The sequence below is a fragment of the Clostridium sp. MF28 genome, from assembly GCF_002969175.1.
GTDB lineage: Bacteria > Bacillota > Clostridia > Clostridiales > Clostridiaceae > Clostridium > Clostridium beijerinckii.
The window spans coordinates 3,488,053-3,545,723 of the sequence record NZ_CP014331.1 but is presented as its reverse complement, the minus strand read 5'-3'; the positions used below and the strand labels follow the sequence as shown (position 1 = coordinate 3,545,723).

General features: G+C 32.5%; 64 protein-coding genes, 3 tRNA genes, 2 rRNA genes, 1 pseudogene and 1 other annotated feature (2 of these 71 only partly in view). Of the genes and pseudogenes, 4 read left to right on the top strand and 66 right to left on the bottom strand.

Features of this window, described 5'->3' with window-relative positions:
* From map to radA, 49 genes and pseudogenes are all read right to left on the bottom strand, one after another.
* Positions 1–437 carry the 5' portion of a type I methionyl aminopeptidase gene (map, locus tag AXY43_RS15420; protein ID WP_023974816.1) on the bottom strand. 313 nt of this gene lie to the left of the window's left edge, so only the first 437 of its 750 coding nucleotides appear in the window; its start codon is at positions 435–437; the stop codon falls past the left edge of the window.
* The gene (locus tag AXY43_RS15415) at positions 437–1,087 is read right to left on the bottom strand and encodes an adenylate kinase (protein WP_011967527.1); all 651 of its coding nucleotides are present in this window, start codon (positions 1,085–1,087) and stop codon (positions 437–439) included. The genes map and AXY43_RS15415 overlap by 1 nt, the downstream gene beginning before the upstream one ends.
* Before the next feature lie 25 nt (positions 1,088–1,112).
* Positions 1,113–2,411 carry a preprotein translocase subunit SecY gene (secY, locus tag AXY43_RS15410; RefSeq protein WP_023974818.1) on the bottom strand — a complete coding sequence of 433 codons (1,299 nt, stop codon included), beginning with the start codon at positions 2,409–2,411 and terminating at the stop codon, positions 1,113–1,115.
* A gap of 1 nt (position 2,412) precedes the next feature.
* Positions 2,413–2,853, bottom strand: a complete 441-nt coding sequence (gene rplO / locus AXY43_RS15405) for a 50S ribosomal protein L15 (RefSeq protein ID WP_011967525.1) — start codon at positions 2,851–2,853, stop codon at positions 2,413–2,415.
* Positions 2,854–2,874: 21 nt separating this feature from the next.
* Complete coding sequence (gene rpmD / locus AXY43_RS15400; protein ID WP_011967524.1) at positions 2,875–3,054, bottom strand: 50S ribosomal protein L30; 180 nt, start codon at positions 3,052–3,054, stop codon at positions 2,875–2,877.
* Positions 3,055–3,066: 12 nt separating this feature from the next.
* Positions 3,067–3,564 (bottom strand): 30S ribosomal protein S5, encoded by a 498-nt coding sequence (gene rpsE, locus AXY43_RS15395; RefSeq protein ID WP_011967523.1) that lies wholly within the window; start codon positions 3,562–3,564, stop codon positions 3,067–3,069.
* Positions 3,565–3,584: 20 nt separating this feature from the next.
* A complete protein-coding gene (rplR, locus tag AXY43_RS15390) occupies positions 3,585–3,944 on the bottom strand; it encodes a 50S ribosomal protein L18 (RefSeq protein WP_011967522.1) in 360 nt (119 codons plus the stop codon).
* Between the two features lie 18 nt (positions 3,945–3,962).
* Entirely contained in the window at positions 3,963–4,505 is a 543-nt protein-coding gene (gene rplF / locus AXY43_RS15385; protein WP_011967521.1) for a 50S ribosomal protein L6, read from the bottom strand.
* Positions 4,506–4,573: 68 nt separating this feature from the next.
* Positions 4,574–4,972, bottom strand: coding sequence for a 30S ribosomal protein S8 (rpsH, locus tag AXY43_RS15380; protein WP_008426597.1), 399 nt, complete (start codon positions 4,970–4,972; stop codon positions 4,574–4,576).
* 32 nt (positions 4,973–5,004) lie between these two features.
* On the bottom strand, positions 5,005–5,190 hold the full coding sequence (locus AXY43_RS15375) for a type Z 30S ribosomal protein S14 (protein WP_009167825.1): 186 nt from the start codon (positions 5,188–5,190) through the stop codon (positions 5,005–5,007).
* Between the two features lie 16 nt (positions 5,191–5,206).
* Positions 5,207–5,746: a 50S ribosomal protein L5 gene (gene rplE / locus AXY43_RS15370; protein WP_023974819.1), complete on the bottom strand. Its 540-nt coding sequence runs from the start codon at positions 5,744–5,746 to the stop codon at positions 5,207–5,209.
* A 22-nt stretch (positions 5,747–5,768) separates the two neighbouring features.
* Entirely contained in the window at positions 5,769–6,083 is a 315-nt protein-coding gene (gene rplX / locus AXY43_RS15365; RefSeq protein ID WP_011967519.1) for a 50S ribosomal protein L24, read from the bottom strand.
* A 15-nt stretch (positions 6,084–6,098) separates the two neighbouring features.
* Positions 6,099–6,467 carry a 50S ribosomal protein L14 gene (rplN, locus tag AXY43_RS15360; protein ID WP_011967518.1) on the bottom strand — a complete coding sequence of 123 codons (369 nt, stop codon included), beginning with the start codon at positions 6,465–6,467 and terminating at the stop codon, positions 6,099–6,101.
* A gap of 28 nt (positions 6,468–6,495) precedes the next feature.
* Positions 6,496–6,750, bottom strand: coding sequence for a 30S ribosomal protein S17 (rpsQ, locus tag AXY43_RS15355; protein WP_011967517.1), 255 nt, complete (start codon positions 6,748–6,750; stop codon positions 6,496–6,498).
* A gap of 23 nt (positions 6,751–6,773) precedes the next feature.
* Positions 6,774–6,986 carry a 50S ribosomal protein L29 gene (rpmC, locus tag AXY43_RS15350; RefSeq protein WP_009167820.1) on the bottom strand — a complete coding sequence of 71 codons (213 nt, stop codon included), beginning with the start codon at positions 6,984–6,986 and terminating at the stop codon, positions 6,774–6,776.
* Positions 6,986–7,420 carry a 50S ribosomal protein L16 gene (gene rplP, locus AXY43_RS15345; protein WP_008426579.1) on the bottom strand — a complete coding sequence of 145 codons (435 nt, stop codon included), beginning with the start codon at positions 7,418–7,420 and terminating at the stop codon, positions 6,986–6,988. The genes rpmC and rplP overlap by 1 nt, the downstream gene beginning before the upstream one ends.
* A 17-nt stretch (positions 7,421–7,437) precedes the next feature.
* Positions 7,438–8,102: pseudogene (rpsC, locus tag AXY43_RS15340) on the bottom strand (30S ribosomal protein S3).
* A 24-nt stretch (positions 8,103–8,126) separates the two neighbouring features.
* On the bottom strand, positions 8,127–8,462 hold the full coding sequence (gene rplV, locus AXY43_RS15335; RefSeq protein WP_009167817.1) for a 50S ribosomal protein L22: 336 nt from the start codon (positions 8,460–8,462) through the stop codon (positions 8,127–8,129).
* 20 nt (positions 8,463–8,482) lie between these two features.
* Positions 8,483–8,755, bottom strand: a complete 273-nt coding sequence (gene rpsS / locus AXY43_RS15330; RefSeq protein WP_023974821.1) for a 30S ribosomal protein S19 — start codon at positions 8,753–8,755, stop codon at positions 8,483–8,485.
* Positions 8,756–8,820: 65 nt separating this feature from the next.
* Positions 8,821–9,654: a 50S ribosomal protein L2 gene (gene rplB, locus AXY43_RS15325; RefSeq protein WP_017209698.1), complete on the bottom strand. Its 834-nt coding sequence runs from the start codon at positions 9,652–9,654 to the stop codon at positions 8,821–8,823.
* Positions 9,655–9,718: 64 nt separating this feature from the next.
* Complete coding sequence (rplW, locus tag AXY43_RS15320; protein ID WP_011967513.1) at positions 9,719–10,015, bottom strand: 50S ribosomal protein L23; 297 nt, start codon at positions 10,013–10,015, stop codon at positions 9,719–9,721.
* Positions 10,015–10,635, bottom strand: a complete 621-nt coding sequence (gene rplD / locus AXY43_RS15315; RefSeq protein ID WP_011967512.1) for a 50S ribosomal protein L4 — start codon at positions 10,633–10,635, stop codon at positions 10,015–10,017. The genes rplW and rplD overlap by 1 nt, the downstream gene beginning before the upstream one ends.
* Before the next feature lie 26 nt (positions 10,636–10,661).
* Positions 10,662–11,291: a 50S ribosomal protein L3 gene (gene rplC / locus AXY43_RS15310; protein WP_011967511.1), complete on the bottom strand. Its 630-nt coding sequence runs from the start codon at positions 11,289–11,291 to the stop codon at positions 10,662–10,664.
* Between the two features lie 73 nt (positions 11,292–11,364).
* Entirely contained in the window at positions 11,365–11,673 is a 309-nt protein-coding gene (gene rpsJ, locus AXY43_RS15305) for a 30S ribosomal protein S10 (RefSeq protein WP_002582605.1), read from the bottom strand.
* A gap of 456 nt (positions 11,674–12,129) precedes the next feature.
* Complete coding sequence (gene tuf, locus AXY43_RS15300) at positions 12,130–13,323, bottom strand: elongation factor Tu (RefSeq protein WP_031276475.1); 1,194 nt, start codon at positions 13,321–13,323, stop codon at positions 12,130–12,132.
* Positions 13,324–13,510: 187 nt separating this feature from the next.
* On the bottom strand, positions 13,511–15,577 hold the full coding sequence (gene fusA / locus AXY43_RS15295) for an elongation factor G (protein WP_023976906.1): 2,067 nt from the start codon (positions 15,575–15,577) through the stop codon (positions 13,511–13,513).
* Positions 15,578–15,660: 83 nt separating this feature from the next.
* On the bottom strand, positions 15,661–16,131 hold the full coding sequence (gene rpsG, locus AXY43_RS15290) for a 30S ribosomal protein S7 (protein ID WP_017210137.1): 471 nt from the start codon (positions 16,129–16,131) through the stop codon (positions 15,661–15,663).
* Positions 16,132–16,282: 151 nt separating this feature from the next.
* The gene (gene rpsL / locus AXY43_RS15285) at positions 16,283–16,660 is read right to left on the bottom strand and encodes a 30S ribosomal protein S12 (RefSeq protein WP_011967508.1); all 378 of its coding nucleotides are present in this window, start codon (positions 16,658–16,660) and stop codon (positions 16,283–16,285) included.
* A 256-nt stretch (positions 16,661–16,916) separates the two neighbouring features.
* Positions 16,917–20,453, bottom strand: coding sequence for a DNA-directed RNA polymerase subunit beta' (rpoC, locus tag AXY43_RS15280; protein WP_023976907.1), 3,537 nt, complete (start codon positions 20,451–20,453; stop codon positions 16,917–16,919).
* Positions 20,454–20,474: 21 nt separating this feature from the next.
* Positions 20,475–24,185, bottom strand: coding sequence for a DNA-directed RNA polymerase subunit beta (gene rpoB / locus AXY43_RS15275; RefSeq protein WP_039772555.1), 3,711 nt, complete (start codon positions 24,183–24,185; stop codon positions 20,475–20,477).
* 324 nt (positions 24,186–24,509) lie between these two features.
* Positions 24,510–24,875 carry a 50S ribosomal protein L7/L12 gene (gene rplL / locus AXY43_RS15270; protein WP_011967505.1) on the bottom strand — a complete coding sequence of 122 codons (366 nt, stop codon included), beginning with the start codon at positions 24,873–24,875 and terminating at the stop codon, positions 24,510–24,512.
* Between the two features lie 50 nt (positions 24,876–24,925).
* Positions 24,926–25,429 carry a 50S ribosomal protein L10 gene (gene rplJ / locus AXY43_RS15265; RefSeq protein ID WP_023976909.1) on the bottom strand — a complete coding sequence of 168 codons (504 nt, stop codon included), beginning with the start codon at positions 25,427–25,429 and terminating at the stop codon, positions 24,926–24,928.
* Positions 25,430–25,464: 35 nt separating this feature from the next.
* Positions 25,465–25,590 (bottom strand) — a sequence feature (ribosomal protein L10 leader region).
* A 43-nt stretch (positions 25,591–25,633) separates the two neighbouring features.
* Positions 25,634–26,323, bottom strand: coding sequence for a 50S ribosomal protein L1 (rplA, locus tag AXY43_RS15260; RefSeq protein ID WP_023976910.1), 690 nt, complete (start codon positions 26,321–26,323; stop codon positions 25,634–25,636).
* Positions 26,324–26,377: 54 nt separating this feature from the next.
* Positions 26,378–26,803 (bottom strand): 50S ribosomal protein L11, encoded by a 426-nt coding sequence (gene rplK, locus AXY43_RS15255; protein WP_008419834.1) that lies wholly within the window; start codon positions 26,801–26,803, stop codon positions 26,378–26,380.
* 78 nt (positions 26,804–26,881) lie between these two features.
* Positions 26,882–27,403 (bottom strand): transcription termination/antitermination protein NusG, encoded by a 522-nt coding sequence (gene nusG, locus AXY43_RS15250; RefSeq protein WP_023976911.1) that lies wholly within the window; start codon positions 27,401–27,403, stop codon positions 26,882–26,884.
* A 37-nt stretch (positions 27,404–27,440) separates the two neighbouring features.
* Entirely contained in the window at positions 27,441–27,671 is a 231-nt protein-coding gene (secE, locus tag AXY43_RS15245; RefSeq protein WP_023976912.1) for a preprotein translocase subunit SecE, read from the bottom strand.
* Between the two features lie 48 nt (positions 27,672–27,719).
* Entirely contained in the window at positions 27,720–27,869 is a 150-nt protein-coding gene (gene rpmG / locus AXY43_RS15240; RefSeq protein ID WP_002583138.1) for a 50S ribosomal protein L33, read from the bottom strand.
* A gap of 177 nt (positions 27,870–28,046) precedes the next feature.
* The gene (gene tuf / locus AXY43_RS15235; RefSeq protein ID WP_031276475.1) at positions 28,047–29,240 is read right to left on the bottom strand and encodes an elongation factor Tu; all 1,194 of its coding nucleotides are present in this window, start codon (positions 29,238–29,240) and stop codon (positions 28,047–28,049) included.
* Positions 29,241–29,305: 65 nt separating this feature from the next.
* A tRNA-Thr gene (locus tag AXY43_RS15230) sits at positions 29,306–29,381 on the bottom strand.
* A gap of 76 nt (positions 29,382–29,457) precedes the next feature.
* Entirely contained in the window at positions 29,458–30,105 is a 648-nt protein-coding gene (gene sigH, locus AXY43_RS15225; protein ID WP_023976573.1) for an RNA polymerase sporulation sigma factor SigH, read from the bottom strand.
* Between the two features lie 59 nt (positions 30,106–30,164).
* Entirely contained in the window at positions 30,165–30,677 is a 513-nt protein-coding gene (locus tag AXY43_RS15220; RefSeq protein WP_011967497.1) for an NYN domain-containing protein, read from the bottom strand.
* Positions 30,678–30,690: 13 nt separating this feature from the next.
* On the bottom strand, positions 30,691–31,464 hold the full coding sequence (rlmB, locus tag AXY43_RS15215; RefSeq protein ID WP_236886761.1) for a 23S rRNA (guanosine(2251)-2'-O)-methyltransferase RlmB: 774 nt from the start codon (positions 31,462–31,464) through the stop codon (positions 30,691–30,693).
* A gap of 159 nt (positions 31,465–31,623) precedes the next feature.
* Positions 31,624–32,037, bottom strand: coding sequence for a Mini-ribonuclease 3 (locus AXY43_RS15210; protein ID WP_023976575.1), 414 nt, complete (start codon positions 32,035–32,037; stop codon positions 31,624–31,626).
* Between the two features lie 49 nt (positions 32,038–32,086).
* A complete protein-coding gene (cysS, locus tag AXY43_RS15205) occupies positions 32,087–33,487 on the bottom strand; it encodes a cysteine--tRNA ligase (RefSeq protein ID WP_087703323.1) in 1,401 nt (466 codons plus the stop codon).
* Positions 33,488–33,504: 17 nt separating this feature from the next.
* Positions 33,505–35,217 (bottom strand): proline--tRNA ligase, encoded by a 1,713-nt coding sequence (locus AXY43_RS15200; RefSeq protein ID WP_039772853.1) that lies wholly within the window; start codon positions 35,215–35,217, stop codon positions 33,505–33,507.
* A gap of 394 nt (positions 35,218–35,611) precedes the next feature.
* The gene (gene ispD / locus AXY43_RS15195; RefSeq protein ID WP_023976578.1) at positions 35,612–36,292 is read right to left on the bottom strand and encodes a 2-C-methyl-D-erythritol 4-phosphate cytidylyltransferase; all 681 of its coding nucleotides are present in this window, start codon (positions 36,290–36,292) and stop codon (positions 35,612–35,614) included.
* Positions 36,293–36,313: 21 nt separating this feature from the next.
* A complete protein-coding gene (locus tag AXY43_RS15190; RefSeq protein ID WP_011967491.1) occupies positions 36,314–37,414 on the bottom strand; it encodes a PIN/TRAM domain-containing protein in 1,101 nt (366 codons plus the stop codon).
* 242 nt (positions 37,415–37,656) lie between these two features.
* A complete protein-coding gene (disA, locus tag AXY43_RS15185) occupies positions 37,657–38,721 on the bottom strand; it encodes a DNA integrity scanning diadenylate cyclase DisA (RefSeq protein WP_011967490.1) in 1,065 nt (354 codons plus the stop codon).
* A 238-nt stretch (positions 38,722–38,959) separates the two neighbouring features.
* Positions 38,960–40,336, bottom strand: a complete 1,377-nt coding sequence (gene radA / locus AXY43_RS15180; protein ID WP_077869655.1) for a DNA repair protein RadA — start codon at positions 40,334–40,336, stop codon at positions 38,960–38,962.
* 484 nt (positions 40,337–40,820) lie between these two features.
* Between radA and AXY43_RS15175 the strand changes: the two genes are divergently transcribed.
* Positions 40,821–41,048, top strand: a complete 228-nt coding sequence (locus AXY43_RS15175; protein WP_011967488.1) for a glutaredoxin family protein — start codon at positions 40,821–40,823, stop codon at positions 41,046–41,048.
* Between the two features lie 75 nt (positions 41,049–41,123).
* Here AXY43_RS15175 and trxB read toward each other — a convergent pair whose 3' ends face one another.
* The 5 genes from trxB to AXY43_RS15150 form a co-directional block, all read right to left on the bottom strand.
* On the bottom strand, positions 41,124–42,059 hold the full coding sequence (gene trxB / locus AXY43_RS15170; RefSeq protein WP_023976581.1) for a thioredoxin-disulfide reductase: 936 nt from the start codon (positions 42,057–42,059) through the stop codon (positions 41,124–41,126).
* Positions 42,060–42,189: 130 nt separating this feature from the next.
* Positions 42,190–44,664: an ATP-dependent Clp protease ATP-binding subunit gene (locus AXY43_RS15165; protein WP_039769017.1), complete on the bottom strand. Its 2,475-nt coding sequence runs from the start codon at positions 44,662–44,664 to the stop codon at positions 42,190–42,192.
* Positions 44,665–44,689: 25 nt separating this feature from the next.
* Positions 44,690–45,703, bottom strand: coding sequence for a protein arginine kinase (locus AXY43_RS15160; protein ID WP_023976582.1), 1,014 nt, complete (start codon positions 45,701–45,703; stop codon positions 44,690–44,692).
* Positions 45,696–46,274 (bottom strand): UvrB/UvrC motif-containing protein, encoded by a 579-nt coding sequence (locus tag AXY43_RS15155; protein ID WP_011967484.1) that lies wholly within the window; start codon positions 46,272–46,274, stop codon positions 45,696–45,698. The genes AXY43_RS15160 and AXY43_RS15155 overlap by 8 nt, the downstream gene beginning before the upstream one ends.
* A gap of 14 nt (positions 46,275–46,288) precedes the next feature.
* Positions 46,289–46,744, bottom strand: coding sequence for a CtsR family transcriptional regulator (locus AXY43_RS15150; RefSeq protein WP_011967483.1), 456 nt, complete (start codon positions 46,742–46,744; stop codon positions 46,289–46,291).
* A 169-nt stretch (positions 46,745–46,913) separates the two neighbouring features.
* Between AXY43_RS15150 and AXY43_RS15145 the strand changes: the two genes are divergently transcribed.
* A complete protein-coding gene (locus AXY43_RS15145; protein WP_023976583.1) occupies positions 46,914–47,564 on the top strand; it encodes an MBL fold metallo-hydrolase in 651 nt (216 codons plus the stop codon).
* 65 nt (positions 47,565–47,629) lie between these two features.
* On the opposite strand, the gene AXY43_RS15140 is transcribed toward AXY43_RS15145, so the two are convergent.
* The 7 genes from AXY43_RS15140 to AXY43_RS15110 all read right to left on the bottom strand — a co-directional run bounded on the left by AXY43_RS15140 (position 47,630) and on the right by AXY43_RS15110 (position 51,278).
* The gene (locus AXY43_RS15140; RefSeq protein ID WP_008426524.1) at positions 47,630–47,800 is read right to left on the bottom strand and encodes a DUF362 domain-containing protein; all 171 of its coding nucleotides are present in this window, start codon (positions 47,798–47,800) and stop codon (positions 47,630–47,632) included.
* A gap of 122 nt (positions 47,801–47,922) precedes the next feature.
* Positions 47,923–48,126, bottom strand: coding sequence for a heavy-metal-associated domain-containing protein (locus AXY43_RS15135; RefSeq protein ID WP_011967481.1), 204 nt, complete (start codon positions 48,124–48,126; stop codon positions 47,923–47,925).
* An 11-nt stretch (positions 48,127–48,137) separates the two neighbouring features.
* On the bottom strand, positions 48,138–49,043 hold the full coding sequence (locus AXY43_RS15130) for a PSP1 domain-containing protein (protein WP_023976584.1): 906 nt from the start codon (positions 49,041–49,043) through the stop codon (positions 48,138–48,140).
* Positions 49,044–49,046: 3 nt separating this feature from the next.
* On the bottom strand, positions 49,047–49,979 hold the full coding sequence (locus AXY43_RS15125; RefSeq protein WP_023976585.1) for a DNA polymerase III subunit delta': 933 nt from the start codon (positions 49,977–49,979) through the stop codon (positions 49,047–49,049).
* A 19-nt stretch (positions 49,980–49,998) separates the two neighbouring features.
* Positions 49,999–50,331: a cyclic-di-AMP receptor gene (locus AXY43_RS15120; protein ID WP_011967478.1), complete on the bottom strand. Its 333-nt coding sequence runs from the start codon at positions 50,329–50,331 to the stop codon at positions 49,999–50,001.
* Between the two features lie 73 nt (positions 50,332–50,404).
* Positions 50,405–51,046, bottom strand: coding sequence for a dTMP kinase (gene tmk, locus AXY43_RS15115; protein ID WP_023976586.1), 642 nt, complete (start codon positions 51,044–51,046; stop codon positions 50,405–50,407).
* A 49-nt stretch (positions 51,047–51,095) separates the two neighbouring features.
* Positions 51,096–51,278: a sigma factor G inhibitor Gin gene (locus AXY43_RS15110; RefSeq protein WP_105411750.1), complete on the bottom strand. Its 183-nt coding sequence runs from the start codon at positions 51,276–51,278 to the stop codon at positions 51,096–51,098.
* A 406-nt stretch (positions 51,279–51,684) separates the two neighbouring features.
* Between AXY43_RS15110 and AXY43_RS15105 the strand changes: the two genes are divergently transcribed.
* Complete coding sequence (locus tag AXY43_RS15105; RefSeq protein WP_105411749.1) at positions 51,685–52,845, top strand: amidohydrolase; 1,161 nt, start codon at positions 51,685–51,687, stop codon at positions 52,843–52,845.
* Between the two features lie 277 nt (positions 52,846–53,122).
* Positions 53,123–54,070: a magnesium transporter CorA family protein gene (locus AXY43_RS15100; protein WP_039769009.1), complete on the top strand. Its 948-nt coding sequence runs from the start codon at positions 53,123–53,125 to the stop codon at positions 54,068–54,070.
* Positions 54,071–54,109: 39 nt separating this feature from the next.
* Here AXY43_RS15100 and AXY43_RS15095 read toward each other — a convergent pair whose 3' ends face one another.
* From AXY43_RS15095 to AXY43_RS15070, 5 genes are all read right to left on the bottom strand, one after another.
* The gene (locus tag AXY43_RS15095) at positions 54,110–55,507 is read right to left on the bottom strand and encodes a sugar porter family MFS transporter (RefSeq protein ID WP_105411748.1); all 1,398 of its coding nucleotides are present in this window, start codon (positions 55,505–55,507) and stop codon (positions 54,110–54,112) included.
* A 680-nt stretch (positions 55,508–56,187) separates the two neighbouring features.
* Positions 56,188–56,262, bottom strand: a tRNA-Cys gene (locus AXY43_RS15085).
* Positions 56,263–56,266: 4 nt separating this feature from the next.
* Positions 56,267–56,342: transfer RNA gene (locus AXY43_RS15080), tRNA-Phe, on the bottom strand.
* 5 nt (positions 56,343–56,347) lie between these two features.
* A 5S ribosomal RNA gene (rrf, locus tag AXY43_RS15075) occupies positions 56,348–56,464 on the bottom strand.
* Between the two features lie 71 nt (positions 56,465–56,535).
* Positions 56,536–57,671 (bottom strand): 23S ribosomal RNA (locus AXY43_RS15070); it runs 1,775 nt beyond the window's last position.

Below are 57,671 nucleotides of genomic sequence, written 5' to 3'. Positions count from 1 at the left end.
ATATCAGTTAATTTATTTCCTTGTTTTGCAAACTTTATACCTTGGAAAAAACTTTCTCTTGTTATATCAATTAATCTTTGAGCTTCTACTGAAACTTCCCCTACAGAGAAAGTTCTTGCAGCATCTCCATGGAATCCATCAAAAAACGCCCCACAGTCAATACTAACTATATCGCCTTCTTTAAGAACATATTCTCCTGGGAATCCATGTATTACTTGCTCATTTACTGAAATACATAGTGACGAAGGAAAACCATATAAGCCTTTAAATGAAGGTTTTGCTCCATGCTTAGTTATAAATTCTTCTGCTATTCTATCCAAATTTGCAGTTGTTACTCCGGGTTTTACCTCTTTTTCAAGCAATAGCAATGTTTCTCCTACTATTCTACCTGCTTTTCTCATTATGGCTATTTCATCATGATTCTTTACAGTAATCATTATTTGTTGTTCCCTAACAATTCACATATTCCTCTGAAAACTTCATTAATAGCTTTTGTGCCATCCACTTCTGAAAGCAAGCCTTTTTCACCGTAAAATTCAATTAGCGGTTGTGTTTCCTTTTGATATACATCAAGTCTTTCCTTTACAGTCTCAACTGTATCATCTTTTCTCTGTATAACTTCACTTCCACACAAATCACATTTTCCTTCATTTGTTGGAGGATTAAATTTAACATGATAACTTGCTCCGCATGATGGACATACTCTTCTACCAGTCATTCTTTCTAGAATAAATTCATTAGGTACCTTTATAAGCAATGCGGTATCTAATTGTTCATTCTTATCTACAAGAAAGTTGTTAAGAGCATCAGCTTGAGCCACAGTTCTAGGAAAACCATCTAATAAATATCCGACCTTACAATCGTCCTGTTGCAGTCTATCCTTAACCATATTAATTGTTACTTCATCAGGAACTAATTGTCCGTTATCAATATAACCCTTTGCTTCTATTCCTAAGGGAGTGTTTTCAGAAATATTCTTTCTGAAAATATCACCTGTAGAAATATGTGGTATTGAATATTTATTGCTAATTGATTTAGCCTGTGTTCCCTTTCCAGCTCCAGGAGGACCTAGTAATACTATCTTCACTGGCTTCATCTCCATTTATTCTAATCTATTTAAGAAATCCTTTATAGTGCCTAACTACCATTTGTGATTCTACTTTTCTAGTAAAATCTAACGCAACATTTATAACAATTAATAATCCAGTTCCTGAAAAAGCTATATTTTGAAATTGTGTATAGTTTTGTATTATAACTGGAGTTACAGCCAATACCGCTGCTAATATACCTCCAATAAAAGATAGTCTGTTTAAAACTCTTTCAAAATATGTTGTGGTTTCTTCACCTGGCCTTACTCCAGGCACAAATCCTGCCGATTTATGCAAATTCTCAGACATTTCATCTGGTTTAAATGTAATCTGAGTATAAAACCAATTAAAGAATATTGTCAGTACTGCATATAGTACCATATACATCCAACTCTTTTGATTAAAGACAGATGTAGGATTATTTAATACCCACTTTGCCCACTCTTTTTGACTTTCACCTACTCCACCAAATAATGTGGCAATAGTTTTTGGAAAATCCATTACGGACATAGAAAATATAATAGCAAGAACCGCTGATCCAATTATACTTAATGGTATATGTGTTGATTGTGATTTAACCATATTACTATTGCCTGATGCAAATTTACCAGCATACTGCACAGGTATCCTTCTTTCTGATAAAGAAAAATATAGTATAGTCGCAAGTAGAAATACGGTAAATACTCCAAATAGTACAATTTCCACAATACTTGCACTTCCTGCTTGCTGAAGTGTCATCATTGAAGCAATTGTTGCTGGAACTCTCGAAATTATATTAACGAATATTAGTATTGAAGTACCATTTCCAATGCCCTTAACTGTAAGTTGATCACCTAACCACATACAAAATGTTGTTCCAACCACTAGTGCAAAAACAACAATAGTCTTTTGGATTGCAGTTAATCCAACTGTAGCTCCACTACTTGAAATTGTTGCAAAAATTCCATAAGCTAAGATAAAAGCTATTCCAAGAGATACATAACGTGTTGCATTTTGTATCTTTTTTCTGCCAGTATCTCCTTCTTTTGATAGTTGCTCCAATTGTGGGATAGCAACAGTTAATAATTGAATTATTATTGATGCATTAATGTATGGCATAACTCCTAATGCTAATATACTGGATCTGCTAAAAGCTCCTCCAGAAAGCATATCATAAAATCCTAATAGTCCACCAGACTGAGATAGATTTTTTAAAAAATCAGAGTTAATTCCAGGAAGAGGAATATGACTTCCCATCCTGAAAACTGCAACTAATAATACTGTCCATAAAATCTTTTTTCTAAGTTCAGGAACTTTGAATGCATTGCTTAAAGTTTGAAGCACTTTACATCACCTCAACTTTTCCCCCAGCTGCTTCAATCTTTTCTATAGCAGACTTAGAGAACTTACATCCTTTAACCGTTAAGCTTTTTTCTAATGTTCCGTTTCCAAGAATCTTTACTCCATCCAAAACTTTACTTACAACTCTTCTTTCAAGTAGTAATTCTGGAGTAACTTCAGTACCATTTTCAAAGATATTTAATCTGTCAAGATTTATGCTAACAATCTTCTTTGCAAAAATGTTTGTAAAACCTCTCTTAGGAAGTCTTCTATATAAAGGCATTTGACCGCCTTCAAAACCAGGTCTTACGCCACCACCTGATCTTGCATTTTGACCCTTTTCACCTTTACCAGCATTTCTTCCTAATCCAGAACCAGTACCTCTACCAATTCTTTTAGGTGCTTTCTTGCTACCTGCTGCTGGTTTTAATTCGTGAAGTTTCATATTCAGTGCACCTCCTTGTTTTTATACTTCTTCTACTTTTAATAGATATTCAATCTTTTTTATCATACCTTGAACTTGAGGTGTTGCCTCAGGTTCTACTGTTTTTCTTATCTTTGTTAGTCCAAGAGCATTTGCAGTAGCGATATGGTCTTTTTTTCTACCTATTAAGCTCTTAACTAATGTAATTCTTAATTTAGCCATTGCAATATCTCCTTAACCTAATATTTCTTCAACAGATTTGCCTCTTAATTTAGCTATATCTTCTACTGTTCTTAAGCTAGCTAATCCGTTTATTGTTGCATTTACCATGTTATTAGGATTATTTGAACCTAATGATTTAGCTCTAACATCCTTTAATCCTGCTAATTCAAGTACTGCTCTTGCTGGACCTCCAGCAATAACTCCTGTACCTTCTTTAGCTGGCATAATTAGAACATTTGCAGTTCCGAACTTACCATTAACTTGGTGAGGAATTGTTGTTCCTACCATTGCAACGCTTACTAAGTTCTTCTTAGCATCTTCTATTCCTTTTTTTATTGCTTCTGGGATTTCGATTGACTTACCCATTCCAACGCCAACGTGTCCGTTCTCGTCTCCGACAACAACTAGAGCGCTGAATCTGAAGTTTCTACCACCCTTAACAACCTTAGTAACTCTGTTTATGAAAACAACCTTTTCTTTAAGGTCTAGTGTACTAGGATCGATTCTCATTTATTTCCCTCCTTGTTTAATTAGAATTTCAAGCCAGCTTCTCTAGCTGCTTGTGCTAATTCTTGAATTCTTCCGTGATATATGTATCCGCCTCTATCAAATACCACTACGTCAATTCCTTTTTCTATAGCTTTTTTAGCTACTAATTCACCTACAAGTTTAGCACCTTCTTTGTTTCCGCCTTTTGCAGCAAAATCTTTTTCTAAACTTGAAGCAGCTACTAATGTAACACCATTTATATCATCAATAACTTGTGCATATATATTCTTTTCACTCTTAAATACTGAAAGTCTTGGTCTTTCCGCAGTTCCAAAAACTTTTTTACGAACTCTAAGGTGACGTTTTTCTCTGCTCGCCTTTTTGTCTACCTTTTTGAACATAAAACTCACTCCTTTCTATTATTTCTTACCAGTCTTACCTTCTTTACGTCTGATCACTTCATTTTCATACTTAATACCTTTACCCTTATATGGTTCTGGTACTCTCCATTTTCTTATATCCGCTGCAGCAAATCCAACTTTTTCTTTGTCGATTCCACTAACTATTACTCTAGTTGCAGCTGGAGTTTCAAATGTGATTCCGTCAATAGGTTCAATTTCAACTGGATGTGAATATCCAAGGTTCATTACAAGCTTTTTACCTTGTAATTGAGCTCTATAACCAACACCAACTAAATCTAAAGTTTTTTGGTAACCTTGTTTTACTCCAATTACCATATTATTAATTAATGCTCTTGTTAAACCGTGAAGAGCTCTGTGATCTTTTTGTTCACTATGTCTAGTAACAATTACTTCATTGTTTTCAACAGCTATGCTAATATCTTTATGCATAGTTTTAACTAATTCACCTTTTGGTCCCTTAACTGTAACTAAATTGTCTGGTGTTACAGTAACAGTTACATCAGCAGGAATAGCTATTGGTAATCTACCTACTCTTGACATAATTGCACCTCCTGTATTATTTTAAAATTGCATTTTACAATTTTATCTAGTTTAATTTATCTGAGATATTACCAAACGTAGCAGATTACTTCTCCACCTAATCCGTTCTTTCTAGCTTCTCTATCTACCATTATTCCATTTGAAGTTGAAACAACAGCGATACCTAATCCATTAAGAACTTTTGGTACCTCGTCTTTCTTACAATAAACTCTTAATCCTGGTTTAGAAATTCTCTTAATACCAGTTATAACTCTTTCTTTATTAGCTCCATACTTAAGAGATAATCTTAACATTGGAACAACTCCATCGTTATATTCATTTATTTCTTTTATATAACCCTCTTGTAATAATATATTTGCAATTTCCTTCTTTACGTTTGAAGAAGGTACTTCTACCACTTCATGTCTTACAGCATTAGCATTTCTTACACGAGTTAATAAATCTGCTATAGGATCTGTCATAACCATTTAATGTGCCTCCTTTCGTTACATCGTATATCTTACCAACTTGCTTTTCTACAACCTGGAATTTCGCCCTTATAAGCAAGTTCTCTAAAACAAATACGGCATACTCCATATTTTTTTAATACAGCATGTGGTCTTCCACATATTCTACATCTTGTATAAGCTCTTGTCTTGTATTTAGGAGTTTTGCTCCACTTTTCAATAATAGCCTTACGTGCCAATGTGTTTCCCTCCTTATTATTGAGCGAATGGCATTCCAAGGAATCTTAATAATTCCCTAGCTTCTTCGTCAGTGTTAGCTGAAGTAACGAAGATTATATCCATTCCTCTAACTTTATCTATCTTATCATATTCTATTTCTGGGAATATTAATTGTTCTTTAATTCCTAATGAATAATTTCCTCTACCATCAAAAGCTTTGCTAGAAACCCCTCTGAAATCTCTAACTCTTGGTAGTGCGATGCTCATTAGTTTATCAGCAAACTCAAACATGTTAGCTTTTCTTAGAGTAACTTTGCATCCTAATGGCATGTTTTCTCTAATTTTAAAGTTAGCTACAGACTTTTTAGCTCTTGTTAATACAGGCTTTTGACCTGCTATTAAAGTCAAATCATTAACTGCTGATTCTAGCACTTTTTGATTTTCCTTAGCTTCTCCAACTCCCATATTGATTACTATCTTCTCTAGCTTTGGTACTTCCATTATGTTTTTATATCCGAACTTTTCAATCATAGCTGGAACTACTTCTTTTTGATATTTTTCTTGAAGTCTTGTCATATTAGTTACCTCCTTTCAAAATCTAGAATGTTTCTCCGCATTTTTTACATACTCTAACCTTAGTACCATCATCTAAAACTTTGTTACTAATTCTAGTCGCATTCTTACATTTGTTACAATATAACATAACTTTTGAGCTGTTGATCGCTGCTTCTTTTTCAATTATAGCGCTTTCAACTTGACCCTTATTAGCTTTTTGATGTTTTTTAACTATATTAACTCCTTGAACAAGAACTTTTCCTGTCTTTGGATACGCTTTTAACACTTCACCAGTTTTGCCTTTATCTTTTCCAGATATAACAATAACTGTATCATTCTTTCTTACATGTATCTTCAAGTTGGCCACCTCCTCTTATAGAACTTCTGGTGCTAATGATAAAATTTTAGTGAATTCTTTATCTCTTAGCTCCCTAGCAACAGGTCCAAAGATACGAGTTCCTCTTGGTTGCTTATCATCTTTGATTATAACTGCTGCGTTTTCATCAAATTTAATATATGAACCATCAGCTCTTCTTACACCTTTTACTGATCTAACTACAACTGCCTTTACAACATCACCTTTTTTAACAACTCCACCTGGTGTTGCACTTTTAACGCTAGCAACTATAACATCGCCGATATTACCAAACTTTCTTTTAGATCCACCTAATACTCTGATACACATAATTTCTTTTGCACCTGAATTATCTGCAACCTTTAATAAGGTTTGTTGTTGTATCATTAAATTACCCTCCTTTCAGTTTTAAAGCTTATTTAGCCTTTTCAACTATTTCAACAAGTCTCCATCTCTTATCTTTAGATAAAGGTCTAGTTTCCATTATTGATACTCTATCATTAATTTTAGCTTCATTATTCTCATCATGTACTTTAAACTTTGTAGTTCTATTAACTGTCTTACCGTATAATGGGTGTCTAACCTTAGTTTCAACGGCAACTACAATAGTTTTTTCCATTTTATCAGAAACAACCCTACCAATTCTTTTCTTTCTTAATGATCTTTCCATTAGGGCTTACCTCCTTCCAACTTTTATTGTTCCAATGCTTTTAATTCTTCTTCTCTTAAGATGGTTTTTATTTGGGCTATAGATTTCTTAACTTCTCTTATTCTCATTGGATTTTCTAATTGTCCTGTAGCTAATTGAAATCTTAAATTAAATAACTCCGCTTTAAGATCGCCCAATTTAACTGTTAAATCTTGAGGATTGCTTGATTTCAATTCTTTTAATTCTCTAGCCTTCATTATTCTTCACCACCCATTTCCTCAAAATCTCTTTTTGAAACAAATTTTGTTTTTACAGGAAGTTTATGTGAAGCAAGTCTCATTGCTTCTCTTGCAGTTTCTTCTGGTACTCCTGATAATTCAAATAGTACTCTACCTGGTTTAACTACTGCAACCCAGTATTCTGGTGATCCTTTACCTGAACCCATTCTTGTTTCAGCTGGCTTTTCTGTAACTGGTTTATCTGGGAAAATCTTTATCCAAAGTTTTCCACCTCTTTTAATGTATCTATTGATAGCAATTCTGGCAGATTCAATTTGGTTACTTGTTATCCATCCACAAGTTAGCGCTTGGATTCCGTAATCACCATAAGCTAAGAAATTACCTCTTGTAGCTTTACCTTTCATTCTACCACGTTGCACCTTACGATGTTTTACCCTTTTAGGCATTAACATGATCTATTCCTCCTTTCCTATGCGTTAGCCTCTTCCTTTTCTACTTTCTTAGTTGGAAGAACTTCTCCATTATAAACCCAAACCTTAACTCCGATTTTTCCATATGTTGTATCTGCTTCAGCAAATCCATAATCGATATCAGCTCTTAATGTTTGTAGTGGAATTGTTCCTTCATGATAATGTTCAGTTCTTGCTATTTCTGCTCCACCTAATCTACCAGAACAAGCAGTTTTTACACCTTTTATTCCGTGTTTCATAGCTCTTTGCATTGTTTGCTTCATAGCTCTTCTGAATGAAATTCTTTTTTCTAATTGTGCAGCAATATTTTCAGCATTAATTGTGCATCAGCTTCTGCACTTTTAACTTCAACTATGTTTATTAAAACATTCTTATTTTCAACGAATTGAGTTAATTTATTTTTTAAAGCCTCAATTCCAGATCCACCTTTACCTATTATAACACCAGGCTTTGCTGTATATATGTTTAATTTTACTCTTTTCGCAGCTCTTTCAATTTCAATTTTAGAAATACCTGCAGAAAAAAGTTCCTTTTTCACAAATTTTCTGATCTTGTTATCTTCTATAAGATTATCAGCAAAGTTTTTCTTGTTAGCATACCATTTTGCGTCCCATCCCTTGATAACACCTACTCTAAGGCCATGAGGATTTACTTTTTGACCCACTTGCTTTTCCCTCCTTTTATCTTATTAAGCTCTTTCTTTAACAACTACTGTTATATTGCTTGTTTTCTTTAATATTTTAAATGCTCTACCTTGAGCATGAGGTTGGAATCTCTTTAATGTTGATCCTTGACCAACGAAACACTCTGAAACATATAAGTTATCAGCATTCAATTCCAAATTGTTTTCTGCATTAGCAACAGCTGATTTTAAAACTTTATTTATAACTACCGCTGCTTCTCTTGGAGTATATTGTAAAATAGCAAAAGCTTCGTTAACTTGTTTTCCTCTTATTAAATCAAGAATTACTCCTACCTTTGTTGGAGACATTCTAATATATTTTGCTATAGCTCTAGCTTCCATTTATGATCCTCCTTTCCAGGCTATCTTTTTGATGTTTTATCGTCATGACCTTTATAAGTTCTAGTTAATACAAACTCACCTAATTTATGGCCAACCATATCTTCTGATATATATACTGGTACATGCTTTCTTCCATCATGAACAGCAATTGTATGACCTATGAATTGTGGAAAAATTGTTGAACTTCTTGACCAAGTCTTAACAACCTTTTTTTCTCCATTACCATTCATTTCTTCTATTTTCTTAAAAAGTCCCTCATGAACAAAAGGTGCTTTCTTTGTTGATCTACTCACTAATATGCCTCCCTTCATAAACACTAAGGTCTAAGTTGTGAAGAGAACTTACTATTCTCCTCAAACTACTTAGCTCTTCTATCTTTGATAATAAATTTATCTGAATATTTCTTAGTCTTTCTAGTTTTGTATCCAAGTGCTGGTTTACCCCATGGAGTAACTGGACTTGGTCTACCAACTGGAGACTTACCTTCACCACCACCATGAGGGTGATCATTAGGGTTCATTACAGATCCTCTAACTGTTGGTCTCCATCCCATATGTCTCTTTCTACCAGCTTTACCGATATTAACAATATCGTTTGTCGCATTAGAAAGTGTTCCTATTGTAGCTCTACATTCGATTCTTACATATCTCATTTCACCTGATGGTAATCTAAGAGTTGCATAATCTCCTTCTTTAGCCATTAATTGAGCTGATCCACCTGCTGCTCTAACTAATTGACCACCTTTACCTCTTTGTAACTCTATATTGTGAATAACTGTACCTACTGGTATGTTCTTTAATGGAAGTGCATTACCAGGTTTGATATCAGCATTAACTCCAGACTCTATTACATCTCCAACTTTTAATCCTGCAGGCGCAAGAATATATCTCTTTTCTCCATCGCTATATATAACAAGAGCAATATATGCTGATCTGTTTGGATCATATTCTATAGTTGCAACCTTTGCTGGGATTTCATCTTTATTTCTTTTAAAGTCTATTATTCTATATTTTCTCTTAACACCGCCGCCACGATGTCTAACAGTAATTTTACCTTGAGCATTTCTACCCGCTTTACTCTTTAATGCAACAAGAAGTGACTTTTCTGGTTCTTGTGAAGTTATTTCTTCAAAAGTTGGCATAGTCATTTGTCTTCTTGCTGGTGTAATAGGGTTAAACTTTTTAACTGCCATTTAAAATTCCCTCCTTCTTCAAGCTTCTCTGGTGTTGATCACCAATAATGGCTTTATTCTACTATTATTGCATTCCCTCGAAGAATTCAATTCCATTACTTTCTTCAGTTAATGTAACTATAGCTTTCTTGTAATCTGATCTCTTACCTACATGTACGCCCATTCTCTTAGTTTTACCTAAGCCGTTTATAGTGTTAACAGATTCAACTTTAACATTGAAAACTTCTTCCACAGCTCTCTTTATTTGAGATTTATTAGCATCAACATGAACTATGAAAGTGTACCTTTTTTCGGCCATAGACGCCATACTTTTTTCAGTTATGATTGGCTTTCTTATTATATCATGGCTTGTTAATTTCATTATGCGTACACCTCCTCAATTTTTGATACAGCATCTTTAGTTATGATTAATTTTTCATATTTTAATAAATCATATACATTGATGTTGTTTGCAGGAATAACACTTATTCCTTGAATGTTTCTTGCTGACTTATAAACAACTTCATTTGATTCAGCTGTTATAATTAATGCTTTATTAGCTTCTAAAGCCTTTAGCATTTCTATCATACTCTTAGTTTTTGGTGCTTCAAAATTTAACGAATCAAGAACTATCATTTGATTATCTTGAACCTTGCTAGTTAAAGCAGATTTCATAGCAACCTTTCTCATACTCTTTGGAACTGAAACTCTGTAGTCTCTTGGCTTTGGTGCGAATACAATTCCACCTTTGATCCATTGTGGTGATCTGATAGAACCTTGTCTTGCTCTTCCAGTACCCTTTTGTCTCCAAGGCTTGATTCCGCCTCCTCTAACTTCAGATCTAGTTTTAGTTGATTGAGTTCCTTGTCTTTTGTTAGCTAATAATGCAACTACTACTTGGTGCAATGCATATTCATTAATTTCTGCTGCAAATACATTTTCATTTAATTCCATATCTGCAACTTTATTTCCTTCTTTATTAAATACTCCTACTGTAGGCATTTTATTTCCTCCTTTCTTCAAAGAAATTAAGCTCTAACTGTATCTTTAATTACTACTGTACCTTTATTAGGTCCTGGGATTCCACCCTTAATTAGTATTAAATTCTTTTCAGCTATTACTTTAACAACTTCTAAATTAAGTACTGTTGTATTTACAGATCCCATATGTCCTGGCATTCTCTTGTTTTTGAATGTTCTAGATGGATCTGATGAAGCTCCCATTGAACCTGGCGCTCTATGGAACTTAGAACCATGAGTCATAGGTCCTCTTTGTTGATTCCATCTTTTAATTGATCCTTGGAAACCCTTTCCCTTAGATACTGCAGATACATCAACTTTATCTCCTGCTCCAAATACATCAGCTTTTATTTCATTTCCAACTTCGTATTGACTTATATCGTCAAGTCTAAATTCTTTAAGAGTTCTTCTTAAAGTAGCTCCAGCCTTAGCAAAGTGACCTTTTCTTGGCTTATTAGCTAATTTTTCTCTTATTTCATCGAAACCAACTTGTATTGCTTCATAACCATCATTTTCTAATGTTTTCTTTTGAACAACAACACATGGGCCAGCTTCTACTACAGTTACAGGAATCACTTTTCCTTTTTCATCAAAAATTTGTGTCATTCCAACTTTTCTTCCAATTATAGCTTTTTTCATGTATTTACACCTCCCAAACTAATTAGCGGACTGTTAACAATCATAACTAGCCGTTTTTATATTATTTCCAGTACTAAAGCTTGATTTCTATATCAACACCCGCTGGAAGATTTAATCTCATTAATGCATCAACAGTTTTAGGTGATGGATTAACAATATCGATTAATCTCTTATGAGTTCTTATCTCAAATTGTTCTCTTGAATCTTTGTACTTGTGAACCGCTCTTAATATTGTAACAACATCTTTTTCAGTTGGTAGTGGCACTGGTCCTACAACCTTAGCTCCTGATGTTTTTGCAGTTTCAACAATTTTTTCAGCTGATTGATCTAAAATTGTATGATCAAAAGCCTTTAATCTAATTCTTATTTTTTGCTTTGACATTTCATTTCCCTCCTTTTATGTACGTTTTACTTCTAACGCACAACAGCGGCTATTCTGTAAACTGTTCCAGGTGTTTCGTGATATCCAAACCTAATACAGAATCCCTGTCGTCGGATTCTAGATCCAAACTTACTCATCAAGAATTACCCGGAAGTCCGGCAACCTCTTGAATCCTCGCTGTATGCTATGCAACTTCTTAATTATACTATTGTTATATTGTCTTTTCAAGCTTTTTTTTACATTTTCCTATTTTTTTTTAATTCCTTATATTGGGTGATTTTTTAATTATCTTTACTAAAAATTTTATATCAGTTTGTTATGATTTATTTTGCGATAATAAATAAATATTTGTGATAACAATCCGATTTTATTATGAAATACTAACTAAATTATATAATTCATAAAATAAAAGCAAGGAAATTATACCTTGCTTTTACCGTCAAATATAAATGTATCTTATTCTACTATTTTAGTAACAACTCCAGAACCCACAGTTCTTCCGCCTTCTCTGATAGCAAATCTTAATCCTTCATCCATTGCGATTGGAGTGATTAATTCAACATTCATATCAATGTGATCTCCAGGCATTACCATTTCCATTCCGTCTGGTAATTTGATTGATCCTGTAACGTCTGTTGTTCTGAAGTAGAATTGTGGTCTGTATCCATCGAAGAATGGAGTATGTCTTCCACCTTCTTCTTTCTTAAGTACGTATACTTGACCTACAAATTTAGTATGAGGATGTACTGAATTTGGTTTTGATAAAACTTGACCTCTTTCAATATCAGTTCTTTGAACTCCTCTTAATAATGCTCCGATGTTATCTCCTGCTTGCGCTTCATCCAATAACTTTCTAAACATTTCGATTCCAGTTACTACAACTTTCTTCTTTTCTTCACTTAATCCAACGATTTCTACTTCATCTCCTACATGAAGTACTCCAGCTTCAACTCTTCCTGTTGCAACTGTTCCTCTTCCTGTAATTGTGAATACATCTTCGATTGGCATTAAGAACGGCTTATCTGTTGCTCTTTCTGGAGTTGGGATATAGCTATCTACTGCTTCCATTAAATCCATGATTGGCTTAATCGCTTCTTCATCTGTTGGATTTTCTAATGCTTTTAATGCTGATCCTGTTATTACTGGAATATCGTCTCCTGGGAAGTCATATTCACTTAATAATTCTCTTACTTCCATTTCTACTAATTCTAATAATTCTGGATCGTCTACCATATCTGCTTTATTTAAGAATACTACGATATATTGGATACCAACTCTTGATCCTAGTAGTATATGTTCTCTTGTTTGTGGCATTGGACCATCTGCTGCTGATACAACTAAGATAGCTCCATCCATTTGTGCTGCTCCTGTGATCATGTTCTTAACATAGTCAGCATGCCCTGGACAGTCAACGTGCGCATAGTGTCTGTTTTCTGTTTGGTACTCAACGTGTGCTGTATTGATTGTGATTCCTCTTTCTTTTTCTTCTGGAGCCTTATCAATATCTGCATAGTTAAATGCTTCTGCAAATCCTTTATTTGCTAATACTGTTGTGATTGCTGCTGTTAATGTTGTCTTACCATGGTCTACGTGACCTATTGTTCCAATATTAACGTGTGGCTTACTTCTTTCATACTTTGCTTTTGCCATTATAATTTTCCTCCCTTGATAGACATAATTTAAAGAATCTTTTCGTAAATATTATAACTTATAGATATTTTAATATCTATATTTATTATTCAAGTTTTTTACCATATTATATAAAAATTATTAAAACACATTATATGCTCCGTAAAATAATTTAATATACAATATGATAAAAACTTTATATTACTCTTTATTTAGCTCTGCTACCTGCAATTTGTTCTTGAATATTCTTTGGAACTTCATCATAGTGATCAAATACCATTGAGTAAACTCCTCTACCTTGAGTTCTAGATCTTAAAGTAGTAGCATATCCAAACATTTCTGATAATGGAACAAACGCTCTAATAACTTGCGCTCCATTAAGAGCTTCCATACCTTCCATTATACCTCTTCTTGAATTGATATCTCCGATAACATCTCCCATGTATTCTTCTGGAACTGTTACTTCAACTTTCATCATTGGTTCAAGAAGTACAGGGCTTGCTTTAGCCATTGCATTCTTAAATGCCATAGAACCTGCTATTTTAAATGCCATTTCAGATGAGTCAACTTCATGGTATGAACCGTGTACTAATTTAACTTTGAAGTTAATAACATTATAGCCTGCAATTATACCATTTTTAGATGCTTCTTGAATACCTGCATCAATAGCTGGTATGTATTCCTTAGGAATAGCTCCTCCAACAACAGCATTTTCAAATACATATTCGCCTTCAGTTGGTTCCATTTCAATTACAGCATGACCGTATTGTCCTTTACCACCTGATTGTTTAGCATATTTAGCTTCTGCTTTAACAGCTGATCTAATTGTTTCCTTATAAGCAACCTGAGGTGCTCCAACATTACATTCAACTTTAAATTCCCTTTGAAGTCTATCAACAATTATTTCTAAGTGAAGCTCTCCCATACCCGCAATAATTGTTTGACCTGTTTCTGTATCAGTCCAAGTCTTAAATGTAGGATCTTCTTCTGCTAATTTAGCTAATGCCATACCCATCTTTTCTTGAGCATCTTTTGTCTTTGGTTCAATAGCTACTCTTATAACTGGTTCTGGGAACTCCATAGCTTCAAGAATTATTGGACTATTTTCTGCACATAAAGTATCACCTGTTGTAGTGTTTTTTAATCCAATTACTGCACCAATTTCCCCTGCTTCTAATGATTCAACTTCTGATCTTGAATTTGAATGCATCTTAACAAGTCTACCGATTCTTTCTTTCTTACCTTTTGTTGAGTTAAGAACATATGAACCACTCTGCATTACGCCAGAATATATTCTTGTAAATGCCAATTTACCAACAAATGGATCAGTAGCTATTTTAAATGCTAAAGCTGATAATGGTTCAGAGTCTGAAGAATTTCTATGATCTTCTTCTCCATCTAATGTTGTTCCTTTTATTGCTGGAACATCTAATGGTGATGGTAAGTAATCTACAACTCCATCAATCATTTCTTGAACACCTTTGTTTTTGTATGAAGAACCACAAATACAAGGATATATTTCGTTAGCAATTGTAGCTTTTCTTAAAGCAGCTTTTAATTCTTCAATTGTAAGTTCTTCACCTTCTAAATACTTTTCCATTAATTCTTCATCTGTTTCAGCAATAGCTTCTATCATTGCTGCTCTGTATTCTTCAGCTTGATCAGCATATTCAGCTGGTATAGCTTCTTCTCTCATATCTTTTCCAAGATCATCATAGAATATAAAAGCAACATTCTTTATAAGGTCAACCATTCCTTTGAAGCCTTGTTCGCTACCTACTGGAATCTGAATCGGAACTGCGTTTGCTTTTAATCTATCTTTAACTGTTTGAATACATCTAAAGAAATCAGCACCTGTTGCATCCATTTTATTTACATAAATCATTCTTGGCACACCATACTTATCCGCCTGTCTCCAAACAGTTTCAGTTTGTGGTTCAACACCGCTCTTTGCATCAAGAACTGTAACAGCTCCATCAAGTACTCTTAATGATCTTTCAACTTCAACTGTGAAGTCTACGTGACCAGGAGTATCTATAATATTAAGTTCATGTTCTTTCCAGAAACATGAAGTTGCTGCTGAAGTAATTGTTATACCTCTTTCTTGTTCTTGAACCATCCAGTCCATTGTAGCTTCACCATCATGAACTTCCCCTATTTTGTGACTCACTCCTGTATAGAACAATATACGTTCAGTAGTTGTTGTCTTACCAGCATCTATATGAGCCATTATACCGAAGTTACGGAATTTATCTAAAGGATATTTTCTAGCCATTTATTTGTCCTCCTCTCAATGAGTAAAATATAATTTAATTTGACAAAACTGCCTTAGCATAAGCCAAAACAGTTTTATAGATATTAGTATCTGTAATGAGCAAATGCCTTATTAGCTTCTGCCATTTTATGAGTATCTTCTCTCTTCTTAACAGCTGCTCCTGTATTATTAGATGCATCTAATAATTCACCAGCAACTCTTTCACTCATTAGCTTTTCGCCTCTTTTTCTAGCTGCTATTAACATCCATCTTATTCCTAATGTCTGTCTTCTTTCTGGTCTAACTTCGATTGGAACTTGATAAGTAGCACCACCTATTCTTCTAGCTTTAACTTCTAGTAATGGCATTACATTGTTCATAGCTTCTTCAAATACTTCTAAAGCTTCTTTTCCACTTCTTTTTGCTATTAATTCAAATGCTTCATAGCATATCTTTTGGGCTACACCCTTCTTACCATCTTCCATTATACTATTTATAAATTTAGTAACAACCTTTGAATTGTATACTGGATCTGGTAATACGTCTCTTTTTGCGATATGTCCTTTTCTTGGCACTTTTCTTCCCTCCTTAACATTTTAAATTTAAGTTCATCGGTACTCGGTATTTTTCATACCGTAAAGTGCTACATCTTTTACATCTATATAAACTCAAAATAAAATCTATAATTTCTGTTGAAGATAAGCACTATTCTTTGTTAAAATTCCTCTATTTCTTCTTAGGTCTCTTAGCACCGTACTTTGATCTTCCTTGTAATCTGTTAGCTACTCCAGCGCAGTCTAGCGCACCTCTTACGATATGGTATCTAACACCAGGAAGGTCTTTAACTCTTCCACCTCTTATAAGAACAACACTATGTTCTTGTAAGTTGTGACCTACTCCACCAATATATGCAGTTACTTCAAATCCATTTGTTAATCTAACTCTGGCAATTTTTCTTAACGCTGAGTTAGGTTTTTTAGGAGTTGTTGTTTTAACTACTGTACATACACCTCTTTTTTGAGGACACTCTTTAAGTGCTGGTGCAGTTGATTTAACTACTGCTGTTTTTCTGCCTTTTCTTACTAATTGGCTAATAGTTGGCATTTTTTCACCTCCTGAAATTTATTTATCTATTTTAAAATTAAGATAAACACTAATTTATCAAGTTATATGAATTAGTATATCATACAACTTATCAAATATACCTAAATTTTACACAATAAATCAATATCCTATGTATTAAGCTATAAATTTACTTTTATAAAATGATATATTCACATTAATTTGTGTGATTTCACATTTAAAATCACACAAATTGTATTTTATCATTTAATTTTACACATGTCAATATAATACATGCTTATTCTTCAACAGTTTCTCCAATAGTTTCTTCAACCAATTCACTATCTGTTTCCACCTTTAAAGATCTATATCTCATCATTCCAGTACCAGCTGGAATAAGCTTACCAATTATTACATTTTCTTTTAATCCAACTAAAGGATCAACTTTTCCTTTAATTGCTGCTTCTGTTAGAACTCTTGTCGTTTCTTGGAACGAAGCTGCTGATAGAAAACTATCAGTTGCTAATGCTGCCTTAGTTATACCTAGTAGAGTTTGTTCTCCTTTTGCTTCTTCTCCACCAAATTCTCTTACTCTAGCATTTTCTTCATAGAAATCAAACATATCAATCATAGTTCCTGGTAATAATTCTGTATCTCCCGAGTCAACAATTTTTATCTTTCTAGTCATTTGTCTAACAACTACTTCTAAGTGTTTATCATTGATATCAACACCTTGTAGTCTATAAACCTTTTGAACCTCCGAAAGTAAATATCTTCTTGCTCCATCTATTCCTTTTATGCTCATTATATCATGAGGATTTACTGAACCTTCTGTAATTTCATCACCAGCTTCAATATAATCACTTTCATTGACTCTCAATCTTGATCCAAAAGGTATATCGTAACTACGTTCTTCTCCATCAGCACCCATAATTATTACTGTTCTCTTCTTCTTCGTCTCTTCTATTCTCGCAGTACCAGCAATTTCACTTACTATTGCAAGCCCTTTTGGCTTTCTAGCTTCAAATAGTTCTTCAACTCTAGGTAAACCTTGAGTGATATCTGCTCCTGCAACTCCACCGGTATGGAATGTTCTCATTGTAAGCTGTGTACCTGGTTCTCCAATTGATTGTGCTGCTATTATTCCAACAGCTTCTCCAATATCAATCTTTTTAGCTGTTGCCATATTCATACCATAACATCTAGCACACACACCAACTTTACATTTGCAAGTGAACACAGATCTAATTTTTACTTTCTTAATTCCTGCTGAAACTATCTTGTCAGCTGCATACGGATCCATATATTCATTTTTTGGATGTACTATATCACCAGTTTTTGGATCAACAATATCTTCTGCTGTATATCTACCAATTAATCTTTCTCTTAATTCTTCGATAACTTCATTACCTTCTTTAATTTCACTTACAAATATTCCTTCATCTGTACCACAATCTTCTTCTCTTACAATAACATCTTGAGAAACGTCAACAAGTCTTCTAGTTAAATATCCAGAATCCGCCGTCTTTAACGCTGTATCTGCATTACCTTTTCTAGCTCCATGAGTAGACAAGAAATATTCTATTACATCTAATCCTTCTTTAAATGATGCTCTTATAGGCAACTCTATAATCTTACCTGACGGACTGGCCATAAGACCTCTCATACCAGCTAATTGCTTAATCTGAGATTTTGATCCTCTGGCTCCAGAATCAGCCATCATATATATCGGATTAAATTTATCAAGACTATCCATTAATGCATTGGCTACATCTTCAGTTGTCTGAGTCCATTTTTCTATAACTCTTTCATATCTTTCTTCATCAGATATGAAACCTCTCTTATACATCTTTTCAATCTTTTCGATCGTTTCATCTGCTTCCTTAAGTAAATCATATTTCACTTTTGGAACTATTATATCTGATGAAGCAACTGTTACAGCGCCGATTGATGAATAATGATACCCTAATGCTTTAATATTATCAAGCATTATAGATGTTTTAACCGGACCATGCTTCATGTAACATTGATCGATTATCGTTCCTAATGACTTTTTCGTAGCTAAGAAATCAACTTCTAAATTGAACATATCTTCTTCATTTTCTCTATTGATTAATCCCAAGTTTTGCGGAATTGATTCATTAAATATAATCTTTCCAACTGTAGTTTTAATTATCTTAGACTTAACTACACCATCAATTTCTCTAAACATTCTAACATTTATTTGAGCATGTATATCAATTTCTTTAACTTCATATGCCATTATAGCTTCATCTTTGCTTGAGAATGTCATTCCATCCCCTTTTGCACCATTCTTATCCATGGTTAAATAGTATGATCCAAGAATCATATCTTGTGTTGGAACACAAACTGGTTTACCATCTGATGGCTTCAAAATATTTGTTGCAGCTAGCATTAAGAATCTAGCTTCTGCTTGAGCTTCTACTGACAATGGAAGATGGACAGCCATTTGGTCCCCATCAAAGTCAGCGTTATAAGCTGTACATGCTAACGGATGAAGTTTTATTGCTCTACCTTCTACTAATACAGGTTGGAATGCTTGAATACCAAGTCTGTGCAATGTAGGTGCACGGTTAAGTAATACTGGATGATCTGCAATTACCTCTTCCAATACATCCCATACTTGTGGTAATACTCTTTCAACCATTCTCTTGGCGCTCTTTATATTATGAGCTATTCCATCTTGTACAAGCTTTTTCATAACAAATGGTTTAAATAATTCTATTGCCATTTCCTTAGGAAGTCCGCATTGATACATTTTTAATTCTGGACCAACAACGATAACTGATCTACCTGAGTAGTCAACTCTCTTACCAAGTAAGTTTTGTCTAAATCTACCTTGTTTACCTTTTAACATATCTGAAAGAGATTTTAAAGGTCTATTTCCAGGTCCAGTTACTGGTCTTCCTCTTCTACCATTATCAATAAGTGCATCTACTGCCTCTTGAAGCATTCTTTTTTCATTTCTCACAATTATATCTGGAGCACCTAAATCTAATAACTTCTTTAATCTGTTATTTCTGTTTATTACTCTTCTATATAAATCATTTAAATCAGATGTCGCAAATCTTCCTCCATCTAATTGAACCATAGGTCTTAAATCTGGTGGTATTACTGGTATCACATTTATGACCATCCACTGTGGATCATTGCCTGATTTTCTAAACGATTCTACAACTTCTAGTCTTCTAATAATTCTAACTTTCTTTTGTCCCGAACTTTGCTTTAATTCTTCTTTAAGTTCTTTTGAAGAAGTTACTAAATCAATTTCATTTAGTAAATCTTGAATTGCTTCAGCTCCCATGCCTGCTACAAAGCTTTCATCTCCATATTTATCTACAGCTTCTCTATATTCCTTTTCATTAAGAAGCTGCTTCTTCAATAGTGGTGTTTCCTTCGGATCTATCACTATATAAGATGCAAAGTATAAAACTTTTTCCAAAGCTCTTGGCGACATATCTAAAATCAATCCCATTCTTGATGGAATTCCTTTAAAGTACCAAATATGAGATACTGGGGCAGCTAATTCTATATGCCCCATTCTTTCTCTTCTCACTTTAGCTTTTGTGACTTCAACTCCACATCTATCACAAACTATCCCTTTATATCTTACTCTTTTGTACTTTCCACAGTGACATTCCCAATCTTTCATTGGTCCAAAAATTCTTTCGCAGAATAAACCATCTCTCTCTGGTTTTAAAGTTCTATAGTTAATAGTTTCTGGTTTCTTAACTTCTCCTCTTGACCATTGTCTTATTTGTTCTGGAGATGCTAAGCCAATTTGTATTGCATCAAAATTATTTAATTCAAACAAGGGTAAATCCTCCCTTCAAAATTAGTGTTCATCATTAAAATCATCTAGTTCTAATTCAGTTTCAAGATCAGCTATATCGACACTCTCATCATAATCAATTTCATCTATGTCTTCATCAGTGTTTTGATCATAACTATCGTCCTCTAATACATCTGGTTCCGGCACCATGATCTCTTCACTGCCTTCTATATTAACTTCTAAATTTGCCATATCCTCATCCACAAATTCTTTTAAAGTAACTTCTTCATGTGCATCATTTAATACTTTAATATCCAGACACAATGCTTGTAACTCTTTAATAAGAACTTTGAACGATTCCGGTACTCCTGGTTCAGGTATATTTTCCCCTTTTACTATAGCCTCATATGTCTTCACTCTACCTACAACATCATCTGACTTAACAGTTAATATTTCCTGAAGTGTATGTGCCGCTCCATATGCTTCTAATGCCCAAACCTCCATTTCACCAAATCTTTGACCACCAAATTGAGCTTTACCTCCTAATGGTTGTTGAGTAACCAATGAATATGGTCCTGTAGATCTAGCGTGAATCTTATCATCTACTAAATGGTGAAGTTTTAAAATATACATTATACCAACAGTTACTGGATTATCAAACGGTTCTCCAGTTCTACCATCATATAATATAGTTTTAGCATCTTCTCTAAATCCTGCTTTTATCATGCATTCTGTGATTTCAGGTTGTGTTGCACCATCAAATACAGGTGTAGCTATATGCCATCCTAAATGGCTAGCTGCCCAACCTAAGTGAACTTCAAGTACCTGACCTATATTCATACGAGAAGGTACTCCTAATGGATTTAAGCATATTTGAAGAGGTCTACCGTCCGGTAAGAATGGCATATCTTCTTCTGGTAATATTCTAGAGATAACCCCCTTATTACCATGACGTCCTGCCATTTTATCCCCAACTGAAATTTTTCTTTTTTGTGCAATATAACATCTTACAAGTTCATTTACTCCTGGGTTTAATTCATCCCCATTTTCTCTTGTAAATACTTTTATATCAACTATTATTCCAGCTTCACCGTGAGGTACTCTTAATGAGGTATCTCTTACTTCTCTTGCCTTTTCACCAAAAATTGCTCTTAACAATCTTTCTTCTGCTGTAAGCTCAGTTTCACCTTTTGGCGTTACTTTTCCAACCAATATGTCTCCTGATCTCACTTCTGCACCGATTCGTATGATTCCTCTGTCATCTACATCCTTAAGTGCATCATCACTTACGTTTGGTATGTCTCTTGTAATTTCCTCTGGTCCTAACTTCGTATCTCTAGCTTCACATTCATATTCTTCTATATGCATAGATGTAAAGACATCTTCTCTGACCAATTCTTCTGAAATTAACATAGCATCTTCGTAATTATAACCTTCCCAAGTTATGAATCCCATTCTGATGTTCTTACCTAATGCAATTTCACCTAAATCTGTAGATGGACCATCTGCAATAACTTGATTCTTGTATACTATTTCTCCCGTATCAACTATCGGTCTTTGATTAATACAAGTTCCTGAGTTACTTCTCTTAAACTTTAATAATTTATATACATCTGTACCACCATCTGAGTCTCTCTTAACACGAATCTCACTACCCGAAACATAAGTAACTACTCCAGCATTCTTTGCCTTTGGTAATACCCCTGAGTCAACAGCAGCTTTAAATTCGATTCCTGTTCCAACTATTGGCGCTTGAGGACTTAATAATGGAACTGCTTGACGTTGCATGTTTGAACCCATAAGCGCTCTTGATGCATCATCATTTTCAAGGAATGGTATCATCGCAGTTGCAACAGATACAATTTGTCTTGCAGATACATCTATTAAATCAACGTCAGTTGTTGGAACAACTAATATATCCTCTAAATGTCTTACTCTGACCTTTTTATTTATAAAGTACCCATTTTCATCCATGGGCTCCTTTGCTTCAGCTATTAAACATTGATCTTCTTCATCAGCAGTGAAATATCTTATTTCATCTGTAGCTCTTCCATTTTCTTTGTCAACAATTCTATATGGCGTTTCAATAAATCCATACTCATTAACTTTTGCGAAAGTTGCTAACGAATTTATAAGACCTATATTAGGACCTTCTGGTGTCTCAATTGGACACATTCTACCATAATGTGAATGGTGAACGTCTCTTACTTCAAAACCAGCTCTTTCTCTTGAAAGTCCTCCTGGTCCTAATGCCGATAATCTTCTCTTATGCGTAAGTTCTGATAATGGATTTGTTTGATCCATGAACTGTGATAATTGTGAACTACCAAAAAATTCTTTGATAGCTGCTGCTACCGGCCTTATATTAATTAACATTTGAGGAGTTATAGCTTCTTGATCTTGAATAGTCATTCTTTCCTTAACTACTCTTTCCATTCTAGATAGACCAATTCTAAATTGGTTCTGCAATAATTCCCCTACAGATCTCAATCTTCTATTACCTAAATGATCTATATCATCAACATAACCTATTCCATAAGTTAATCCTAGTTCATAGCTTATAGTTGCAAATATATCATCTCTTATAATATGTTTAGGAATAAGTTTACTAATATTCTTCTTGATTTCCTCTTTAATACTTACTTCATCAGAAAAATTATCTAATATTTCCTTCAAAGTAGGATAATGAACTAATTCTTTTATCCCTAGGTCTGAAATATCAAAAGAAACTTGTTTCTTCAAATCTACAAAGTTATTACTAATTACTCTAATAACTTTATCTTCTATTAATACATCAACCGATTTAACACCTGCATTCTGAATCTCTTCAGCTACTAATCTACTTATTTTCTGACCCTTCTCCACCATTATTTCTCCAGTTTGTGGATTAACAATATCAGTGGCTGCTACTTGGTTAGCTATTCTTAGATTTAATGCAAGTTTTTTATTAAATTTATATCTTCCGACTCTAGATAAATCATATCTTTTTGCGTCAAAGAATAATGTATCAATTAAAGATATAGCACTATCTACTGTTGGTGGTTCACCAGGTCTCAATCTCTTATATATTTCAAGTAGTGCTTCCTCTTTAGTTTTAGTATTATCTTTTTCTATTGAAGCTCTAAATCTTTCTTCTTCGCCGAAGAAATCTAGCAACTCCTGATCACTGCCTAATCCCATAGCTCTTGCTAATATACTAATTGACAATTTTCTGGTTTTATCAATTCTTACATAAATTACATCATTAGAATCTGTTTCGTATTCCAACCATGCTCCTCTATTAGGGATAACAGTTGATGAATATAACTTTTTACCACTCTTATCTATAGAGTAGTTATAATATACACCCGGTGATCTTACTAATTGACTAACTATAACTCTTTCAGCACCATTAATTACAAAGGTACCTTGCTCTGTCATTAATGGGAAGTCACCCATAAATACTTCTTGTTCTTTAATTTCACCAGTTTCATTATTCTGCAATCTGATTGAAACTTTTAATGGCGCAGCATAAGTCGCGTCTCTTTCCTTACATTCTTCGACAGAATACTTGATATTTTCCATATCAAGTTTATAGTCTACGAACTCAAGTACTAAATTCCCCGTGAAGTTTGTGATAGGATTAATATCATCAAAAACTTCATGCAGCCCTTCTCTTAAAAACCATTCATATGAATCTAATTGAACCTCAATTAAATTCGGCATTTCAGTAACATCATTAACCTTACCGAAACTCATTCTTGTTCTTTTTCCAACTTGGACAGGATGTACCATGAATTTTCACCCCTTGTATAAAATAAACTAAAATAGCCAAAAGCATACTTTCCCTAAGGACTTTGCTTTCGGACAGCGTCTTTCTATAGTATAACCATTATTCACCAGATTATACTCCTTATTTCCACTATAAATATATAGTATTCCATAGAGAATAATACATTATATTATAATATCATAGGATATTTTTCTTGTCAATAAATATTATTAAAGAATCCTTTTTAAAGCTATATAAAATACCTATTTACCTAACAAGCATTTTATATAGCTTTATAAATTTAGTTTAAAAAAGGTGCTATAAAGCACCTTTTTCTTTAAAACAAACTACTTAACTTCTGCAGTAGCTCCTACTTCAGCTAATTTAGCTTTCATATCTTCAGCTTCGTCTTTAGAAACGCCTTCTTTTAATGTCTTAGGAGCTCCATCAACTATTTCCTTAGCTTCTTTTAATCCTAATCCTGTTATTTCTCTAACTACTTTGATAACTTTAATCTTGTTATCTCCTGCGCTTGCTAATACTACGTCGAATTCAGTTTTTTCTTCAGCAGCAGCTCCACCAGCTACAGCTCCACCAGCTACAACAGCAGCAGCAGCACTTACTCCAAATTCTTCTTCACAAGCCTTTACTAATTCATTTAAATCTAAAACGCTCATTTCTTTTATTGCTTGAATTATTTCTTCTCTTGTCATTTTTAATAGCACCTCCGAATTTTTTCTTAAAATTTTAATTAATCTTTAAATTATTCTGCAGATTCAGTTCCCTTGCTATCAGCAATAGCACTTAATACACGTGCAAAGCTTGATATTGGAGACTTGATACTTCCAAGAAGTTTTGCAATAAGAACTTCTTTTGATGGTATTGTTGCAAGCTGTTTAATTTTAGCTTCATCATAGATTTCTCCTTCTATGATACCAGCTTTTAATTCCAACTTCTTATGATCTTTAGCAAAGTCATTTAAAAGTCTTGCAGCTAATGTTACATCTTCATAACTAAATGCAACAGATACTGGTCCTTCTAAATATTCTGCTATACCATCTAAGCCTAATTCTTTAGCTGCTAAAGCTACTAAAGTATTTTTATATACTTTGTATTCAACTCCAGCGTCTCTTAAACTTTTTCTAAGAGCTGTATCTTCTTCAACATTTAGACCTTGATACTTACTAAGAACAACAGCTTTTGATTTTTCTAATTTTTCCTTAATTTCAGCAACTTTTGCTTCTTTAAGTTGTCTGTTTTTATTCATTACTGTAGTCCACCTCCTCACAGTTATAAACTGCTTCTTTTATTAAAAAAGACCTTCCGCAGACATGGAAGGCCTATAATATAATCTATTATATACACCTAGGCGGGCAGTTATCTTTACGCTTTCGCACCCACTGTCTACGGAAAAAATATTTTCTTTTTACAACATTTGAAATTATACTACATAATTTCACTCAAGTCAATACTAATCTAAAGCTCTTGTAGGATTAACTTTTGCACTTGGCCCCATTGTACTTGAAACAGATACTGATTTTAAGTATTGCCCTTTTGCTGCTGCTGGTTTAGCTTTAACTAAAGCTTCCATTAATGCAGTAAAGTTTTCTTTTAATTTTTCAGTTCCAAATGATTTTTTTCCAATTGGACAGTGAACTATTGCTGTTTTATCTACTCTATATTCAACTTTACCAGCTTTAATTTCTTCAATTGCCTTAGCAACATCAAATGTTACTGTTCCTGACTTTGGATTTGGCATTAGTCCTTTAGGTCCTAACACTCTACCAATTCTACCTACAACTCCCATCATATCTGGTGTTGCAACAACTACGTCATAATCAAACCAGTTTTCGCTTTGGATTTTTTGAACTAGTTCATCTGCTCCAACGAAATCTGCTCCTGCTTGTTGTGCTTCTGCAGCCTTATCTCCTTTAGCAAAAACAAGTACTCTAACTGTTTTACCTGTTCCGTTTGGTAATACAACTGCACCTCTAACTTGTTGATCTGCATGTCTTGGATCTACTCCAAGTCTTACATGTAATTCGATAGTTTCATCGAAGTTTGCCTTTGCAGTCTTTAATGTAAGATCTAATGCTTCTACTGGATTATATAATGCACTCTTATCTATAAGCTTTGCACTTTCAATGTATTTTTTTCCCATAATTTGCCTCCTCTGTGGTGTTAACGGTTTTGACCTCCCACTTATTTTTACGAATTACTCTTCAATAGTTACGCCCATACTTCTAGCTGTTCCTGCTATCATTCTCATAGCTGATTCAACATTTGCAGCATTTAAGTCTGGCATCTTAGTTTCAGCAATCTTTCTAAGTTGATCTTGAGTTAATTTACCAACCTTTGTTTTATTAGGTACTCCAGAACCACTTTCTAATCCTATTTCTTTCTTAATTAGAACTGCAGCTGGAGGAGTCTTTAATATAAAACTAAAAGATCTGTCTTGGTAAACTGTAATAACTACTGGTATTATATACCCAGCTTGATTTGCAGTTTTTGCATTAAACTCCTTACAGAATCCCATTATATTTACACCGTGTTGACCTAAAGCTGGACCTACAGGTGGAGCTGGTGTTGCCTTACCTGCTTGAAGTTGAAGTTTAATCATTCCAGTTACTTTCTTAGCCATTTTTGTTATTCCTCCTATTACTGTGGTATAACGAACTCTTTTTAGTTCTCCCACTTAATTAAAATTAGTTCATTATAGTTAAACTAATTTTTCAACTTGATTAAAGTCTAATTCGGCAAGTGTTTCTCTGCCAAACATCTCCACTAAAGCTTTCACTTTGCGTTTATCCGGAATTATCTCTTGTATTGTGGCTACTGAATCTCTCAATGGCCCAGAGATAATTCTTATACTTTCCCCTACCTCTAAGTCAATCTCAACAGGAACTTCTAACACTCCCATTGATTCCACTTCTTCATCAGAAAGAGGAACTGGTTTAGATCCTGGGCCTACAAATCCTGTTACGCCTCTAGTATTTCTAACAACGTACCAAGCTTCATCTCCCATTAACATTTTTACAAGCACATATCCAGGAAATTTCTTCTTTAATGAGACTTTTTGCTTTCCATCTTTTTCTTCAACCACTTCTTCCATGGGTACTTGTATATCATGGATTAATGCTTCAAGATTTCTATTTTCAATTGCTTTTTCTAAGTTTGCTTTTACTTTATTTTCATATCCTGAGTATGTATGAACTACATACCATCGTGCTCTATCACTCATATTCGTCAGGCGATATAAAATCGCCCAAACCTCCCTTTTACTTGAAATTTAAAATCATTTTAAAGAGGTTATTGAAAATAGAATCCAATCCACCAACTAATATAGTATACATTAGTGTGAACACAATAACTGCAACAAATGCTTTCTTTGTCTCATCTTTTGAAGGCCAAGTTATCTTCTTAACCTCTACCTTAACCTCTCGAAAAAAACCAAACAAACCATTACTTTTAATAGCTTTTTCAGTTTTCACACTGTTCTTTGCTGACATATCTTCACATCCTTAAATTTAATAACTATATGTCATTACTTCGGCTAATTACTTTGTTTCTCTATGAAGAGTGTGCTTTTTACAGAATTTACAATACTTTTTCATTTCTAATCTATCTGGATCATTCTTTTTGTTTTTCATTGAATCATAATTTCTTTGTTTACACTCTGTGCATGCTAAAGTTACTTTTGTTCTCATGACTGCACCTCCAGTTTTCTTATATATTAAATAGGAATCTTGAGTTCCTATTCACTTCTAAAATTTACGTTGCTTAAAATGTCACTTTTATACAATATCATAGAATATTTGACTTGTCAATCATCCTTTAAATAGGACTAAGTTATACAACTTAGTCCTATTAGTAATAAATGTATCTTATTCTACTATTTTAGTAACAACTCCAGAACCTACAGTTCTTCCGCCTTCTCTGATAGCAAATCTTAATCCTTCATCCATTGCGATTGGAGTGATTAATTCAACATTCATATCAATGTGATCTCCAGGCATTACCATTTCCATTCCGTCTGGTAATTTGATTGATCCTGTAACGTCTGTTGTTCTGAAGTAGAATTGTGGTCTGTATCCATCGAAGAATGGAGTATGTCTTCCACCTTCTTCTTTCTTAAGTACGTATACTTGACCTACAAATTTAGTATGAGGATGTACTGAATTTGGTTTTGATAAAACTTGACCTCTTTCAATATCAGTTCTTTGAACTCCTCTTAATAATGCTCCGATGTTATCTCCTGCTTGCGCTTCATCCAATAACTTTCTGAACATTTCGATTCCAGTTACTACAACTTTCTTCTTTTCTTCACTTAATCCAACGATTTCTACTTCATCTCCTACATGAAGTACTCCAGCTTCAACTCTTCCTGTTGCAACTGTTCCTCTTCCTGTAATTGTGAATACATCTTCGATTGGCATTAAGAACGGCTTATCTGTTGCTCTTTCTGGAGTTGGGATATAGCTATCTACTGCTTCCATTAAATCCATGATTGGCTTAATTGCTTCTTCATCTGTTGGATTTTCTAATGCTTTTAATGCTGATCCTGTTATTACTGGAATATCGTCTCCTGGGAAGTCATATTCACTTAATAATTCTCTTACTTCCATTTCTACTAATTCTAATAATTCTGGATCGTCTACCATATCTGCTTTATTTAAGAATACTACGATATATTGGATACCAACTCTTGATCCTAGTAGTATATGTTCTCTTGTTTGTGGCATTGGACCATCTGCTGCTGATACAACTAAGATAGCTCCATCCATTTGTGCTGCTCCTGTGATCATGTTCTTAACATAGTCAGCATGCCCTGGACAGTCAACGTGCGCATAGTGTCTGTTTTCTGTTTGGTACTCAACGTGTGCTGTATTGATTGTGATTCCTCTTTCTTTTTCTTCTGGAGCCTTATCAATATCTGCATAGTTAAATGCTTCTGCAAATCCTTTATTTGCTAATACTGTTGTGATTGCTGCTGTTAATGTTGTCTTACCATGGTCTACGTGACCTATTGTTCCAATATTAACGTGTGGCTTACTTCTTTCATACTTTGCTTTTGCCATTATAATTTTCCTCCCTTATTATCTTCTAATAAACTTGGCCTAGTGTTTTTTTATTTTTTATTATTTGGAGCTCACAATCGGAATCGAACCGACGACCTCCACCTTACCAAGGTGACGCTCTGCCGACTGAGCTATGTGAGCGTTCAAAATTGCTATCTTCTTTGATATACCAATTATAAAGTTTACTATTATTCTTTTTATTTGTCAATATAAATTATCACTTTAAATCTAAGCATTTTTCTAATTTTCTCTTTACTCTTTGTAATGCATTATCTATCGACTTCGAATGTCGTTCTAAATCACTTGCAATCTCCTGATAAGATTTTCCATCTAGGTATGAAGTAAGAACCTCTAATTCCAAATCTGATAACACTTTCGAAATCTTTTTCTCGATATAATCCATTTGTTCCTTACTAATCATTAGCTCTTCAGGATCTGAAATTTTCAATCCTGCCAAAACATCAAGGAGAGTTCTCTCTGATTCCTCTTCATATATTGGCTTATTTAAAGAGACATAAGTATTTAACGGAATATGTTTCTGCCTAGTAGCTGTTTTTATTGCAGTTATTATTTGTCTGATTACACATATTTCTGCAAAGGCTTTAAATGATGTTGATTTTTCTGCATTAAAATCTCTGATAGCCTTATATAAACCTATCATCCCTTCTTGATAAATGTCTTCCTTGTCGGCTCCAATTAAAAAATATGATTTAGCCTTCGACTTCACAAAGTTCTCATATTTTGAAATCAAATATTCTTGCGCCCTACTATTACCACTCTTAGCTTTCGCAACAATTTCTTCGTCTGATTTATCTTTGAAATCTAAAAAACCTTTCAACTGCTTATTCTCAACTCTCTTCTGCATTAAACTAACCACTCGTTTAGACAATTATACCCCAGTAAAATTATGTTAGTCAACTGAATTTACTTACTTCTTCTGATTTCTTCTAATATTTTGACTATCCTATCATCTATATTATCACTTATTATATTTTTCTGTGAAATTCTGTTCTTATCTGCTTTATTTTTTATAGACTTCTCTATCCTTAGAACCTCATTATAAAATTCTAAAGATGACATTCTAACTGCACCTCTTTGAAAAATTGTTTGCTGCTCTAAGCTATCAGATGTTACAACAACTATTTCATGTTTCCTTCCTAGAGCATTTACTTGTTTCTCAATATAACTATCCGCAGTTTCTCCATCCTTTGTAAATACTACTGATATATTTCTATTTACCTCTTCTTTCTTTTCAATACTCCCAGTAACTTTATGAGCATCAAATACTAATATTATTCTACAAGCATTAAAAACTCCATAATTATGTAAAGTATCTATAAGAGTTTGTCTTGCACCCTCAAAGCTAGAATCTTTTTTTTGTTTTAAATTAGGCCAACTATTTATAACATTATATCCATCTACAAAAATAGTTTTCACGATATACCTCTCTCTATTTCAATCGTCCTTTTAAAACTTCATACATAATTATACCACCAGCTACAGATGCGTTTAAAGAATTAATCTTTCCGACCATTGGTATTTTTATTAGCTTATCACACTTTTCCACCGTTAATTTTGAAATACCTCTCCCTTCATTTCCAATTATAACCGCACAAGGTCCTCCAAAATCTACTTGGTAGCTATATTCTTCTGCTCTTATGTCCGCCCCATAAATCCAGATCCCCTTTTCTTTTAGTTCCTCTATTGTCGAATTTAAATTTGTTACTTTGGCTATTTTTACATGTTCTATTGCTCCAACCGAAGATTTATAAACGGTTGTACTTACAGATGCACTTCTTCTCTTTGGGAGTATAATTCCATGAACTCCAAATAATTCTGCAGTTCTTACTATTGATCCTAAATTATGCGGATCTTCAACCTCATCCAATATAACTATGAACGGAGCTTCCCCTCTTTTCTCTGCTAAATCCAATATATCCGATACTTCTGAATATTTATATGGAGTTACTTTTGCTATTACCCCTTGATGTACTTCTCCACCACACATTGAATCAAGTTTTCTTTTATCCACTTCTTTTATTAATATTTTATTTTCTTTTGCCAAACCAACAATAGTTTTTATTGAACCTTCTAATTTACTATTAGATATATATAGTGTTTCGATCGTTCTTTCTCCTCTTAGAGCTTCAATTACAGCATTTCTTCCAATAACTATATCTTCTCTCTCTTCAATAGCGCTTGTTGATTTATCATTTCCTACCATATTATCTTTCTTAGTTTTATTTTTTACCTGATTATAGCTTTTAGCTTTACCTTTTGATTCAGTTACAGATTTATCTTTATCTTCCATAAACTTGCCATTTGAAATATTTTTTTTCAGTTTACTATTCATTATAAACCCTCCTTTTTTTAATTTTATACACTAATTAATAATTTCAATACTTCTATCAAATATAAATTCTAATCTTTCCTTATCCCCCACTAGGTATAGATAACCAATTAATGCTTCAAACCCAGTCGCCATTCTATAATCCCTTATCTCTGCATTCTTAGGTACAGTAGGTGATTTCGCATTTCTTCCTCTTTTATAAACCGCTTCTTCCTCCTCATTTAGGAGATTCTCAATTTCATGCATTATACACGCCTGACTTTTTGCTTTTACATATCCAATTGCCTTCACATGTATCTTATTTGCAGATAACGCTGTATTTTGAGTCAAAATATAATTTCTAATAAAAACTTCAAACACACCATCACCTATTAATGCCAATTGTAATGAATTCAACATTCTTACTTCATCTTTTGAAAATTTTCTAATTCTTAAGTCATCTAACATTATAATTCTCCTTTAAATAAGGGTTGCAAAAATGCAACCCTTCCTTTAATTAATCAATCTTTTTCCATCTAACACCCTGTGGTGTATCTTCCAAAATTATATTTCTGCTTTTTAAATCATCTCTTATTTTATCCGCAAGTGCAAAATCTTTATTTTTTCTGGCTTGCTGTCTCTTTTCAATAAGCTCCTGAATTTCTGTTTCCAAATCCTTCTCAATACGATCTTGAAGTATACCTAGTGGATTTCCTAGTTCTCTAACCATTGATTCTGCTTTCTCACATAATTCAGAGGATGAACTAATATTCACATTATTGTTAATATCTTTAGTCAAATCAAACAATACTGAAATAGCATCTGCTGTATTAAAATCATCATCCATCTTCTCAATAAATTTTTCTCTATATTTATCTAAAGACTTTAGATATTTTTCTTCCGCTTCATCCATTAATTTTTTAGTCACTTCATCTTTTAAATTTTCAAGATTATTTATGCAATTATATAATCTTTCTATTGATGATTTTGCTGAATCTAAAAGTTCCTTAGTAAAATTTATTTGTATTCTATAGTGTCCAGACAACATCAAAAACCTTATTGCATCCGAACTATATTCCTCAAGAACTTCTCTTGCGGTAAAGAAGTTATTTAATGATTTTGACATTTTCTTATTATCTACATTAACAAATGCTGCATGGAGCCAATAATTTGCAAATGGTTTTCCTGTTAGAGCTTCACTTTGAGCTATTTCATTTTCATGATGCGGGAATCTTAAATCCATACCACCTGCATGAATATCTATTGTATCTCCCAACAATTTCTTCGCCATGCACGAACACTCTATATGCCACCCAGGCCTTCCAGGTCCCCAAGGGCTTCCCCAAGCAGGTTCACCTGGCTTTTGTGCTTTCCACACTGCAAAATCCATAGGATCTTTCTTTCTTTCATCAACAGATATTCTTGCACCAACCTGCAAATCATCTAAGTTCTGTCCTACCAATTTTCCATAATTATCAAATTTTTTTGTGCTATAATAAACATCACCATCAACTTCATAAGCAAATCCTGCTTCAATCAACTCTTCAACAAATTTGATTATATCATGAATATATTCTGTTGCTCTAGGATTTACAGTAGCTCTTTCAATCTTTAACGAATCGGCATCTTGGTAGTATTCTTTTATATATTTATCTCCAAGCTCTTTTACTGTAATTCCCTCATCATTAGCTTTATTAATCATTTTATCGTCTATGTCAGTAAAGTTTTGGACAAATCTAACCTTGTATCCTCTATACTCCAAATATCTCCTTATAGTATCAAAGACAATAAATGTTCTTCCATTACCTATGTGAAAAAAATTATATACAGTTGGCCCACAGACGTACATTTTAACTTCGCCAGGAATAATAGGGATAAACTCTTCTTTTTGTCTTGTTAAAGTATTAAATACCCTCATTAATTTACCTCCTAAAATTATTTTAGTTTTATTTTGTTTTTCTCAAATTCACCTTTTATTATATTATAAACATCTTCTATTTTGATTACTTCCATTTCTCCATCTCTAAGTTTAAATTCAATTTCTCCCTCATTAATCTTTTTACCTACTGTTATTCTCATTGGTATTCCCATTAATTCTGAATCTTTGAATTTCACTCCTGCTCTTTCATTTCTATCATCTAAAAGAGCTTCTATTCCAGCACTTGTTAATTTTTCATAAATTTCATTTGCAATTCTAGCTTGTTCCTCATCTTTTACATTAACAGGAATTACAGAAACATGGTATGGTGCAACAGACAATGGCCATACTATACCATTCTCATCATGATGTTGCTCAATTATAGATGCCATTGTTCTTGTAACTCCAATTCCATAGCATCCCATTATAAATGGCTTTTCTTTTCCATCTTCATCTATAAACTTAGCATTCATGGCTTCCGAATATTTAGTACCAAGTTTAAATATATGCCCTACTTCTGTTCCTCTTGCAATAGTAACCTTACCACCGCAAACTGGGCACTTTTCACCTTCAGTTACGTTTCTATAATCTCCTATTACACCTTCAAAGTCTCTTCCATAATTCACATTATTAATATGGTAACCTGTTTCATTAGCACCCACAATAAAGTTATACATATTAGCTACTTCTTCATCAACTAATAGCATATCTACTTTTATCCCCATTGGTCCCGCGAATCCTATTTCTGCTCCCGTTGCCTTTTTTACATCTTCTGAACTAGCAAGATCTAGATTAATCACTTCACCAATTGCATTGCTAACCTTAACCTCATTAATTTCTCTATCACCCCTAACCATAACTGCTACTATTTTGCCATCTGCATTAAACAAGATAGTCTTTGCGAATTTTTTTTCATTAGTACCGAAAAACTTAACCAATTCATCTATAGTTTTTGTATTAGGTGTCTCAACTTTATTTATTTCCTTAAATTCTTGTTTTAACTCTTTCTCTGCTGGTGATGAAGCTTTCTCGATATTTGCTGCATAGTTACATTCACCACAAAATACCACATCATCCTCTCCAACTTCCGATTTAACCATAAACTCTGCTGAATTTGAACCACCAATAGCACCAGAATCAGCAGCAACACATTTTGCATCCAAACCACATCTATTAAATATTTTTACATATGCATCATGCATTTTATCATAAGCTAAATCTAGCCCACCTTGATCTTTATCAAAGCTATAAGCATCCTTCATTACAAATTCCCTAGATCTCATCACCCCAAACCTAGGTCTACGCTCATCTCTATACTTTGTTTGGATCTGATATAAATTAAGAGGTAATTGCTTGTAAGACTTAATTTCATTTCTCGCTATATCTGTAAATACTTCTTCATGAGTTGGCCCTAAACAGAAATCTCTATCACCTCTATCTTTTAATCTAAACATTTCTGCTCCATATGCATCCCATCTACCAGATTCCTGCCATAATTCAGCTGGAATAATAGCTGATGCTAGAAATTCCTGCGCACCTGCTGCATTCATTTCTTCCCTAATTATATCCTCAACTTTTTTTAAAACTTTTAATCCAAGAGGCATATAATTATATACTCCTGCAGCCATTTTTCTTATCATTCCAGCTCTTAACATAAGCTTATGGCTATCAATCTCTGCTTCCGCTGGTACTTCTCTTAATGTTGATATTAACATACTAGACATTTTCATTTGGTGTTCCTCCTAAAATAATATTGGTTAAATTGCGAATAATATTTTATATATGATGTAATAAAATCTGAATATCAGATTTTACAAATAATTAATAGGTTAAAAATATATAATTAGATAAATAAAAAAGCCCCCCTAATAATATATATTAGGGCGAACTTTATATCGCGGTACCACCTAAATTTGTTCTCTAACAATGATAACGGTTTTAGACCGATAGTTTTTCCCTATACTCAAAAGCTGGTTCAAAGCCTGTTTAAAAGTCTTTCAGCCCACGGACTTTTTCTCTTATATAATCGGCTTCTACTATTCTTCATCAACGTTTTACAATCTTAATTAAATTTTATTTTAATATATTATAACTTCCTGAATTTAGCCTGTCAATACATTATCACTATACTATATCTTTTACAAAATACTCTGCAAGTATTAAATCTTCCGGTGTAGTTATTTTTATATTTTTATAATCACCCTCATAAATATAAACTTTATGCCCAAAAAGTTCTACCACACTAGTATCATCAGTAACTGATATACATCTTTTCTTTATCTCTTTATGGCATTCATATATCAGGTTAAAATCAAAAGCTTGTGGCGTTTGAATTGCAACAAGTTCACTTCTAACTAAAGTATCGACTGAAAAATTATTACCATCTTTAATTTTTATAGTATCTTTCGGCATAACTCCAGGTGCTGCAGCTTTATAGCGCTTAGCATATTCAACCGCATCATTTATTATTTTCTGAGATGCAAATGGCCTAGCTCCATCATGAATTAATACTATATCAGATTTTTCTAATTTCTCCAAGGCGTTATATACTGATTCTTGTCTTTCGCTCCCACCAGATACTAAATCATCTATTTTTAATCCATATTTATTTAATACTTCTCTTTTACAATAATCTTTTTCATCTTCAGGCACTACTAAAATGATCTTATCTATTAAATCATTTTCTATAAACTGTTTTAACGTGTAATAAAGAATGGGCGCACCATTCAAATCAATATATTGCTTGCTTTGAATATAACCCATTCTCTTACCTCTGCCTCCAGCTAATACTATCGCACTAACCATACAGAAAACTCTCCTTAACTTTTAATTATCTTTTGGTTTTGCAAAAATCATTCGTCCAGCTGCTGTCTGAAGAACTGATGTAACTATAACACTTGTTGTTTGTCCTATGTATTTTCTTCCACCTTCAACAACAATCATAGTTCCATCTTCTAAATACGCAACACCTTGGCTTGATTCTTTCCCATCCTTTACTATATCAATTGTCATTTCTTCACCAGGTAATACTACTGGTTTTATTGCATTTGATAATTCATTTATATTTAATACCGGTACTCCTTGAAACTCAGCCACTTTATTTAGATTATAATCATTAGTTATAACCTTTCCTTCCATCTTTTGTGCAAGTTTAAGCAACTTTGCATCAACTTCTGCAATTTTAGGAAAATCATCTTCTACAATTTGAGTTTCTATGGCTAGCTCTTTTTGTATTTTATTTAATATATCTAGACCTCTTCTTCCTCTATTTCTTTTTAGTGAATCAGAAGAATCGGATATATGCCTTAATTCATCCAATACAAAGTTAGGTATAACCAGTGGTCCTTCAACAAATCCAGTCTCACAAATATCAAATATTCTTCCATCAATTATAACTGATGTATCTAATACTTTCGGAATTCCTTTTATAGACTCTTTTATTACCTCTTTAACTTTTTTCTCTTTAATTACAGGCTTTTTCATATTAACAAGAAGAGCTGTTATATCTTCCTTTTTTTTAATCATTATTTCTGCACCTATTATAGCAGCTAACACATTTAATAAAATTAATAAAATTGGCCCAATTATATTTATATCATTTATTGGTTTTGCAATAAATGTCATAAGAATTAAAGCAATTACAGCTCCAAAAGTTCCATAAATGATTTCAGTTATGCTCATTTTTTGCATACTCTTTTCAATATACTCAATTAAATTAGAAATTCCTTTGTATATAATAGGAGAAATAATATAAAATATAAGTCCAAAGATAAAAGATATAATAATAATAAATAAAACTCTAGTAATAGTGGTTGAAATGTAAGTCAAATTATCAACCTGAGGGATTGTAAGTAATATTTCAGATATGAAATATCCTAGTATCAATCCAATTACAGAAAAAATTCCCCTTAATAGTCTTTTTAACACATACTTCACCTCCTTCTAATTATTTACAATTAGATAGTATTTTAATCATTTTTTCAACATTTCTCTAAGTCATATTAATTATATCATACAATAAGTACCTCTAAAATGAATAAATTATTAAGTTTACTAATAATTTCATTCTACTTTGAAGAATCAAATTAAATCTTAGATTAATAAATCTAAATAAATAGTATTTTCTTTGTAAAAACTAAATCCTATTTAATTTAACACAAATTTAATTATCATATTTCCTTTTTTAATGAAACTTGCTCTTTTATACGTTTCAATCCATCTTTAATGGCAGTAGCTCTCGCTTCTCCTATTCCTTCAACATTATCTAAGTCATTTATATCAGCATCAATTATATTACTTAATTCTTCAAATTCTTTTATAAGATTATCAATAACATTAGATGGTATTCTTGGCACCTTACTCAACATTCTATATCCCTTTGGAGATATTAATGTATCCATAAGTGGAATTCCTCCACGACCTAATGTTCTTGCAACTGCGTCTAATTCTAATAATTCTGAAGAATTTAATTTTTGAATGTGCTCATATACCTCGTTATATTGAAGTCCATCTTTACAGTAATCCCTAATTAGCAATATTCCATCTCTTTCTATATGCTTAACTAATTCATTTAATTGCATTGATATTAATCGTCCTTCATTCCCCAACTCTAGTATATACATATTAATTTCTTCCACTATTCTCATTACCATTTCAGTTCTTTGAATTGCTGTAACTACATCGAATAGTGTTGTTAAGTCTTGAAACTCCAATAAATTCAAGTTATTAATAACACGTTCAAGTACTGCAACATATTTTTCTAGTGTTTGAAGCGCTTGATTTGCCTTTCCAAGAATTACACTACTTTCTCTTAATACATACTTTATATCACCCTTGTACATAGTTATTATATTTCTTCTTTGAGAAATTGCAATTACTATGTTATTCGTTTGCTTAGCTACTCTATGCGCCGTTCTATGCCTAGTTCCTGTTTCATATGTTGGAATAGATGAATCAGGTATTAATTGCGCATTAGCACAAACGATTTTCTTTAAGTCTCCAGTTATGACTATAGCTCCATCCATTTTAGCTAATTCGTATGCATATGATGGTGTATACTCTGAATTAATATAAAAACCGCCATCAACGAGTTTCATAACTTCTTCATCGTCACCAATCACTAATAATCCACCTGTTTTAGCTCTTAATATATTTTCAAGACCTTCCCTTAGTTGAGTGCCTGGGCACATTATCTTTAAGACATTCTTTATTCCTATTCCCTTTTCTATTCTCATACACTCACCCATTTTCTTTAAAAATCATTTTAATACTTTTCTAGATTTATTTAAAATCAAATATTAAACATTTTGACTGATATTATTTTCCGAGTAAATTTAACCTAGGCTCTAGAAACTATAATACTATAATAAATATAATCCCTCAACAACATTTGTTAAATTTAAGTTATAATATATTTATTTGTAAGAAATAGCTCTATTCTCTTCATATTTAATATGGAATTTCTATAATGTTCTAGCTTCTATAAATATTATTTATTACATCCATCAAGGTCTTTAATTCAATTATATCTATTTTCTTTAAGTTACTGCTTTTTCCTATAGAATCCTTTGGAACATAAACCTTTTTAAATCCCATTCTCTCAAGTTCCCTAATCCTACTTTCTAATGATGGTACTTTTTTAAGTTCCCCAGTCAGTCCTACATCTGCTATAAACGCTATATCTGATTCTATCCCCTGCTGCTTTACTGAGGATACTATACTCATTATTACAGCTAAATTAATGCCCTGTTCTCTTATTTTTATACCACCTGTAGTTTTAATAATTACATTCTTATCGTATAAATTAATTCCTCCACGTTGTTCAAGTATAGATATCAAAGTGTTTAATTTATCCTTTCCTAATGTTTCCCCTATTCTTGTAGGATACGGAGTAAAACTCTTCGACACTAAACTTTCTATTTCAGTTATTATTGCTCTTGTTCCTTCTTTAATTACTGTTAATGCACTTCCTGATACAATTTCTCCTTCTTCACGCTTTGTCATGAAGAATTCTGAGGGGTTATCTATTGAAATAATCCCTCTCTCCCCCATTTGAAAGAAGCCATTTTCAATACCGCCAAATCTATTTTTAGAACTTACAAGTACTCTTAACTCTTCATCACTATCATCTTCTATTATAAGCACCGTATCAACTAAATGTTCTAAGGCTCTTAGCCCTGCAAGTTCATCACTTTTAGTCATCTGCCCAACTATTATAACCGCTCTTGGCCTTCTACCGTTTTTAGCCATTTGGAGCAATGCATTAGCACATTCCATAGTTTGTGTAGGTGACCCTGCTCTCGCTGGCAAAGATGATTCCATAGTAAATGTTTGTATACTATCTATTATTATAATATCCGGATCTATTTCTTCAACTGCATCTAAAACATTATCAAGACTTGTTTCTTGTAGTACCCATATATCTTCGTGGATTTTATTAAGAATTCTGTCTGCTCTGTTTTTTATCTGACTATCACTTTCTTCCCCTGACGCATAAATTACTTTATATCCTTTTTGGGCGACAGCATCGGAAATTTCAAGAAGAAGTGTTGATTTTCCTGCTCCCGGTCTTGCTGTTATAATTGAAATTGAATCCTTTACGATTCCTCCACCCATAACCCTATCAAATTCATTTATCCCTGTTACTATTCTATCGCTTTTGTTGGAAACTATCTCCAAAAGTTTTTTTAACGGTTTTTTTGCTACTTGTCTGGATCTAGTCTCTAAATTTTTTGCTTCAATAGTAATTTCCTCTAATGTATTCCAATTATTGCATGTTGGACATTTACCAAGCCACTTTATACTTTCAAAACCGCAACTATTGCATCTATATAATGTTTTTTTCTTCATAAACCTCTCCCTTCGTTTCTAGATCTTTATTACATCTTACTTTTTTAATAATAATATTAATTATATTATAGCATATTACTTTCTTACTCATATATTTTGAATTAAATATAGCTAGTGCTTAGCCTTCAATCAATTATTATATATAATACTTTATAACTATTTTATTTTTTGTTCTAGAATATTTAATAAATTATTGCAAAAGCTATTATAAAATAGATTAGTAAAGAACAAATATATAATAATATAGAAATTATAATATTAATATCAACACTAGAAAATAAACATAATATATAATTCACCAGTTATGTATTAACTAAATTACTCTATAATGATTATTCTAATAATGAGACAACGATATATAACCAAGTTATAATTTAATTGATAGTAAACATCATTATTTTATAGCTATATTGAATGATTATAAAATCTATATTATAATATTAATTACAATATAATAACTATTATTAAGGAGGCGTATTCATTTATGGTAAAAGTATATACTACCAATACTTGTCCTTGGTGCGTTAAAGCAAAAACTTTTCTTAAATCAGAGAACATTGAATTTCAAGAATTAAATGTTCAAGATGATATGGAAGCTAGAGAAGAAATGATAAAAAAGTCTAATCAGATGGGTGTCCCAGTATTAGATATTAATGATAATATTATTATAGGCTTTGATAAGCCTGCTATTCTAAAGGCTTTAGGTAAATAATTAAGAGGCGTATATCCGCCTCTTTTATTTTGGCTTATATCAATTAATATCTGATTTATATTCTCATCTTTAATGCTATTTTCTTTTTCGTAATATATATTTTTCTGCATTTAAAAGCGCAATCGTACCATCTGATACAGCAGTTGTTATTTGCCTATACTTCTTTTGTCTTACATCCCCTGCTGCATATACTCCTTGAATATTTGTTTGTAAATCTTCATCGGTAATTATATATCCTTGTTCATTCAATTTTATATAATCCTTTACTTCTTTTGTTCTAGGCTCTGTTCCTATATATCCAAAAACTGCATTAACATCTAAGCTACTACTTTCTTGAGTCTTAGTGTCTTTTATAATAACTGATTCCAAAAATTCCTTACCATTGGCTTGAGTCAAATCCTTATTTAATAGAACTTCTATTTTAGGATTATTGAAAACTTCATCAATTAATGACTGTTCTCCTTTAAAATAATCATACCTTCTTATTAAGTACACTTTTTCAGCAAACCTAGTTAAAAATATAGACTCCTCTAGTGCAGAATTTCCGCCGCCTACAACAGCAACTTTTTTGCCTTGATAAAGTGCTCCATCACAAATAGCACAGTAATGAATTCCTCTTCCTGAAAATTGTTCTTCTTGAGGAATAGGCAGTTTTCTTGGTGCAGCTCCTGTAGCAATTATTACAGCTTTAGGTTGGTATACATATGATTCAGTTTCTATAATCTTTTCATCATCTGATATATATATCTTTTCAATTGAATCAAATTCATCAATATTTGCTCCAAGATCTCTAGCTTGTTCTTGAAATATGTCAGCTAAATCTCCTCCACCTATACTTTTAAATCCCGGGTAATTCTCTATAGTATAACTATTTCTAACTTGACCTCCCACAAGTTCATTTTCTAACAACAATGTATCCAACTTTGCCCTTCCTGCATACATTGCTGCTGTAAGACCTGCTGGTCCACCACCAATTATAATTAAATCCAATTCTTTCTTTTCTTTACTCATATCTATTTTCTCCTAATATTTAATACATTTTAAACTACTCAATACCCAAATATTATATTAATCTTTAAACTAAACAGACTATTTCAATGTATAAATAATTTATAGCGTTGAAATAGCCCATTAACATAAATTAATTCTTATTGAGCTCCAAATTGCTTTCAGCCAATCTTCTGAAAATAAGTTTGTTTTCTAACTCACTTACCTTTACCCTATCTCCAATTCTTATATTTCCTTGTAATATTTCCTCACTTAATTTATCTTCTACCTCTTTTATTATTAATCTTCTAAGTGGCCTTGCACCATAATCAAGGTCAATTCCTTTGTTTAGCAGGAACCTTTTACTATTATCTTCAAAGTTTAAGTATATATCTCTGTCTTCAAGCCTTTTTCTTATTGATGCAAGCATTAAATCTATAATTTGATTTAAATCTTCATCACTCAACTTATGGAATACTATTGTATCATCTATTCTATTTAAAAATTCTGGCCTAAATTTTTGCTTTAATTCTCCTAATATATTTTCCTTCATCTTTTCATATTCAGTTTCATTTTCGTTTTTAGAACTAACACTACTAAATCCTATGCTTTTTTGTTTTTTAATTTGATGAGCCCCAACATTTGAAGTCATTATAATTATTGTATTCTTAAAATTAACTATTTTTCCTTTACCATCAGTAAGCCTTCCATCTTCCATAATTTGAAGCAATATATTGAATACCTCTGGATTTGCCTTTTCTATCTCATCTAAAAGAACTATTGAATAAGGTTTTCTTCTAACAGCTTCTGTAAGTTGACCACCTTCTTCATGTCCTACATATCCTGGAGGCGATCCTATTAATCTAGATACCGAATGACCTTCCATGTATTCTGACATATCAATTCTTATAATATTATTTTCATCACCAAACATAGCTTCTGCAAGTGCTTTAGAAAGCTCAGTCTTTCCAACTCCAGTTGGTCCCAAAAATATAAAGCTTCCTATTGGTCTATTAGGATCCTTTATTCCAACTCTTGCCCTTCTCACAGCCCTTGCTATAGATTTAACCGCCTCATTTTGTCCAACAACTCTCTTGTGTAGTATTTCCTCTAATCTTAATAACCTTTCACTTTCCGATTCAGTTAATTTTTGAATTGGAATCTTAGTCCAAGATGATACTACACTCGCTATCTTTTCTGCATCTACAACTAGTGTCTTTATAGAATTCTGAGTATCCCAACTATCTTTCATATTACCTAACTGCTCTTTTAAAATTCTCTCTTTATCCCTTAAATTCGCAGCTCTCTCAAAGTCTTGAACTCGTATAGCTTCTTCCTTTTCTTTACCTATATTTTCAATTTTTTCTTCTAAATCTTTTAAATCCGGAGGGGCTGTTAAACTTTGGATTCTCACTTTAGCAGCTCCTTCATCAATCAAATCAATGGCTTTGTCTGGCATAAATCTATCTGTTATATACCTATCTGCCAAATTAACGGCCGCTTCTAAAGCTTCATCTGTTATTTCAACTCTGTGATGAGCTTCATACTTATCTCTTAATCCTTTAAGAATTTTTAGCGTTTCTTCCTTTGAAGGCTCTCCCACTGTTACAGGTTGAAATCTTCTTTCTAATGCAGAATCCTTTTCAATATACTTTCTATATTCATCTATAGTTGTGGCTCCTATACATTGAATCTCTCCTCTTGCTAAAGCAGGCTTTAATATATTAGATGCATCGATAGCACCTTCTGCTCCTCCTGCTCCTATAATAGTGTGAATCTCATCTATAAAAATAATTATATCTTTATCTTTAATTATTTCATCCATAGTTTTCTTAAGTCTTTCCTCAAATTCACCTCTATACTTAGCTCCTGCAATCATAGATGTTAAATCTAAAGAAACAACTCTTTTATTTCTAAGTATCTCTGGAATATTTCCCTCAACTATTCTCTGTGCTAGTCCTTCAACTACAGCAGTTTTACCAACGCCTGGTTCCCCAATCAGACACGGGTTATTTTTAATTCTCCTACAAAGAATTTCTAATAACCTTTGAGTTTCATTATCCCTTCCAATTACAGGATCTAGTCCTTGTTCCTTAGATAGTACTGTTAAATCCCTTCCATACTTATCAAGCATTGGAGTATTAGCTTTCTTATTATCAATTATATTTTTATCGCTAGCTTTATCTTCATAAGTACCGGATAAGAATACAAGTAATTCTTCACTTATAATGGTAAAGTTAAGATTCAAGCTTTTTAAGATAGTGTATGCCATTCCTTCTTCTTGGTTAAGTAAGGCTAATAAAATATGTTCAGGGCTAACATATTTATGATTTAATCTTTTTGCTGCTGCAAAACTTTCATCTATTAACCTTTTGGTACGAGGGGTAAGTAAAATATTATCGTCTGTTTTCTTGATATCCCCATAACCCAAGTATCTTTGTATCATATTTCTAATATTCTCACTATTAACCCCATATTTTTTTAATAACTTAGCAGAATATCCATCTTCTTTTAATATGCCAAGTAATATATGCTCAGTTCCAACATACCCATGTTTAAATTTTTCTGATTCATTTTCAGCTTCTAAAATTACTGCTTGTGCCCTTTCTGTTAATTTATTATATTCCATATACTTTAAACCTCCTATCTTCTCCTTAGGTTAACATTTCTTTCACTAATTTAGCTCTTTCATACTTAATTTCCTTATCATCTAGTGATTTTTTCAAATAATTTTGAAGGGATGAATTAGTAATTAGAATAAATAGTTTATCTAACTTACCCTTATCAATATTTATAATTGATAATTCCGCTCCTAATCTAACATTTGATAATAGTTCAATAGACTCTTTAAAATCCAAAATCATTGCATATTTCAGTATTCCATATGCTCTATATATCTTATCCTCTAATTCATGTCTACATTTACTAAGTAATATTTCTCGGAATTTATTTTCCTCTATTATTATGCTCCAAACTGCTTCTTTTAATTTATTTATAATATTCTCCTCTGTCAAACCTAATGACACTTTATTAAATATTCTGTATAAATTTCCAAAAACTTTTGTACCATCTAGATGAACTCCCTTTATAGCAATTCCTAACTTACCAAGCCTTTTGGATATATTATTAATTTCTTCACTCATACTAAGAGCTGGCAAATGTAATACTACTGAGGCCTTCATTCCTGTTCCGATATTCTCTGGTGATGCTGTTAAATAACCTAATGTTTCATCAAAAGCATAGTCAAAATTTTCTTCTATCTTATCATCAATAACCGTTGCTCTCTCAAAAATTTCTTCTAATTTCAATCCATCACTTACACATTGAAGATTTATATGATCTTTTTCATTTATCATAATGCTAAGATCTTCTTCTTTATTCAATATAAATGAGCCCTTATCAGAATTTTTCAAAAGCTCTTTGCTGATTAGATCCCTTTCTAAATATTGTTTACTAAATTCCTCTTTTGTATTCCAAATCTCATATAACGTAATTTCTTCATTATCTAATTCATTTTTAAGAACGTTATATACTTCTTTGCCATTTTCTCTACCCTTAATATAGTTTAGTTTATTAGGAAAAGGTAAATTACTAAAGTTTCTAGCTAACAACACTTTGCTACTTAATACTGCTCCAAGTCCTTCCTTATCATCTTCCCAGCTATTCATCACAATTTCCCTCCTTTCTATTTATAATTTCCTTAGTGTTACTTTCTAATATATATAATTCTAGTTTTTTAATTTCATCTCTTACTATTGCTGCTCTCTCATATTCCTCAGCTACTATCAATTTTTGCATCTCTTCTTTTAAATCCTTAAGGTTTTTTCTTTGAACCAATTCCTTTCCCTTTACCTTAGGAATCTTACCAATATGTTTACTTCCAACTTGTAAGCTCTTTATCCTTGGCTCAAGTACAATATTAAATTCTTTATAACAATCAGTACATCCCAATCTTCCTGATTTCTTAAATTCCTGATAAGTTAACCCACAATTTGGACAGATAATTTCCTTTACTTTATTATTATCTATATTTGATTTACCATTATCTACATTAGATAATATTTCTGTAAGTATTCCTTGAAATGGAACATTTATATTTTGCATTATTGGATTAAAGAATGGAATATTAGCTATATCTTTTGCACAATTTTCACATAACCAAATTTCTTGTTTCTGACCATTCATCACTGTAATTAAATTTATCTTTGCTTCATTTTTTTTACATTTTTCACATAACATATATATCCCCACCTTTAAGATAAAATTATCATAATCATAGCTTTTAAAATATCAGCTCTTACTTTATTTTTATTATCTGCTGAAGTTAAACTTCTATCATTTATTGCTATTTTCATTATTTCACATTCTCTTTCTTCAATAACTCCAGATTCTAATAAGTGATTAAGCAATGCGTTTGCATTATGATATGTTATTGTTTCTCCTATGCTTTGGTTAATTAATTCTTCTCTTCTATTGGAGTTGTCATCATCCAACTGCTTGATCGCTATATGACCTCCGCCGCCTCTCTTGCTCTCAATTAAATATCCTCTTTCATAGGTAAATCGAGTTGTTAATACATAGTTTATTTGGGACGGCGCGCATCTAAATTGATCTGCTAACTCATTTCTTTGTATAAAAATCACATTATCTCTATTCTCATTAAACATTTGTTTTATAAACTCTTCTATTATATCTGAAAGTCTTGCCATAACATCACCTGCTTAAACCTTTATTTAATTATTTGTTTTTGACTTACTTTGACTTTATAATATTATACTATACTTCTTCTACTTTTTGAAGTATCAATATAAATTTATGATTATTTATATTACTGTATGTTAATAATATCTAATATATTTCAATTTATGGAGGTTTTATATGCAAATTATTTGGTATGGACATTCTTGTTTCCTTATGAAAACATCCATTGGTAAAAGAATTCTAATTGATCCATTTAGCAACAATTTAGGTTATGATAATAATTTCCCTAAATCTGATTTAATTACCATTAGTCATAACCATTTTGATAGTTCATATATTAATGATATAAATAATACAACCAAGATTATTAATGAGAGCGGAAACTTTAACTTAAGCTTCCTTAATATAGAAGGGTTTGACTCCTTTCATGATAAGTGCAATGGACTAAAAAGAGGCTCAAATATTATTTATATATTTAAGGATGATAAACTTTCCATATGCCATTTAGGACATTTAGGCCATATACCTTGTTCATTGATTTTAGAAAAGCTTAAAAATATTGATATTTTACTTATCCCTATTGGTGGACATTTCACTCTCAACGGTTTTGAGTCTGCGAAACTTTGTAACCTTATTTCCCCCAAATACATAGTTCCTATGCATTATAAAACTAATACAACAACTTTATACTTAGACGACCCTAAGAATTTTATAATATCTATGAAGAGCGTAAAAAAAATAAATTCTAATATATTAGATACTTCTGACTTGTATATAAATTCTAACCTTAAGTCTGAATGTATCTTGTTAACACCTCCATATAAATAGTGAAAATAACTATTTCAACTATTTTTAAATAAAAAAAAGACCGCCTAAAGACGATCTCTCTTTTATTACTCTTGGTTTGGAGCTCCCACTGGGCAAACATTAGCACAGTTTCCGCAATCGATACAAGTATCTGCATCAATAACGAATTGAGTATCTCCTTGAGTTATAGCACTAACTGGACATTCTCCAGCGCATGCTCCACAGCTAACACATGAATCATTAATAACAAATGCCATCTAGAACACCTCCTAATAAATTGTGGTAATTAACCTCTTACATTTTAACACGTATTCGTATGTTTTAAAAGTGTTTTGTATTCTAGACTTCTTATTTTTTAATATTGTTATATCATTTACGATTACAAAACAACATATCCTAAATCCTCTATGGAATTTATAATCCTTTCGAGTTTTAAAAAGATATCATTATATATCACTGTTATCTCCCTTTTTGCAAGCGAAATTTCAGTAGCTATTACTCCCGAATTCTTAACAACTGTATCTTGAATTATCTTGGCATCGTCATTAGACTCCATATTACAAATCTTAATAACAGATTTCATAGAAATTCCTCCTATTTTTCATTAATAAGATTTTTTATTAATGTTTTATCTTCCTCTGACTCAACAATCAATTTTATATTATTTTCATCAATTGTGTCTTCATATTTTCCTGAAACGAGCTCTACATCAGTTATTTTGAATTCCTCAACAACTTCCTCGTCTCCTCTTCTAACCTTAACCTTTACCATCTCTTTAACTATTGAATTACCAACAACTTCTCCATTCCCAGCCTCTGTCTTAACAATAGAACCAATCTTAGGCAATCTCTTTCTTATACCTTCATATGTAGTTTGCTCATAGTTCAAACAGCACATCAATCTTCCACATATTCCAGATATCTTGGTTGGATTCAAAGAAAGATTCTGTTCCTTTGCCATTTTTATTGACACAGATGCAAAGTCTCCTAAGAATGTAGAGCAGCACATAGGCCTACCACATGGTCCAAGTCCTCCAACCATTTTAGCCTCATCTCTTACTCCTATTTGTCTTAATTCTATTCTGGTTTTAAATATAGTAGCTAAATCCTTAACTAATTCTCTAAAATCTACTCTACCATCTGCTGTAAAGTAGAATATAACCTTATGATTATCAAATGTATATTCTACATCTATTAATTTCATATTTAATTTATGTTCTTGAATTTTAGCTAAACATATATCTAATGCTTCTTTTTCTTTATCCTTATTTTCTTTATGTTTTCTAATATCATCCTCATCAGCAATTCTAATAACATTCTTTAAAGGTGATACTATATCTTCCTCTTTTATCTCCTTAATTCCTATAACGCATTCACCAAATTCTATACCTCTAGCTGTCTCTACTATTACATAATTGCCCTTTTTTATATCCAATTCTAATGGACTAAAGTAGTAAATCTTTCCTGCCTTCTTGAATCTTACGCCTATAACTTTTATCATTAATTATACCTCCGCAAAGCCCATAAGCAAAACACTTATGACCATTGAATAGTTCGTATTACTATTAAAATTTATTCTAGCTTCTTTTATGTATTCTAACATACTATTTAATTTCTTATAAGATATTCCTCTTGATATATTTTTTATCTTATATATTTTATCAAAATTAACAACGAGTTCACTATCATTAAGTTCTTTAAGAAGTAAGATATCTCTTATATATGATAGAAGTATATTTAGTAACTCTAATTTATCTTCTTTTGCACTTTTTAATAATTCTTCATACTTTAATATAATACCTTTTTGTCTACTTACGATATCTTCAAATAATTCTATACATATATCTCTCAAATTTCTCAACTTATCATCGCTAAAAAATCTATCTACATTTCCAGGTATTCCAGCACTATAAGCTAATGCAGCTTTTTTATCATCTTCACTTAAATTATTATATTTTTCCTCAAGGTAACTCAAAATTTCTTCTTTATTTAATGGTGTTAACCTATATATTTGGCAACGCGATTTTATTGTATCTAAAATTACTTCTAAAGAATCACTTAGTAATATTAAATGTACACCTCTTGGTGGTTCTTCAATAGTTTTTAATAATGCATTTTGAGCTTGAACTGTTAGCTTGTCACATTTATATAATATTAATACCTTTTTATCACCTTCATAAGGCTTTTTATTGACTTCACTTATAATGCTTCTCACATCATCAACACCAAATGAATTGGAATTAGGAGAATACCTTACAATATCAACACTCTCTACACCATTTCTCTCTTTAATAATCTGGTTTGAAAGATACTTAGCTACTATACTTTTTCCTATTCCATCATTACCAATTATTAGATTTGCATGAGAAAATGAATCCTTTTGTCTTCTATTATTTATATTATCGATAATATTTTTATGTCCAATTATCTTTCTCAATGCTTATCTCTCCTTGATATCATATTTTTACGAACTTATCCACATCAATTACGAATACAGTAGCACCTCCCACGCTAATTTGCACTGGGTATTGTTGCATATATCCACTTTCACTTCCCCCAAGGGTAGTTGGTGTAACTACTGTCTCATTTCGCTTTCTACATACATTCCTAATAACATCAATAACAAGTTCGACTTTTTCCTCTTCAATTCCTACCAATAATGTAGTATTACCAGATTTAAGAAATCCTCCTGTAGTTGCTAATTTTGTAACTCTATAATCCTCTTCTGTTAAAGCCTCTATGACATCTGCTGAATCTTCATCCTGAACAATTGCAATTATCAATTTCATTTTAATTCCCACCCTTAAACTAATAATAATTTACTACATATTATTTTACCACAAATAGGTGGCTTTTTATTACTTAGTTTATATTTGTCCATATTTTAGGTCTTAGTATATTTTTTATTTGATTAATTACATTTTCTTTCGTATTATTTGCATCTATCTTAACAATTCTATGATTATTATTTTTATAAACAATATCATATCCTTCTCTAACTCTTTCATGAAACTCTAACTTTTCTATATCTAATCTATTTACTTCTCTGCAATCATTATTAGCTATTCTAGCCAATCCTATTTTAGGATCAAGATCAAATAGCACTGATATATCCGGCATATACTCACCAATAGCAAATTTATTTATACTTAAAACTTCTTCTATTCCTAAATTTCTCGCATAACCCTGATACGCCAAAGAAGAATCTATAAACCTATCACAAAGAACTATTACACCTTGATTCAATGCTGGTATCACTTTTTCTACAAGGTGTTGTCTTCTCGCCGCTGCATATAATAGTGCTTCTGTTTTAGCATCCATCTCCTTGTTATCTTTGCTTAAAATAACTTGTCTTATTTGCTCTGATATTTTAATTCCGCCTGGCTCCCTCGTCTTTATACATTCAAAATTATTTTCTGTAATCCAATCATATATTGCGTCAATCGCCGTTGTTTTTCCGGTTCCCTCGCCACCTTCAAAAACTATAAATAAACCTTTTTTCATCTTAAAGTACCCCTCTGTATATTAGCGTTTAAATGTAAGAATTTAATTTCTAAGCATGTTCGCTAAATAAGATTATCCTAACATTATCCTTATAATAATCATAATCTGGATCCTCTACATTTGTATTAACAATTTTCTCTTCACATGCTTTACAAATCTTTTCTCCATTTAATATTATACCATTGCAATCACTTGCTCCACATAAAAAACATGATTTATTTGTATCCTCCATTAGTAATTCCCCCTTAATTTTATGATTCTTATAAAATTATTACCAATTATGTAGACTTTATACACCTTGTGGATGTTAATAACTTCTATATAGATATTTTTTTAATTTATGGTAATACTAATAAAGAGCAATATATATTTACACAATTACTACTGAATTTAATACAAATTACATAATGTAAATATAGCTTGCAAAAATAGCTTATATTATTAAATTTTCAAACAATAATTTGCTCATAATATTTAAAATAATAGCTATATTAAGCTTATATTTAATACAGCTATTATCATGTTAACAATAAAAACATTAATATGAAAGGAGAACTTACTGTAAAACAAAGCAAAACCTGTACTATATACAAGATCTAGTAATTTATTTTGCAAGTTTTAAGTAAGGAATTGCGCTTATGAAAAACAAAATTATTTCATTTTTATCTACTTGTGCTGACGATATTAAAAATCTCTGTACCTATTTATATGAGAATCCCGAAAAAAGTTATAGTGAAGTTAACGCGTCTAATTGCATATGCAATTTATTAAATAAATACAAATTTGAAGTTGATAGAAATTTTTTAAACATTAACAATTCATTTATAGCAAAGAAAGGCCAGGGTCATCCTAAAATATGTTATCTATGTGAATATGACGCTATCGAAAATGAAGGTCATATTACCGGGCATAATATGGTTACTGCAATGTCAGTATCCGCTACATTAGCTTTAGGAAGTGTTATAGATGACATCGGAGGTTCTGTAATACTGGTAGGTTGCCCCGGTGAATACTTTGGCGGGACTAAAGGGACAATGGTAAAACAAGGACTATTTGATGACATAGATGTTGTAATGGTAGCACACCCTGACACATGTACATGTGAAAGTGGCTCTTCATCAGCAATTATCCCATTAGGACTTAAGTTTGAAAGCGAAAGCAAGTTAAGTTTTTTAAATCGGAATTCTTATACATCATTAGATGCCGTTTTACTAACTCTTAATATTTTAAACTCTATAAAAAAAGGATTTCCAGATAATTTAGAAATAAATTCGGTTATATCTAATGGTGGGTATACAACATTGCTATTACCAGCAGATTCTGAAATTAAATTTTGCATTCGTGCATCTAACACGAAAACTGCTAACGAAGCTTATGATAAAATAAGAAAAATTGCACATAATGTGACAGCATTAATAGATATTCCTAATAAATTTTTCTTATATGAGTCTCCTAATAAGGAGTTAATAACCAATAGAACACTAAATAGGCTATTTAGTCATAACCTTAAAGAAAGTGGAATAATAAATATTAATCCACCAAAAGATATATATGCTGGATTAAGCATTGGAGATGTAAGTCATAAGGTTCCTTGCATACATCCATATATATCTATAATAGATGATGAAAATATTAGATATGGAAGCCTAGATTTCGCAAAAGCAACTACATCTGAATTTGCTTTAAAACAATGCAATATAGCAGCTACAGCTCTTGCATTAACTGCTATTGACTTGATACAAAACGAAACTTTACTCTCTGAAGTTAAGTCTGAATTCTTTAATAATAGAAATTGCTAATAAAAAAATTTTAAGATATGGTATCTTAAAAATAATATAATATATGCTTTTGATAATAATAAACTCCATATATTATATCGATTTATATTTTAAGATACCATATTTCACTTCATAGATTCTGGCATAATAAAAAATCAAACGTAAAATCCTTTGATGTATTTTCATATTAAACTTACAGAATAATAAAAATAATAGTATATTACAAGAAATGCTATGTGTTTACAAACCATCTTATAATAGTATAATATTAGTTGTACTGCTTAGGAGGTGTTATAAATTGATTCAAATCTATAAAAGCGAAAGTGAATTTGATCCTTCCCTAAAATTAATAGATACGATAGAAAATGGTGCTTGGATAAATCTTATTGCTCCATCTGCTGAGGAACTAATATTAATATCAAAGAAAACAGGTGTCCCTTTGGAATTCTTAAAAGCAGCTTTAGATGATGAAGAAACCTCACGTATCGATATTGAAGAGGATTCATTATTAATAATAGTGGATATACCGTTTACCGAAATGGAAGATAACTCTCTTACTTATGATACATACCCATTATCAATAATACATACTAATAAACAATTGATAACTGTATGCTTAAAAAACAGTAAAATCCTAACGGATTTTGCTAATAACAAAATTAAATCTTTTTATACATTTAAAAAATCAAGATTTACATTACAAATACTAAATAGAATATCAACATACTATTTACTTTATTTGCGTCAAATAGATAAAAAAAGTTTAATGATTGAAAAAAGGCTTCATAAATCTATGAAAAATAGAGAGCTTATACAATTACATTCTCTGGAAAAATCACTTGTTTATTTTTCAACTTCACTAAAGGCTAATGAAATTACTTTAGAGAAAATGCTGAAATTAGAGCTTATGCAAAAATATGAAGAAGATAAAGATGTTTTAGAAGATGTAATTATAGAAAATAAACAAGCTATAGAAATGACTGAAATCTATAGTAATATATTAGCTAGTACAATGGACTTTTTTGCTTCTGTAATATCAAATAACTTAAATATTGTCATGAAAGTACTTGCATCAGTTACAATTCTTATGGCAATACCGACTATAATAGGTGGAATATTTGGTATGAATATAGCATTACCATTATCTGCGGATAATCCACATGCATTCTCCATAGTTATGGGCGTAACTATTGGCATTTGTGGACTTGTTGCCTTTATATTATATAAAAAAGATATGTTTAACTAACATATCTTTTTTATAATATCTTATAACTACTCTTATCCCCTAAGCCTTAGTTGTAGCATCTTGTGTGCAGATATCCTTTTGGAGTTTTTCTACTCCTTTATATGATCTAAGTTCAGCTTCTATATCTTCAAGTGAACGATTACGAGTTTCAAATACTTTAAATTGAACAAACCAAATTGCCGCAAAACAGATTATACCATAACCTATAAATAAACTACCTGTACCAAAGTAATTCAATAATGCTGGAAATGTCAATGATACCATCATATTAGCACTCCAATTAATTACACTACTAAATGAATTGCCTAAGCCACGAATATTTAGTGGAAATACTTCTCCTACCATAACCCACATTACAGGTCCCCAAGTAGCTGAGAAAAAGGCAATGTAGATAGTTAATGCGATAACACATATAATCGAAGCAACAGATGAACCATTAGAAAATTTCATTGAGATGCTCATAATCAATAGCGAAACTCCCATCCCAATAGCTCCATAAATAAGCATTTTTTTACGGTCAATCTTATCCATAATGGCTACAGCTATAGCAGTAATTATTATATTAAAGACTCCAATTCCAATATGGGCAAGCAAAGCTGCTTGTACACCAAATCCGACATCTGTAAATATAGTTGGTGCATAATAAAGAACTGTATTGCATCCCATAATTTGTTGAAAAATAGCTAGACCAAAGCCTATAACTAATGCCGGGCGTACAAATTCGCTAAATAGCTCTTTAACTCCACCACTTTTAATCTCGGCTTGTCTTTTTATTTGAGCTAATTCATAATTAACAGCACTTTTATCATGTTTATTCATATGTTCTAATATACTTCTTGCTTCGTCTACTCGTCCATCTTTTACTAAAAATCTAGGACTTTCTGGTAACACAAGTGCGCCTATTAAAAGAACTGCTGCTGGAATAGCTGCGAACCCTAACATCACTCTCCAACCAGTATATAAATCTGAAAATGCATAATTCGTAATATAAGCCAATAAAATTCCGCTCATAACCATTAGCTGAAACAAACTTGATATGGTTCCACGTTTTTCAGATGGTGATAGTTCAGCTAAATAAGTTGGAATTAGAGCTGAAGATGCACCAACTGCGACACCAAGAATGATTCTAAATATAATTAATGACCAAATTTCTGGAGCAAATGCTGATCCAAGTGCGCCGACAAAGAATATAACAGCCGATGTAAGAATTAGCTTTATACGGCCATATTTATCAGACATAGGACCAATGATTGCAGCCCCAAGAATAGCTCCTAATAATACAGAACTTACAACCCATCCTTGCTGCCATGAATCAAGGTGCATTTGTTCTTGAATAAATAAAATAGCTCCTGAAATAACTCCAGTATCATAACCAAACAAAAGCCCACTAAGTGCAGCGAAAATATATATTACAGAGTTACTAATTTTTATTTTCATTAAAATCATCTCCCATTTTTTATTTCATTTGATTTAAATTCGTATATTCCTAGTGCGTTTATAATATTCCTAAAATTTCTTCGTTCGGAAGACTATTTTTATCGTTTACAAAAGATACATTAATTGCCTAGTATATTTATAATTTGACTTCCATGAAACTTGGTAAAAATAACTAGCAAGGCCAATTTTCTCTTACATTCTTTAAATAATGCTGTACTAGTTTTTATTCATATTTATCATATCGATAAATATACCTTCTATTAATAATCTAATAATGCATGCATATCTATTAGCTTTTAGAAAAATAGGTACCCAATATTTATTTTCCTTAAATTTAGTATAGCACTCTTTGAAACCTTTTTCAATAAACTTTAAAAAGTAATTTAAAAAGTAATTTAAAAATTTATTTAATATATATTTATGATAATATCCTACCTTTGCAATTATAGTAAACCAATTTAACCAATGTAATACCATTAAATATATAAATTCAATCGCTGCAACACATGTCATGTGATATATAATTCATTAATTCACTCTATTAGTGACTCATTAACTTATAATATTTCTATGTAATTAATTCAATTTTAAATTATAGATTTCCATAAAGCTTATTATATACATAAAAAATAGCCTATGCATCAACTATTTAGTTAATACATAAGCTATCTTAAATAAATTGGAGGCGCCACCCAGATTTGAACTGGGGAATAAAGGTTTTGCAGACCTCTGCCTTACCACTTGGCTATAGCGCCATTATGGTGGCTCGAACTGGAATCGAACCAGTGACACGAGGATTTTCAGTCCTCTGCTCTACCGACTGAGCTATCGAGCCATCTTACCTCGCAACTTCCTACTCTCCCACATAGTCTCCCATGCAGTACCATCAGCGTAATAGACCTTAACTTTCCTGTTCGGAATGGGAAGGAGTGTTACCTCTATGCCATCATCACGAGATTTTCTTTTGAAAGAAATACTGTTCTTTCAAAATTGCATATAATTTTAATGTATATTACAACTTGATTATATTGGTCAAGCCCTCGACCTATTAGTATCAGTCAGCTAAATACGTTGCCGCACTTACACCTCTGACCTATCAACCTTGTAGTCTTCAAGGGGTCTTACTAGCTTATGCTATGGGAAATCTCATCTTGAGGTGGGCTTCACACTTAGATGCTTTCAGCGTTTATCCCTTCCCGACTTAGCTACCCAGCTATGCTTCTGGCGAAACAACTGGTACACCATAGGTCAGTCCATCCCGGTCCTCTCGTACTAAGGACAGCTCCTCTCAAATTTCCTACGCCCGCGACGGATAGGGACCGAACTGTCTCACGACGTTCTGAACCCAGCTCGCGTGCCGCTTTAATGGGCGAACAGCCCAACCCTTGGGACCTACTTCAGCCCCAGGATGCGACGAGCCGACATCGAGGTGCCAAACCTCCCCGTCGATGTGAACTCTTGGGGGAGATCAGCCTGTTATCCCCGAGGTAGCTTTTATCCGTTGAGCGATGGCCCTCCCACGAGGTACCACCGGATCACTAAGCCCGACTTTCGTCCCTGCTCCACTTGTAGGTGTCGCAGTCAGGCTCCCTTCTGCCTTTACACTCTTCGAACGATTTCCGACCGTTCTGAGGGAACCTTTGGGCGCCTCCGTTACATTTTAGGAGGCGACCGCCCCAGTCAAACTGCCCACCTAACAATGTCCTGTCACCAGTTTCATGGCATCCAGTTAGAACTTCAATACTATCAGGGTGGTATCCCAACAACGACTCCACCAAGGCTGACGCCCTAGTTTCCCAGTCTCCCACCTATCCTGTACAGACAATACCGAAATTCAATGCTAAGCTACAGTAAAGCTCTACGGGGTCTTTCCGTCCAATCGCGGGTAGCGAGCATCTTCACTCGCACTACAACTTCGCCGGATTTGCAGTTGAGACAGTGCACAAGTCATTACGCCATTCGTGCGGGTCAGAACTTACCTGACAAGGAATTTCGCTACCTTAGGACCGTTATAGTTACGGCCGCCGTTTACTGGGGCTTAAGTTCACACCTTCGCGTTACCACTAAGTGTTCCCCTTAACCTTCCAGCACCGGGCAGGCGTCAGCCCCTATACATCAGCTTTCGCTTTAGCAGAGACCTGTGTTTTTGTTAAACAGTTGCTTG

Excerpts from the sequence above, each read along its gene's own strand:
- rplO (WP_011967525.1), bottom strand. The coding sequence starts at position 2,853 with ATGAAACTTCACGAATTAAAACCAGCAGCAGGTAGCAAGAAAGCACCT.
- rpmD (WP_011967524.1), bottom strand. The coding sequence starts at position 3,054 with ATGGCTAAATTAAGAATTACATTAGTTAAGAGCTTAATAGGTAGAAAA.
- rpsE (WP_011967523.1), bottom strand. The coding sequence starts at position 3,564 with ATGAGAATCGATCCTAGTACACTAGACCTTAAAGAAAAGGTTGTTTTC.
- rplR (WP_011967522.1), bottom strand. The coding sequence starts at position 3,944 with ATGTTCAAAAAGGTAGACAAAAAGGCGAGCAGAGAAAAACGTCACCTT.
- rplF (WP_011967521.1), bottom strand. The coding sequence starts at position 4,505 with ATGTCAAGAGTAGGTAGATTACCAATAGCTATTCCTGCTGATGTAACT.
- rpsH (WP_008426597.1), bottom strand. The coding sequence starts at position 4,972 with ATGGTTATGACAGATCCTATAGCAGATTTATTAACTCGTGTAAGAAAT.
- rplE (WP_023974819.1), bottom strand. The coding sequence starts at position 5,746 with ATGACAAGACTTCAAGAAAAATATCAAAAAGAAGTAGTTCCAGCTATG.
- rplN (WP_011967518.1), bottom strand. The coding sequence starts at position 6,467 with ATGATACAACAACAAACCTTATTAAAGGTTGCAGATAATTCAGGTGCA.
- rpsQ (WP_011967517.1), bottom strand. The coding sequence starts at position 6,750 with ATGGAAAGATCATTAAGAAAGAAAAGAATTGGTAGGGTTGTTTCTGAT.
- rpmC (WP_009167820.1), bottom strand. The coding sequence starts at position 6,986 with ATGAAGGCTAGAGAATTAAAAGAATTGAAATCAAGCAATCCTCAAGAT.
- rplP (WP_008426579.1), bottom strand. The coding sequence starts at position 7,420 with ATGTTAATGCCTAAAAGGGTAAAACATCGTAAGGTGCAACGTGGTAGA.
- rplV (WP_009167817.1), bottom strand. The coding sequence starts at position 8,462 with ATGGAAGCTAGAGCTATAGCAAAATATATTAGAATGTCTCCAACAAAG.
- rplB (WP_017209698.1), bottom strand. The coding sequence starts at position 9,654 with ATGGCAGTTAAAAAGTTTAACCCTATTACACCAGCAAGAAGACAAATG.
- rplW (WP_011967513.1), bottom strand. The coding sequence starts at position 10,015 with ATGAAATTAACAAGCCATGATATAATAAGAAAGCCAATCATAACTGAA.
- rplD (WP_011967512.1), bottom strand. The coding sequence starts at position 10,635 with ATGCCTACAGTAGGAGTATTTAATAAAGAAGGAAATAAAGTTGCAGAT.
- rplC (WP_011967511.1), bottom strand. The coding sequence starts at position 11,291 with ATGAAAAAAGCTATAATTGGAAGAAAAGTTGGAATGACACAAATTTTT.
- rpsJ (WP_002582605.1), bottom strand. The coding sequence starts at position 11,673 with ATGTCAAAGCAAAAAATAAGAATTAGATTAAAGGCTTTTGATCATACA.
- tuf (WP_031276475.1), bottom strand. The coding sequence starts at position 13,323 with ATGGCAAAAGCAAAGTATGAAAGAAGTAAGCCACACGTTAATATTGGA.
- fusA (WP_023976906.1), bottom strand. The coding sequence starts at position 15,577 with ATGGCTAGAAAATATCCTTTAGATAAATTCCGTAACTTCGGTATAATG.
- rpsL (WP_011967508.1), bottom strand. The coding sequence starts at position 16,660 with ATGCCAACTATTAGCCAATTAGTAAGAAAAGGCAGAAAAACAGCAGTA.
- rpoB (WP_039772555.1), bottom strand. The coding sequence starts at position 24,185 with ATGGTACATCCTGTCCAAGTTGGAAAAAGAACAAGAATGAGTTTCGGT.
- rplL (WP_011967505.1), bottom strand. The coding sequence starts at position 24,875 with ATGACAAGAGAAGAAATAATTCAAGCAATAAAAGAAATGAGCGTTTTA.
- rplJ (WP_023976909.1), bottom strand. The coding sequence starts at position 25,429 with ATGAATAAAAACAGACAACTTAAAGAAGCAAAAGTTGCTGAAATTAAG.
- rplA (WP_023976910.1), bottom strand. The coding sequence starts at position 26,323 with ATGGGAAAAAAATACATTGAAAGTGCAAAGCTTATAGATAAGAGTGCA.
- rplK (WP_008419834.1), bottom strand. The coding sequence starts at position 26,803 with ATGGCTAAGAAAGTAACTGGAATGATTAAACTTCAACTTCAAGCAGGT.
- nusG (WP_023976911.1), bottom strand. The coding sequence starts at position 27,403 with ATGAGTGATAGAGCACGATGGTATGTAGTTCATACATACTCAGGATAT.
- secE (WP_023976912.1), bottom strand. The coding sequence starts at position 27,671 with ATGTCAGCAAAGAACAGTGTGAAAACTGAAAAAGCTATTAAAAGTAAT.
- rpmG (WP_002583138.1), bottom strand. The coding sequence starts at position 27,869 with ATGAGAACAAAAGTAACTTTAGCATGCACAGAGTGTAAACAAAGAAAT.
- tuf (WP_031276475.1), bottom strand. The coding sequence starts at position 29,240 with ATGGCAAAAGCAAAGTATGAAAGAAGTAAGCCACACGTTAATATTGGA.
- sigH (WP_023976573.1), bottom strand. The coding sequence starts at position 30,105 with ATGCAGAAGAGAGTTGAGAATAAGCAGTTGAAAGGTTTTTTAGATTTC.
- rlmB (WP_236886761.1), bottom strand. The coding sequence starts at position 31,464 with ATGGTAGGAAATGATAAATCAACAAGCGCTATTGAAGAGAGAGAAGAT.
- AXY43_RS15210 (WP_023976575.1), bottom strand. The coding sequence starts at position 32,037 with ATGTTAGATGACTTAAGAATTAGAAAATTTTCAAAAGATGAAGTAAGA.
- cysS (WP_087703323.1), bottom strand. The coding sequence starts at position 33,487 with ATGAGGGTATTTAATACTTTAACAAGACAAAAAGAAGAGTTTATCCCT.
- AXY43_RS15200 (WP_039772853.1), bottom strand. The coding sequence starts at position 35,217 with ATGAAAATGTCTAGTATGTTAATATCAACATTAAGAGAAGTACCAGCG.
- ispD (WP_023976578.1), bottom strand. The coding sequence starts at position 36,292 with ATGGTTAGTGCGATAGTATTAGCTGGAGGCAGAGGTAAGAGAATGGGT.
- disA (WP_011967490.1), bottom strand. The coding sequence starts at position 38,721 with ATGAGAATAGAAAAGGGAATAGGAATAAAGAATGTCTTAAAGATAATG.
- radA (WP_077869655.1), bottom strand. The coding sequence starts at position 40,336 with ATGAAGAAAAAAACATTATATAGATGCAATAGTTGCGGTTTTGAAAGT.
- AXY43_RS15175 (WP_011967488.1), top strand. The coding sequence starts at position 40,821 with ATGGTAAAAGTATATACTACCAATACTTGTCCTTGGTGCGTTAAAGCA.
- trxB (WP_023976581.1), bottom strand. The coding sequence starts at position 42,059 with ATGAGTAAAGAAAAGAAAGAATTGGATTTAATTATAATTGGTGGTGGA.
- AXY43_RS15165 (WP_039769017.1), bottom strand. The coding sequence starts at position 44,664 with ATGGAATATAATAAATTAACAGAAAGGGCACAAGCAGTAATTTTAGAA.
- AXY43_RS15160 (WP_023976582.1), bottom strand. The coding sequence starts at position 45,703 with ATGAATAGCTGGGAAGATGATAAGGAAGGACTTGGAGCAGTATTAAGT.
- AXY43_RS15155 (WP_011967484.1), bottom strand. The coding sequence starts at position 46,274 with ATGTTATGTGAAAAATGTAAAAAAAATGAAGCAAAGATAAATTTAATT.
- AXY43_RS15150 (WP_011967483.1), bottom strand. The coding sequence starts at position 46,744 with ATGGCAAGACTTTCAGATATAATAGAAGAGTTTATAAAACAAATGTTT.
- AXY43_RS15145 (WP_023976583.1), top strand. The coding sequence starts at position 46,914 with ATGCAAATTATTTGGTATGGACATTCTTGTTTCCTTATGAAAACATCC.
- AXY43_RS15140 (WP_008426524.1), bottom strand. The coding sequence starts at position 47,800 with ATGGCATTTGTTATTAATGATTCATGTGTTAGCTGTGGAGCATGCGCT.
- AXY43_RS15135 (WP_011967481.1), bottom strand. The coding sequence starts at position 48,126 with ATGAAATCTGTTATTAAGATTTGTAATATGGAGTCTAATGACGATGCC.
- AXY43_RS15130 (WP_023976584.1), bottom strand. The coding sequence starts at position 49,043 with ATGATAAAAGTTATAGGCGTAAGATTCAAGAAGGCAGGAAAGATTTAC.
- AXY43_RS15120 (WP_011967478.1), bottom strand. The coding sequence starts at position 50,331 with ATGAAATTGATAATTGCAATTGTTCAGGATGAAGATTCAGCAGATGTC.
- tmk (WP_023976586.1), bottom strand. The coding sequence starts at position 51,046 with ATGAAAAAAGGTTTATTTATAGTTTTTGAAGGTGGCGAGGGAACCGGA.
- AXY43_RS15110 (WP_105411750.1), bottom strand. The coding sequence starts at position 51,278 with ATGGAGGATACAAATAAATCATGTTTTTTATGTGGAGCAAGTGATTGC.
- AXY43_RS15105 (WP_105411749.1), top strand. The coding sequence starts at position 51,685 with ATGAAAAACAAAATTATTTCATTTTTATCTACTTGTGCTGACGATATT.
- AXY43_RS15095 (WP_105411748.1), bottom strand. The coding sequence starts at position 55,507 with ATGAAAATAAAAATTAGTAACTCTGTAATATATATTTTCGCTGCACTT.